A 57671-nucleotide genomic window follows, 5' to 3' on the forward strand; every position below is an offset into this window, starting at 1 on the left:
AAATTGGAATACATGGTGATTTTACTCCTCATTCCATTTATGTATCATTTTCTTAGAACTTTATTTGAAGAAAGATATAGTATCGTTGGAAAAATTTTCGATGGATTGCAGTTCGGATTTTTTCTATTCTTCGCCTTCACAAGTAATATTGAATTTTTTAGTTATTTGCTTACTACTTTTGTCCAACCAACATGGGTTGTTTATATAATTTTAATTTTTGTAATTCTATTTGGAAATTTAAAGAAAAAAGAAAGACGAGCCGTATACATTACCATCGGCATAACTATTGTTCTCATTGCAGCAGTAATAGATACTGCTACCAACCGTAACTACTGGGTTTTTCCACGCATTATGGGTTATGCATTTCTTGTATTTAACATTTCTCTTGCGATCATCCTTGCAAATTCCTTTGTTAAATTAAATGAGGAAGTGGAAGATTTAAATAAAAACTTAGAGAAAAAAGTAGAAGATCGAACTGACGCTTTAAACGAATCACTAAACCAATTACAAATTTTAAAAGAAAAACAAGATGGGGATTATTTTTTAACATCACTTCTCATTCATCCACTCGCTCGTATTGAAAATAAAATCCCTGAAATAAAAATTGAAACCTATGTAAACCAAAAGAAAAAATTCCAATTCAGAGGAAAAGACGGAGAGATCGGCGGTGATATTTGTATTGTAGGAACAGTTCACTTAGAATCAGGTGATTATACTGTTTTTGCCAATGGAGATGCAATGGGCAAATCCATCCAAGGTGCCGGTGGCGCTCTCGTTTTAGGTGTTGTTTTCCAAGCAGTACTTTCTCGCGCAAAATCAAGTTACACAAAATCAAGACCACCTGAACTTTGGTTAAAAGATCTTTATGTAGAACTACAATCTGTTTTCGTAAGTTTTGATGGCTCTATGTTATCGAGTGTAGTCCTTGGTATGGTTTCCAAAGATGGATTCGTATATTATGTGAATGCAGAACACCCTTGGAGCATCCTTTACCGAGATGGAGTTGCCTCGTTTATTGAAACAGAACTTTCTATGAGAAAACTGGGATTTCCCAAAAATGATCACTATTTCCAAATCAAAACATTTACTTTAGAAGCCGGTGATATACTGCTCATTGGTTCCGATGGAAGAGATGATATTGTTCTACCTTCTGATAACTATTTACAGAGATCCATCAATGAAGATGAAACTTTAATTTTACGTTTGGTTGAACGTTCTGAATCTATTTTAAATCGTTTAGTAGAAGAAATTGAATTAAGCGGTGAAATCACCGATGACCTTTCTTTTTTGAGAATTGAATTTTTACCAAAGAAGTCTAGGATGTCATTTCCGGAAGAAGTTAGGACAGAATACTTTGAAATTAAATCCAAGTCCAAACAAGGAAACTTTTTTGAAGCCTTAGACAAACTTCTTCCCTTACTTGAAAAATACCCCCATCCTTCCTTTTATGTTTTAGCAGGCAAATTGTATTACCAATTGAAACAATGGCCAGAAGCAGTTACATACTTCAAACTAGCTGCAAAAGAAAATCCAACTCGAGAAGAATATCTTTATATGACCGCCAAAACATTGGTGAAAAACGGGAAAATTTTGGAAGCAGTGATTTGGTGTGAAAGGCTTTTTTTAAGAAACAAACTCCACAAGCAGAATACAAAACTATTTATGTATCTGCTTGATAGAACAAACAATGTAGATAAAAAAGAATTTTATTTAGAATTTATCAACCACGAACAAAATACAGTATAACTAGGATTCCAAGTATAATACGATAAATTCCAAAGGATAAAAAACTCCTTCTACGTAAAAACGCCATAAACAATCGAATGATGAAGTAGCAGATGACAAAAGAAACGATACTTCCAAACAAAAGAAGGCCAATAGTTTCTGAATTTAAAATAGCTCGGTGTTTATAAAGTTTGTAAACACCTGCTAGAGTTAACACAGGGATTGCCAAAAAAAACGAAAACTCAGCGGAATCTTTTTTAGAAACACCAAGAGTCCTTGCGGTAATGATGGTAGCAGCTGATCTTGAAACTCCAGGAATCAAAGCAAAACATTGCAAAAAACCGACAATGATAGATTCTTTTATTCCTATGATTTTGCCATCTCCCTCATCATAATGTTTGATTTCTACAAACACCATAACAAGTCCTCCCACAAACCAGGAAAGCCCAAGGATAAGCAGTAAATCGGGTCTCATTTTAATTTGATCTAAGGAATTTTTAAAAACAAAACCCAAAATTAAAATTGGTAAAATGCCCACAGTTAAATTTCGGTAAAAATGAAACCCTGAATGGTCAGATGACTTTTTGAATAAATACAAAGATGCGGATTTTGTATGTTTCCATAATACTTGGAAGTACAAAACGACAACTGATAAAATAGCTCCTGTTTGAATAAAAATATCAAACAAATCTTCAAAAGCTTCATGATCTACTGTCAGATTTTTGAAAGGGAAAAAATAACTAAAAAGGAAAAGATGTCCTGTTGAAGAAACTGGTAGGAATTCCGTGGCAGCTTCGATGATGCCACGGAGAAACGCGTTTAAAGTATTGTCCATTCCGACTTATTTTGGTTGGTTGGATGGTTCTTCCACTTTTTTCTTTGGAGCAAGGTATGCATCCAAATCAAATTTATCGTTACGTTTGATTGTCACTTCTTCCTTAATTCTTTCCACTACTAGAGGAAGTTGTTCTCTTGTTTGAAGTTGTTTAAGTTGTGCTTTTGCAAAAGTAAGGCACTTATCAATAGTTAGGTTTGCAATATTCCGATCCAAACCACGGAGTCTTTCGCATTCTGCTTTTGCTTGTTCATCAGTAATTTGGATTTTCTTTTCCACTTGCTCAGATACATACATTTGAGCAATGGTTTGCATCTCCACTTGTTTGATTACTTCTGCAACATCCGGACGAGAAATATAACCGTTTTTTTCAGCCACTAGACGAGTCATAATCATCTGGCGATAAGTTTGGTAGAAATTTTTCTTTTGGAGTTGGTAGTTCAAATCTTGGAAATTTTGTGGTACTTCGTTGATGTCTTTTTCGATGAATTCCAAAAGGGTTTTCTTTTCGATATTTTGTAATCGGCTGATGGAATCAAGAGCCGTATCGTAAGCTGCTTCAAAGTCTTTTACGGTAATTTTATGGTTATCCAAAGTTTCGATGACCGGAGATGAGTCCGAACACTGAACGAGAAAAAGGGATGCCAAAAAAACAAACAAAGGAAGGATTTTATTCATATTATTTTAGTGCCTGAAAGGATTTGTGATGATGGTTTCGTGAATTCCCGCAATGTCCATCCTTTTTTAGCAAAACTAGCTAACAACGGATGCTTAAAATTTAAGCGGCGAGGAATTCCAAAAGCGATAACAATTTTTTGATTTTTTGCAGGTCTTCGCGTTCTGGAATCGTATAACGTAATACAGATGGCTCTTGAGGGGCGATGGTGAGACCTTTGAATTTTGACATGGCCTGGATCACTCTATCCGGGTTTCCTCGGAAATAAGTTCCGCATTTAAAGTGAATTTCTTCCGGTTTTTCTGTCACAAATTCGAATCCTAAATTGGATGCCAAAGTTCGGATTTTTTCCAATTCCACAAAAGTTTTGGCAATCTGTGGCAATTCGCCAAACCGGTCTTCCATCTCGAGTGAAAGTTCTTCGATTTCGTCCAGGTTGGCAGAACCTTCAAATCGTTTATAGAATTCAATTTTTTGTTTGGTGTCTGGAATGTAATCATCAGGCAGGTAGAAGTTGGTTTTCAAATTGACTGCCGTGCGAACTTCCACACGCACCTCTTCTCCCTTAATACGAGAAATCGCCTCTTCCAACATCTTCACATACAGATCAAATCCGACTTCCATAATGTCGCCTGACTGCTCTTTTCCGAGTAAATTTCCCGCACCGCGAATCTCCAAATCACGCATCGCCACTTTAAAACCAGAACCTAACTCTTGGTATTCGAAAATTGTGTTGAGTCTTTTTTCGGCAAGTTCTGTCATTAGTTTTTTGGAAGGATAAAACATATAAGCATAAGCTTTTCTATCCGAACGACCCACTCTTCCTCTAATTTGATAAAGTTGAGAAAGACCAAACATATCGGCTCGTTTGACAATCAATGTATTGACATTGGGCATATCAATCCCTGATTCAATGATTGTAGTAGTGACTAAAATATCATACTTTCTTTCATAAAAATCAACTAAGGTTTCTTCAATCTCATCTTCGGTCAATTGGCCATGCAAAATTCCCACGGAAATTTCAGGGACTAGAGACCGAATGTAAGCCGCTTCCTCTTCAATTGACTCCACTCGGTTATATAGATAAAAAACCTGTCCATCTCTTTCTATTTCTTTTCGTATTGCTTCTTGGATGAGTGTATCATCTTCTTCTAATACATAAGTTTCTACACTTTGTCTATTTTTGGGAGGTGTTGAAATAATCGAAAGTTCACGAATTCCCGTAAGTGCCATGTGTAAAGTTCTAGGAATCGGTGTAGCGGTTAAAGTTAAAACATCTACCAGGTTTTTAAATTTTTTGATGGCTTCTTTATGAGTAACACCAAACTTCTGTTCTTCGTCAATAATCAGTAAACCTAGATTTTTTGGTTTTACTTTGGATGACAAAATCGCATGAGTCCCAATTAACATATCAATTTTGCCTTCGGAAAAATTCTTTAGGTCTTCTTTGATTTCTGCTGCAGTACGAAACCGAGAAACAAAAGCAATTTTGATAGGATAATTTTCATACCTGGATTTAAATGTATTAAAATGTTGTAAGGAAAGAATGGTTGTGGGTGTGAGTAACATCACTTGTTTTCCCGCCATAATTACCTTAAAAGCGGCACGGATGGCAACTTCAGTTTTACCATAACCAACGTCACCACAAACCAACCTGTCCATTGGTCTCATCGATTCTAAATCTTGTTTGACTGCTTCAATTGCTGAAATTTGGTCAGGGGTTTCTTCAAATTCAAAAGCTGCTTCAAACTCCTCCTGCCAAATGGTATCTGGTGGAAAAGCAAATCCATTCAGTTTGAGCCGATTGGAATAAAGTAACACGAGTTCTTCGGCAAGTTTGTCTACTGATTCTTGAACTCGGTCTTTCGCCTTTTTCCAAGAATTTTTACCAAGAGTGTCTAACTTGGGAGTGTCAGTTCCACCTATATACTTTTGGACCAAAGAAATCTGATCCAAAGGAACAAATAAACTATCACCACCAGCATATTCTAATTTTAAAAAATCTCTTTCTTTGCCATCCGCTTTTGTACGTTCAATTTTAATAAAACGACCAACACCATGATTGACATGAACAACATAATCTCCTTCTTTCAAATCAATGAAAGATTCGATCATTTGTGATGCTTGTTTTTTATAACGAGTTTTCCTTTTGTATTGCCGCCCGAATAAATCGTTATCAGTAAAAATATAAACCTGATCTTCCACTATATGGAAGCCACGTTTGAGGTCTGAAATGACTAAATGAATTCCTGGTTTTACTGAATGTAGAGGGAGTGGATGCGGATCTTCCGAATCGGAATGAACTGTTTCTATTTCTCCCTCAGAAAAAAGTCCTTTCAGTCGCATCATTTGTGCAGAAAAAGAGGATGTGATAAAAATCTTATTTTTCGGATCTTCTGATAATAATTCTAAAAAATGTTCCTTCGCCTCTCTGATTTTCCCCCTAAATCCCCTAACCTCCGCTATTGGTTCATAGGAAAAATATCTTTGGTGATCCGGCAATAACGAAAACCGAATCCCTGGAGTATTTTCTGAGGTAAGACTTTCCCATTCTTTTCCAAAAGAAAGAAGATCATCCGGTTTTAAACAAAGAGACTCCTCTTTTTTTTTCTCATACAAAGTATTGTATTCTCTTTCCATTCCATAAGAACGTTCTTTTGTATCAAAATACCTTGGAAAAATAAGAATAGGTTTTTTCAGGAAAAAATTCAAAAAACCTTCGTGTTCTCGGATGAATGGTAAATGTTCCTCTATAATTTCTAATTCTGAATCAATCGGAAGTCGTTTATCTTTATGGTCTGCTAATATTTCTTGGTATTTTGTTTTTTCATCCCGACTAATGATCGTTTCATTTGCAGCAGTAATGATAATTTCTTGAATTTTGGTTATGGACTTCTGCGTATTGGGATCAAAGGTTCGAATTTCATCCACAGTATCGCCAAAAAAATCAATCCGAACGGGATTTGCTAAATAAGGAGTGTAAATATCTAAAATTCCCCCCTTTAAACTAAAGTGACCAAACTGTTCACAAACTTCTTCTCTATGATAACCTAAATTGACTAACTCAGACAATAATTTATCTAAAGGAAAATCCTTTCCCAATTTGAGTGTAATCGATTTTCCTTTTAAACTTTCTTTAACTGGTAATTTACGTAATAAAGCAGAAACAGAGGTAACCACCAAACAACGATTTCCGGACAAAATTCTATTGATGGTAAGAATTCTGTCCCGTTTCCATTCCATTTGCCATTTTGTATATTCGTAAGGTATGTTCTCTGGTCCCGGAAAATAAAAAATTTCTTCTTGGGGTAAAAAACTTAACAATTCCCTGGAAAAACTCTCAGCATCTTGGTTGGTAGGAAGAACGACAAGAAATGTAAGATCAGAACTTAAAGTTTTATATAAAGAAGCAGTCGTAAAAGAATGTGCAGGCTCAGGAATTCCACTTAAATTGACTAGGGACGATTTCGAATCAGCTAATACTTGTTTAGGATTAAATTTTATATCTTCGGTTTCTTTTGACATGAATATTTAACTAGGAATTTCGATTGTTTGATTGTCAATGAGTCTGACTTCACCCACAAATACGGCTACAGCTAGTAAAACTTGACCTTCTAATTTATCTTTTGGTTGTAAATCAATTGGATCTACCACTTCTAAATAATCAATTCGGAGTGAGGAACCAGTCAGTAAAAAATCGCGAAGTATTTCTTTCCAAAGTTTGATATCTTTTTCTCCAGAAAGAATTGTTTTTTTAGCAAGGGCAAACATACGAGGAATTAAACTGGCAGTTTCTCTTTCCTTAGGCGATAAACGAACGTTACGTGAACTCATTGCCAAACCATCTGTTTCTCTACGTGTGGGAACACCTACCACTTCCAACGGGAAATTTAAGTTTTCCACCATGGCTGAAATCACACGAAATTGTTGGTAATCCTTTAAACCAAAAAAAGCCTTAGAAGGTTCTGTTAAGTGAAAAAGTTTTGTTACAATTTGTAAAACCCCTTCAAAATGACCCGGTCTTGTCCTTCCACAAAGATGTTCCTGTAATTTTGGAATGCTTATTTGGATCGGAGTTTTTGTTTCTGGGTACATGGTTTTAACATCTGGTAAAAATACCATATCAGCACCATTTTTTTCGCATAACAAAAGATCGTTTTCCGTATTTACAGGATATTTTTCAAAATCTTTTGGATCATTAAACTGCGTAGGATTTATAAAAATAGATACTATAGTTTTATCAGTTTTCGATTTCGACGTTTGAACCAGGTCCATATGACCTTGATGCAAACTACCCATCGTGGGACAAAAACCAATTGTTTTCCCTTGTTTTTTCCAATCGTAAATCTGATTCTTTAATTCATCTATTTTTGAAACTACGATCATAAAGATTCCTCAGTTCGAATTTTCACACTGGTTCCATGTTCTTCATCCAAACCTTCTAATTCAGACATTAACTTTACAAATGGATATAGTGACTCTAAAGATTCTTTAGTCACTTCTTGGAAGGTAACTCGTTTTAAAAAGGTATCCACACCTAACGAAGAGTAAATTCGACTCCCTCTGGCTGTAGGAAGAATATGGTTGGTTCCACTAATGTAATCTCCCATGGCAACAGGAGAATATGGTCCGAGGAATACGCTTCCAGCATGTTCTATTTTGGAAAATACTTCTTCATTGGTTTTAGTTTGGATTTCTAAATGTTCTGGAGCTAGTTCATTCGAAAACCAAATACAATCTTCTAAACTTGGAAAAATGATAATGGCAGAATTTTTATAAATGGAATTTTGTTTCATTTCTAAACGTTTTGGCCGTTCGATAAATGCTTTTTCCAATTCTTCACTGACTTTTACTGCAAAATTTTTATCTGTTGTCAGTAAAATTGCAGAGGAATCCTCTCCGTGTTCTGCTTGCGATAACATATCACAGGCGACCCATTTAGGATTGGCTGAAGCATCAGCAATGATACAAACTTCACTGGGACCTGCAGGGCTATCAATACCGATAATTCCTTTACCAGCTAAGTAGGATTTGGCGGCAGCTACATAGGCATTCCCAGGACCAACGATAAACTCGGATTTAGGGATGGATTCTGTGCCATAAGCACAGGCTGCGATTCCTTGGGCACCCCCGACGGTGACAATGCGATTTACACCTAGAATTTGTGAGAGCCAAATGAGAATTTCAGGGAGTCCCTCTTTTTGAGGAGGAGTCACGAGTTGGATATTTTTAACACCCGCTATTTTTGCGGGAATGACTCCCATAAGAACACTGGAAGGATACAAAGCCTTTCCCCCAGGTGCATAGACTGAAAGCGAAGGAATCGGAGTGTATTTTACACCTAACCTGTTTCCATCGATGGTTTTAGACCAGGATTCTCGTTTTTGGGCTTCATGAAAGGTTTCGATATTTTTTTTGGCTCGAAGAAAGGCTTCTTTGATTTTCGGATCTAAATTGGTTTGGATAGAATGCGGATCCAAAGTGACAGAGCTTAAGGTGATTCCGTCAAATTTTTCGGTGTATTCGATGAGGGCTTTGTCCCCTCTTGTTCTGACAGCATCCAAAATAGGTAGGATTTTTTCTGTAGCAACACTTAAGTCTTCCTTGGCATCCAAAAGAAAACGATCCAATTGGTCCCGTGAATTTCTGTCACAGTTTAAAATGGGAATCGACATAAAATCAGCTTGGAGGGAAGTCCCTCCCTAAACAAGCTTTTTGTCAGAAACGGGAAGAGAATTCGATTTGATACCTTGATCCATATTCATAGGAAAATTTTGATTGGTTCCAACCCGATTCAGAAACAACTGTTGCTTGCACTCGTTTGTTTGATTCTCCCAAAGGGAATCCAGATTCTAAATTTGCCACATTTCGTTTTGCAGAAAAATACGAATCTACCATATTGTAGAGTAAAAACGCGCCTAAAATTCCTGCACCAACCTGAATCACACCTAACTCTGTTTTTGCGGCATTAAATTTAGCTTCTGCATTGCTTCGATTGATGATCCATAATCCTTGCGAATCGGGTTGGTCCACAAGTAAGGCACCGAAGAGAACTGCCGATTGGTAATCGGACCTGGCACTTAAAAACTTGTTGTATGAATTAGCATATACCGCCGCAGCAGAGATTGCCACTAATGGGTAAACGTAGACCTTCCATTTTTTTCCATCAATGTATTTCTGTCCCCAACCAGGCAAAACAGTTGAACGCCAAAGAGTAGAAAAATAAGGAGTTTCGTAATAATCTTCTGGAATTTCCTTACGAATGATGCGTTCTTGTCTGGAAGCAAAACGTGCAGCCTTTTCTTTTGAGTCTGATAGAACGACTCTTTGTTTTGCTGTTAACACTTTGTTTCTGGGATTCTCTAAAACCAAATCATAAATTCCTGTATTGGTATCTGCATCTATCGCAAAGGTAGCTTTTGCCACCGAATCAGATTCGATGACAACTCTTTTGGCTAAGATTTTTTTTCCCCCAGTCACAAGGTAAACTTTCATAGGATGGATAAAGTCTCTTCCTTCCAGTAAAAAAACTTTTTCTTTTTCTTCTTTCGATACAGAATAAATCGAGTCTTTGGTTAGAGTAGGAACTTTTGATACAACCACTTCAAACCTTACCCAATCAGAATAACTTCCAACCTTCCCAAGTTTATTGACAACAGCCACCCTGTGTTCATAAATCCCAGAAGTATAATTGACTAAATCATAACTGGTTCCATTGACCCTTTCTGATAACACCAAATATCCACTGGAATTTTTGATTTCTAAAACGTAACCTGTGGCACCTTCCACTTCCATCCAACGTAATTGGTATTGGCTTGATTCTTCGGCGTTCTCCTTGGTTTGCCCAAAAAGCGAAGTCAATGAAACAGAAAAAATTATTAAGTATAAAAGAAATTTATTCCACATAAATCTTTCCTGGAGTAAGGATTTTGGGAACTTTTAGTTCAGGGACCGAAATGAAAAAATCCTGTTTATTATATGCAGATTCTTTTTCCGTTCCGTCAGTTTGTTTGTATAAGGCAGCCACTTCCCAACGATACCTTCCTACATTTAGTTTTTGAATGTCACTAAACAGAAGTTTTGCGGAACTAATTCTTTCATTTAGAATTTGTTTTTCCCGTATTCCAGAAATATCGATGATCTGAAGGCGGTAACCCGAAGCTTTTTCAACAGGTTTCCAAGTGAAAAGAATAGAATTTTTTGTAAACAAATCAATGGTTTCATTGCGAGCTGGACTGACGAGACTAGGCGCTTCCCGATTGGTTTGCATTTGGAAATTACGAACCGCACTATAATCATTCTCACCATCTACTGGTTTGACTCGCCAATAAAAACGTCCTAAATCTTTTGATTTAAATTCAAAGTAGTTATTAGAAACCGTTTCTTTTGTAAGTAGAGGTTTAAAATCAGAATCTCGAGCAATTTCTATTTCATAATTTGCCTTACCCGATAACTTTTTCCATTTGAGAATTACTACAGAACGTTCATCTACTTCCACCTCAGCTCCATTCGCCGGCGCAATCAATTCCATTTCTTCTTTGGCAATGACTGAAAATGAACTTGGTTTTGATTCCAAAGAGGAACCACTAGAAGTAAGTCCCTTTACTCGCCAAAAGTAAACGCCCACACCCAAATCACTGGAAAGTTTTAAAAAATTATTTTTGGTAGAATCTGTTTTTAATTTTGTTTGGAAATTGGAATCGGAACTTAGCTCCCATTCATAACCACTAAAATCTTTTTCATCTTTCCAAGAAAAGAAAACTTGTGATTTAGTTTGTTCCAAAGAAAAAGTTTTCCCACGAATCGGTTCTAATAACTCGGGAGGTGATAAGTTTGTTTTCTTTGTAATTTGAAAACTAACCACATTCGAAGTTTTTTCTAAAATCCCTGGAAGATTGGATCTAGCTTGAATTTTGGCAAAATAAGTACCTTCCTTTAAAGAATCAAACGCTAAGGATTGATTTTGAGTTTGTTTGGAAATCAAACCTTCGGAAAAACTAGAATCTCTGGCAATTTGAACCGTATAAGAAGAATATAAATCTAAGGGATTCCAAACAAATCGCACCACGGGTGTTTCTTGCGTATATGAGAATACCTCACCCGGTTTTGGACTCATCACCTTAAGACCGGGGTCATTTAAAATTCGAAATTGAAAAACCTCTGTAGTTTGTTTTGTTTTGGAACTCGGATCTTCATAAGAGACTCTCCAATAATAAGAACCCGTTGCCAGTTTTTTTGAAATACTAGCCGCTGTTAGTTTTTCTTTGATGAGAGATTTTGAAAAATCAGGAAAAAGGGAAATTTCTAATATTGGATTTGAAGTCTTTGTGGAATCAGACTTCCAACCAGAAATGGAAAATTGTATTTTTTCTTGGCCAGATTCAGAAAGAATATTTTTCCTGTCTTCCGGTGTTGTCAAACGGTAAACTGGTTTTCCTACCTTTACACCTGACTCTGTTACATTTGCGATTTGGTCTTTGGCAATTGTTTCTTCTTTTCCATTGGAAGTTAGTTTTGCTTCCCCTTGGTCAACCTTAATGTTTAATTCTGATTTTGTTTTATCAAGTTTTATATCTCCACTGGCCACTTGCACAGTTTTATCACCAGCTTGGATATTCATCTTCATATCACCTGAGATGGTTCCTTCTCTTGCCGCCTCAAATGATCCATAAGCAAAATTGATATTGATATTTTTATCAGAAATATCAAGTAGGATCATCGAATTTTCTGATATATTGATTTTAGTACCATCATTTAAAGTTAGGATTGCATCAGACAAACCTTCAGTTCTAATGGTATCTCTATTTTTGACTTCCGTTTTTGATTCAATTAAATCCCAAACAACAGCATCATTATACTTTCTAAGTACAGTTTTGTTTTTGAAAGTGATTACACCAATGGTAGGACTCGAAGTATCGATGAATCTATCATTTAAGTTTCTATAGAGAAAGTATGAGAATACAAGAATCAGTAACAAAAGTGCAGAAACTACAAATCTTGTATCGTTTAACCATCTCATAAAATTTATTTATGTGTCCTTGTGAAAACTCCATCCCAATCGGAACCAGGTGGATTAAGTTTGTATTCTTCGCAGCGTTCCACAAGCATACGACTAGACTTGTCTTTTTGTCCCTTGGCTTTTTCTGATTCCGAAAAGTATTTAATTGCAGAATTCCAGTTTTGATTTAAATATTCTTTAAATCCCGATTCGTAAATTTCTGCTGCTTCCAGAAAGTTATTGGAAATCATAGAACGGTAACCGATGAGTTCATGAATTTTCACTGGTTCATTTTTACCCTTTACTCTCACAAGGTCCAAATACCGAGTCACCATTTCACCTTGGATGGAATCGCGAATAGGATCGGTTATAAGAATATTCACACCATAATCCTTTCCTGCTGCTTCAAGCCTTGCTGCAAGATTGACTGTGTCACCCATCATTGTATACGAGGCCAGCGCATCTGTTCCCATAAAACCAACCTTAGCTGGTCCTGAATTGAGTCCAATCCTTGCATCCATCACTTGAGCTTCTTTCGAATATAGATTGTTTTTTGTCCAATATTCGCGTAAGTCCGCAAGTTTTGTCACCATGTCCACACTGGCTCGGGCCGCTTTTAGTTCATGTTCCAAAACAGGAACTGGCGCATTAAAAATACCTACGATTGCATCTCCAATGTATTTATCCAAAACTCCTTCGTGTTTTTTTAGAATAATTGTCATCGCTGACAAATATTCGTTGAGAAGAGCAGCAAGGTCTGCTGATTTTAATTGTTCGGAGATAGTAGAAAAACTGGCCACATCTGAGAAAAATGCGGTAATATGAGTTTCCGATCCTCTTTTTAAAGCAGCCAAGTCAACCATAGCTTCTTGGACCACAACCGGATCAATCATACTCCCTAAGATATTTTTAACCTTCTCTCGTTCTTCTAAACCTGCACCCATATCAATGAAGTATTTGGTAAGAAGCCCCACTTCATCTTGGGTTGTGGGTTTAATTCCAATTTTAAAATTTCCTTTGGCAATTTCCAAAGTTGCGGAAAGAAGCTGTAAAACAGGTTTCGTAATGGTTTTGGAAAAGAAAAATACAAAGATGAGAGCCGAACACAATCCAATCCCAGCAATATACAAATTTGTTTTTTGACTTTTGTATACATCGGCAAAAGCCTTTTCTTCTGAAACAATGGTAATCACACCGGCATCTGCGAACCCAATTTTCTGAAAGGAACCCAAATAAGATCCGCCTAACTCTTCGTCTAAATAACTCATTTGCCCCGTATTCGGTGCACTCGTTAACATAGATTTAACGATAGGCATAGAAGTAAGGTCAGTTGCGGCAAGAACTAAGTCTTCTTTAGGATGAGCAAGAACCGTTCCGTTTCCGTTTACCATAAAAGTGGTTTCGATACCCTTTTTAGAAAAAGCTCCGATGATTTTGTTTAATTTTACAATCATCACAAGAGCGTTGTCTAGTTCTCCGTTTTCCGCTGTAGGAATAGCAATGGCAAAGGAAGGTTCTTGGAACCCGGGACTCGAATTTAAAAGTACGGTTTGACCGTTAAATGCCTGTGCCAATGAATCACGATTCCGATTAACAACGGTATGAAAATCTTCTTCGGTAACAGAACTTTTTTTTAGTTCTTCTTCATTGAACACTTCTCTCTTCATCACCAAAGAATTTTCTTTTCGTTCAAAAATCCCTAAATAAATGAACTCTTTATCATTTTCAAAAAATGTTTTGATAAGAAGTTTTCTCTCTGCTTCAGGAAGACCTTGGGTCGTGAGTGTAATGGCTATTTGGCGACCTTTTTCTACTACGCCGAGAATATCAGATTTTACCTTTGAACCTATGATTTCTGCAATTCGAATATTATTATCACGTAACTGAAGTTCAATGGACCTTTTAAAATAAAAAGAAGCAAAAAAGATAATTACGGAAACTGACAATGCGAATAAGAGACTAATCACACCCATCATTTTTAGTTGGAGCGAAAATTTTGTCCCAGACGATCCATCTAACGCATGATCGGCAGTTTCTTCTTTTTTCTCTTCTTTTACTTTTGCGGTATCAGATTTTGGAAGGGAATCTTCTTCCTTCGGTTTATCATCCAAATTCTCCGGTTCTGAAAAAGAAGATTCAATTAAATCATAAGGATGGTTCGGTGATTCATCGGGAGACGAAACCTTATCACTTACTTCCTCATCCAATTCCGGATTCATTCGATCGATATGAGCCCCATTGGCCGAGACTAGTACCTTTTCTTTGACTCTATTAATACCGGACTTTCCAATAAATTCTAATGGTGGATGAATCAGAGAATTTTTTTTAGATAAATGATGGTTTGAAACTTGTGTATCCGATACAGAACTTGTTTTACCAGTCAGGCCAAATTTATGTGTGATTCGATCAGGAGATATTTTATCATCCCAAAGGTATTCTAAACGAGCAAATACAGATCTTGCTTCTGATTCCAAACCTTTTGAAATTAAAACATAGATAGTTTTTTCTTCACCTAACTTTGCTAATTCGGAAGCGAGATATTTATTGGTAGGAATATTGTGAATGGATACAAATGGAAATTCCAATCGATTCGTATCTGTAGGAATTCCCCAAAGAGGGGGACCAAATCGAAACTCTAGTTCCCCGGCACGCCGAGTTTGGAAAAATATAGTAATCCCCTCGTTCCAATCCCATGTCTCTAAACTTCCAGGAGATTCATCCCAGATAAGAAACACAAGTTTGGACGTTCGGAGGAACGGAATTTCAGCGGAAATTTCTATCATGCCTTTTTTAGTATCGACTTATTAAGCCAAACAATCGATCTCAATTCTAGATGAAAATCATCACGTTAAATTGCAACGGAATTCGTTCCAGTTTGAGCAAAGGTTTGCTCGATTTTATCTGTCAGGAAAATCCCGACATTATTTGTTTCCAAGAAACTAAGGCTCCTGTCACAGAAATTGATAGAGAAGAATTTAGGAATCTGGGGTATGAAGTGCACACATGTATCGCAGAAAAACCGGGATACAGTGGAACAGCAGTTCTTACTAAATTAAAACCAAAATCGGTCACGATAGGTCTCGGTGCTGGAATTTATTCCTTGGAAGGAAGGTCCGTTTTCTTAGAATATCCCGAATTTTTTCTTTGGAACCTTTACTTTCCTTCAGGAACGAGTGGCGAGGAAAGACAAAAAATCAAATACCAATTTTTAGATTCCTTTTACGAACTAGCAAAACCCTATACTAAGAAGAAAAAACCTTTGATTGTCTGCGGGGATGTCAATATCGCCCATACAGAAATTGATATCCACAATGCAAAAGGAAACCAAAAGAGTTCGGGATTTCTACCCGAAGAAAGGGCCTGGGTTTCTAAGTTTTTGGATTTAGGTTTTTTAGATTGTTTTCGCGTGGTGCAACCGGAAGTAAAAGATGAATACTCGTGGTGGACTTATAGGTTCCAAGCCAGAAAAAACAACAAAGGATGGAGGATTGATTATTTTTTTATCACAAAATCTTCTGGGTATAAAATTGAATCTGTGACCATTGCCAAAGAACCTGTTCTTTCCGACCATGCCCCCGTGGTGATGAAAATTCAATTCACTTGACAATCCTTTTGTTTCGAGAGAGATTTTTGGCATGAAATTGGCACTTCCCTTAATCCTCTCTATTTTCAGTCTGCAATGTTCTGTCCTTGGAGTGATCCAAGACAAAATACCTATGCCTGAGTTTGAATTTGATTCTCTTTCGATAAAGAGCATTACCTTTACTGACATCACCTTAAACGTAGTGACCTCGGTGGAAAATCCTTATCCGATATCTCTTCCCAGTTCATTGCTCGATATGGATATCAAAATCGAAGGTTTAAAACTTTCACAAATTAAAACCGATTTAGGGGCCATTGAAGGTAAAAAAACAAAACAACTGCCATTGGAAGTGAAACTCAAATACACTGACTTACTCAATCTTTACAAAAAGTTTCCAAACAAACCCCTGTTAGAAGTTAGTGCAGAAGGAAATATGAAAGTGCCAATTCCCAAACAATGGCAACTTTTAGGAAAAGATTCTCTTAGTTTTCCCTTTGTGAAAAAAAAGGAAATCCCTGCTATCTTACCCAATGTTGAGATTCAAAACTTTAAAATTTTGATGCCTACCGAAGCCGATATCCTCAGTGCTTCTAATACCAATGCACTGGCAGACACTGCTACTGGATTTTTAAAAGGATTACTCGGGGGAACGAAACAACCTGCGACCTCTGCGGCAAAAGCAGGTCTTTCTGGACTTAACTTAGATTTAAATACAGAGTTTGATTTTATATTTGCTAACGAAGCTGCCTCCAACCTAAACCTAACAAATCTTAACTATGATTTAAATTTAGCAGGTGAAAAGTTCTTAAATGGAACTCCTAAGGAAATCATCAACTCAGGAAAAACTTCTACAGTAAAAGTGGCCACAAAGTTTCCCGTAACATCCATTAGTTCTTCACTCTACAAAACCATCCAATCCAAATCGGCTCAGTTTGATTTAAAAGGTGATTCTGGTTTAAAAGTTCCGTCTGTTCCAGAAACCATACCTTTCATTTATGAAAAACATGGGAACTTTAAGTGGTAATTTTTTAGAATCCGTTTCCAAAAAAAAAGATACAAGGTCTTCTGTTATAGAAGGCCTTTATTTTTTCTTCTGTAACATCTTTTTGATTTCGTCTCTCGTTTTTCCAGGATAAAGACGAATTTGGTAACTGATTAAAAACTTTGTAACGATGGGTGCTCCATCTTTAGAAAAATGTTCATAATTAAAACGGGAAGCATCATTTTGAATGATCTTTGCCACATCATTGATCCTAGGAACACGACGGTCAAAGGCAATGGATTCTAACTTTCCTGTGATAGAATTAAGTCCAATGGTAATCATCCCATCATCTACAAAACTAAGAAGATCAAATTTTTTCATTTCTTCTTTAGCAAGTTCATCTCCACCTGGGTCTGGTTTTCTCTGGATTTTATCCGTATGGCGAATCTGGCGCACCATGTAGGAATCAGAGGCAATATAAACACGAAAAAGTTCGGTAGGTAAATCGCTCTTTTTTTGAAAGAATGGAATTTCACCCGTATGGTTTTGGACTTCTTCCCCTTTTTCATTCAGGATGATTTCACCTTCTCCTCCCGGTGGAGGAAGTAAATCCTTTCCAGGAGGAAGTTCCTGAACGGATTCTCCATTGGATTGGATGGAAACGGAAGAAGTCGATTGGCAATGGATAATGACAAAAAACGAAAATACAGTGAAAAACAAAGAGAAGAATTTCATTTCGACATCAGTATTTGGCGGTTTCTCATCGTGGCAAGAATTTAAAATGAAAAGGGCAATCCCTAAATTAAATATTTTGCCAAGACTGTGGCAAGTCCGAGGAAAAAGAAAAACCCACAGACATCTGTTGTCGCAGTCACAAAAATAGAAGAAGCAATCGCAGGATCAATTCGCATACCTTTAAGGACAATAGGAACTAACGACCCAGTGAGTGATGCTACAATCATATTGACAAACATGGCAGTTCCTACCACGAACCCAAGCACAGGATTTCCTTTTACCAAAAAGATCATACATCCAGTCACAAGACCAAGAACAAGACCATTGAGAACTCCAATGGTAAATTCTTTTCTCACAGCCTCCCACCAATTTGAAATAGAAAGATCCCCAGTAGCAATATTTCGAATCACAACTGTTACCGATTGTGTTCCCGCATTTCCACCAAGACCTGCCACAATGGGCATGAGAGTGGCAAGTACTACAATCTGAGAGATGGTATCTTCAAAAAAGGCAACCACAGTGGAACTCACAAAGGCAGTGAGTAAATTGACGTTAAGCCAAACAATCCTACGTTTTACCGATTGTAAAATGGGGGTAGATAATCTTTCATCCTCTGACACCCCTGCCATTAGGAGAATGTCTTCAGAAGCTTCTTCTTCTACGATTTCTAATACATCATCAAGAGTGATCCTTCCAATGATTCGGCCCAGGTCATCTGTGACGGCGGCACTAAATAAGTCGTATTTTTTAAAGGTATTGGCAACCTCTTCCTGATCTACATCGTAATGAAACGCAAACACCGAGAAATTTGTAATTTTAGCTACTTTTGTATTAATGGGTGTTAAAAATAAATCCTTCAGAGGAATGAAACCTTCAAGTACTCCATTTTCATCGGTTACATATACTTGGTAAATATCATCAATTTCTTTGGCTTTTTTCCGAACATTGATGATCCCTTTACGCACATTATCAGTAATAGAAACTGTGGCAAAATCCTTGGACATCAGTCGTCCTGCTGAGGATTCACGAAACCCAAGTTGCGACCTGATTTCAAAACTATCGGTTTTACTTAAATTTGCTAAAACTAACTCTCGTTTAGCGCCGGGAAGATAAGAAAGAAGATAAGTGGTTTCATCTGTTTCAATATGATTCAGAGTATGGGAGATCTCATCTACAGAAAGGTTCTCTAAAAAGGACTCTAAAGTTTCCTCTTCCATTTTGATGAGTGCATAGGCTTGGTCTTCTTTAGATAAAAGACGGAAAAGGTATAATTCCTCTTCTCTTTCTAGGTCACGGAATAAGGTAACAACGTCGGCAGGGTGAGCCCCATCGAACATTTCTTTAAGTTGTTTGGATTCCTCATTGGCAATGAGGTCTTTGATTTGACCGACAAACTCATCGTAGGAATCGCTATCCCTGTCGATTTTGATACGGAATTCGGACTCTTTCTTTCTTTCTTCTTCCATAAATCAGCGGATTTCCTGAAATTTCCAATTGACGGTTATGTCGCGTAGACCATAGGCTATATCCTATGTCGGCACTAGTTCGAATTTTGAAAACGAATCTTTTTCTTCTCCTTGTTTTTTCCCAATGTGTTCTCTTTGAACCGAAAATCAGCAAGGTTCCCGACGCCTATGTGCGCGAAGAGGTCATGAATGCGGAGCAGAAAAATGCCACAAGGGTCCTCACAGATAAAATCATCAAACTGAATAACGAAGTTTCCATCCAAAGAAAGGCAAACACACTCACAGGCCAAGCCATCAAAATTTCTTTGGCAAAAGTTACCAAACACAGCGCACAGAGAGATCTTGCTCGATCCAAAGAAACCTACTTTGTATTCAAAGAAGACAGTGCCTCCTCCAAACGGTATTTAGAAGAAAGCCAGGCACACGAATTAGAAAGAGCCAAAGAAGAAACTCGTTATAAAACCTGGGTACAAAAAGAAAAAGAAGACAAAGCCTATTTGGAAATGAAAGAAGCTGCCCTCGGGGAACTCATCGCAGAACTTGAGTTAGTTCGTTCAGAAATTGCAGTAAAATTCCAAGAATCGCAAGGGAAAACACCTGCTGACCCCGAATACATCAAAAAAGAAATTTATGAGACCCAGTATGCTGAAAAAAAATCAGATGCGCGCCGTCGTGTTTCCGATTGGGAACGAGTAAAAACCGAGGCACCTAGTTTACCAAAAGTCAATTTAGAGGATAGTTTTGACGATGCGAAGTAATTTTCAAATTTTTGGTTTTTCTATCCTTTTAGTTTTTTTCTCAGTATCCACACTATCTGCGGACTGGATTTATTTCCCGTACGAATACAACCAAATCTACAAAGAAAAATATGCTTTGGAGTTGGAACTTGCTGACATTCGAAGACAACACCAAAACGAATTAAATCGTTTGGAAGAGGAAAAAAAAGAACTCCAAGTACAGAATCGTAACCTTACGGAAGATTTGGAATTAGAGAAACGCAACCGTGCCAAAGAACAGGATGAATTCTCCGACAAAATGCGTGATTACGATATGCGCCTTCGTAGTCTGGAGAAAAAGGGAACTGACAAGGAACGAATACTTGCCGATGAAAACAGGAAACGAGAGGAAAAGGACAGAGCTGACTTAGATGCACTAAAGAAAAAATTAGAAGATAAAGAACGTGAATGTTTACAAAAAGAACAGAAACTTCGCGATAATTATGAATCTAAAATTGATGAACTAAAAGAAAGAATACGTAATTTAGAAGAAGAACTGGCAAACCTACGTAAACTTACAAAAGAACAAAAAAGAGAATTGGAAAGGCTTGCCGAACAAACCAAAGAGTTTGAAGAAAAACTGGCAAAAGAAATTACCTCAGGCCAAATTCGACTCAAACGTTTTCACAACAAACTTATCATTAATATCGATGATAAAATTTCTTTTGATAGTGGTTCTTCCGAATTAAAACCAGCAATCCTTCCCGCGATCGAAAAAATCAGAGAAATCTTAGCTTCCTATCCCGAAAATTATATTGTTGTAGAAGGACATACAGACAATGTCCCTATCAAAACAAAATTTAGAAACAACTGGCATCTTTCCAGCGAACGGGCGTTATCTGTTCTGGATTATATGTTACAAAACAAAAACCTAAACCCTAAAAACTTTTCGAGTGCTGGCTATGGTGAATTTCAGCCGATAGTTCCCAATACTTCCAAAGAAAATAAAGCTCTTAACCGGAGAGTGGACATAGTGGTTGTCCCAAGAGCAACAGGCTCCCTAAATGCAAACCATGAGTAAACCTAGACCGAAACGATCGCGTTTGGTTTTATTCTTAAGCCTCTCAGGGATATTATCTTTATGTATTTTCTTTATTGAATGGATTGGTTCCAAAGAAAGTGGAAGCCTTGCGCTTTTTGCAGATGCAGGCCATATTTTTACCGACGTTTTTGCCCATCTCATTTCTTTATTCGCCCTACTCATTGCATCTAAAAAACCCACACAAAAATATCCTTTTGGATTTCATAGGTTTGAAGTTCTGGCAGCCTTTATCAATGGACTACTCCTCATTGGAATGGCCGGTTTTATTCTCTATGAAAGTTATATGCGATTTTCTAGACCAGGCCATGTGGAAGCCGATTCAATGTTGGCGTATTCACTGATTGGATTTGGTATCAATTTGATTTCGGCAGGCCTACTAGTTGGTGTGAGTAAAACTAGCCTGAACTTAAAGTCTGCTTATTTACATGTCTTAAGTGATCTTTTAGGAACTTTGGCAGTGGTGGTTGGGGCTATCATCATTCGATTTACAGGATATAAAGAAGTTGATAGTTTCCTCAGTATCATTTTAGGAATCTTTATTCTTAAAACGTCCTTCGGAATTGTAAAAGAATCTGTAGAAATATTAATTGAAGCTGATACAAGTGATTTCGATAAAGAACATCTTTTGGAACATATCCAGGTTTTAAAAGGAATTGAATCGGTTCCGCAAATTACAGTTCGTAAACTCACCTCAGGAGTATTTTCTGTCGAGTTACAGATCTTAGTTGGCAATCACTCAAATAGAGACAAAATTGTTTTGGAAATTCATAAAGTATTAAAAGAAGAATTTGGAGTTCCGTTTGTTTCTGTGGAAATTCTTTCCTCTTCCGTTAAAAAACAACTAAAAGAGATTTCAGTTAGAGAAACAGAACGAGAATTTGGCCATCACGGACATAACCATGGTCATGCACATGACCACCACCACTAAGATAAATTTCGGTTTTTCTTTTGGACTAAAGCTTTCGTGAACTGATCTTCCCATACAAAAAGTTGGTAGTCTGGGTCCACCGACTTTAAATCTTTGGGAGATTCTAAATTCCAATGTTTACAAAGTGCTAAAAGAAGTCCTTCTGTGGGATAGGGAAATCCAGATAATAAAAAGTCCGCATCAGGGTTTCCTTGACACTGAGATAAAAAATTCTCTCGCCATAGGTTCAGTTTCTTTCTCTCTTCCGCTACCAATTCATTTTCCAATGAAACTTTTTTGGTTTTTCCAATGAGTAAGGAAACAAGAGAAAGGAGCTCCTTTAACCTAAGTTCTATGCCCAATTTTCCATAATTTTCTAAAATGAGATATGAAGAATCAATGGGATATTCGCATAACGTCAGTTTCAGGTGAGTGACAAGAGGTGTAAAATCGGTATGAAAGGATTCTTCAGTGATAAACTTTTGATCATTAGGTTTTAACTCTTCACTCTGGTTTCGTATTCTTTTATTGCGCCTAACCAAATAAACTGGGTTTCCAACATCTGATTTGGTTACCCATAAGATAAAATCGGCTTCCGCCCCATTTGTGATAAAGGATTTGGTTCCTGAGAGTGTTCCGTTCACAATTGTGGAACTTAACTTACGCAGTTTGGTTTCCCAACCAGGTTCACTCACTCCCACGGCAAAAATTTTAGTTGGGTTGCCAGTCCGGAAAGCATCCCAAAACAAGTCCCAAACCCCTACTGAGTTTGTGTCCCTATTTTGATGATCGTTTTGGTTTAGGTTTTGTCCTTGGTTTTCCCGTTGGATTTGTTCCGCCTGGGATAAAATCCCACCGGCCACATTCACTTCCACCATACAAGAAAGTCCTAAAGAAACCCCTACCGGCTCTTCTGCGAGATGGGAAAGTTTCTTTTGAAATTCTAAATAGGTTTCGAGACCAAGTAGGAAACGAAAAAAACCTTCCTTAATTAGGATTGGTTTCCAGCTTCTATAAAATCCGATCTCAAGTTCTTCCCTATCTTTAGGATAAGGTGAACCAGGTTCCCCATACTTTAAAATTAAATTCTCAAGTGTTTCACTCACAAAAATTTACTTAGATTTCTTTTTAGAAAATTTGGCATCGAGAGCCTTTTCTTCTTCCAAAACTTTTTTCAGGTACTGACCAGTAAACGAACGTTTTACGGTGATTATTTCTTCTGGAGTCCCAGTGGCGATCACTTCGCCACCTCCATCCCCACCTTCCGGGCCAATGTCTATGATATAGTCTGCTGCTTTGATTACATCTAAGTTATGTTCGATGATGACCATCGAATTTCCTTTGTCTACAAGCACTTGCAAAACCGAGAGGAGTTTTTCGATGTCTTCAAAGTGAAGGCCTGTTGTTGGTTCATCTAAAATATAGAGAGTTTTGCCTGTTGGTCTTTTCGAAAGTTCAGTAGAAAGTTTGATCCTTTGCGCTTCTCCCCCAGAAAAAGTAGTGGCAGCTTGTCCCAGTTTGATGTAACCAAGTCCTACATCCATCAGAGTGTCTAGTTTTCGTTTGAGGTTTGGGATATTTTCGAAAAAAACTACAGCTTCTTCGACTGTCATATCCAAAATATCGGAGATATGTTTTCCTTTGTATTTCACCTCTAAGGTTTCACGGTTGTATCTTTTTCCCTTACAGACTTCACATTCCACATAAATATCGGGAAGGAAATGCATTTCGATTTTTAAGATTCCGTCCCCTTCACATTTTTCACAGCGCCCCCCAGCTACGTTGAAACTAAATCGCCCGGGGCCATAACCCCTAACTTTTGCTTCTTCGAGTCCACTGAATAAATCTCTTACAAATGTAAACAAACCAGTGTAAGTTGCCGGATTGGAACGAGGAGTTCTACCTATAGCCGATTGGTCAATATTGATGACTTTATCAATTTGTTCTTTGCCTAGAATTTTTTTGTGTTTTCCTGGAACAAATTTCATTCCCATCACAGAACTGGCCAGTTCCTTATAAAGGATTTCATTGATGAGAGTAGACTTTCCGGAACCGGAAACCCCTGTGACAACTGTGAGTGTCCCTAGCGGAATAGAAACTTCCACATTCTTTAGGTTGTTATGTGTAGCCCCTGTGATCTTTAAAAACTTTCCATTTCCTACACGCCGCGTTTCCGGCATGGAGATTCTTTTTTCGCCTGATAAAAACTTCCCTGTGACGGAGTGTTTGTCCTTTTTGATTTGCTCTGGGGTTCCAAAAGAAACTATCTCTCCTCCGTGCACACCTGCCCCAGGCCCCATATCCACAATGAAATCTGCCTCTTCCATGGTTTCTTTATCATGTTCTACCACAAGGACGGTATTTCCTAAGTTACGGAGGCCTTTTAAGGTTTGCACAAGTTTGGTATTGTCTCTTTGGTGAAGCCCAATGGATGGTTCGTCTAAGATATACAAAACACCCATTAGGCGAGAACCAATTTGGGTCGCAAGGCGAATCCTTTGCATTTCTCCACCAGATAGAGTTCCAGCGGCCCGGCTTAAATTCAAATACCCAACGCCCACATCATTTAAAAAATGAAGTCGTTGTAAAATCTCCTTTAAGATGGGTTTGGAGATGGTATCTTCTGCCCCTTTGTATTCAGAGGATTTGGTAAAGTCCAAGGCCTTTTCAATGGAGAAACCAGTATAGGCGTCGATTCCAATCCCTTGGACTTTGACAGCCAATGCTTCTGGGCGAAGGCGTTTTCCATGACACTCATCGCAGTCGTGATTGGTCATAAAGGATTCAAACCATTGGCGCATAGAATCTGATTTGGTTTCTTTGTAACGGCGTTTTAGGTTGGGAATCACACCTTCATAGTTTTTGGAAAATTCATAATGGGAATTGGCACCACGAAAATCATAATCAATATGAATGGATGAATCACCATGTAAAATGGTATTTCGCACTTTTTCAGGCAAATCTTTCCATGCTGTATTTAAATTGAACTTTAATTTTTTAGATAACGCTTGTATGGTGGCCATATACCAATAGGAATTGGATTTGGAGCCTCCCCAAGCCTCAATACAACCTTCTGCCAAAGAGGCTTCACGATCAGTGACAAGAAGGGATTCATCAAATTCCAAGAGGGCACCAAGACCATCACAATTGGAACAAGCACCAAAAGGTGAGTTAAAGGAAAATAATCTCGGAGTGAGTTCTGGGATACTCACATCATCACATTTCGGACAGGATAATTTTTGTGAAAAAAGATGATCCTTTTCTCCATCTTCTACAACCACAATCCCCTCGGCAGTTTTTAAGGCAGTCTCTACCGAATCTGACAACCGAGATTGGATTCCAGGTTTCATCACAATCCGGTCCACAACGATGTCGATATCGGCTTTGAAGTTTTTCTTTAAAGGAATTTCATCTTCAAGGGAATACACTTCCCCATTCACTCGCACCCGATTGAATCCTTCTTTTTTATAACGTTCGAGGACTTCTTTGTGTTCCCCTTTTTTCCCTTGGATGACAGGGGCCATAATTTGGAGTTTGGTTCCTTCGGGAAATAAATTGATTCGGTCTGTAATTTGATCCACCGAGAGACTGGAAATGGGAGTTCCACATTTAGGACAATGTGGTTTTCCTACTCGAGCATATAACAGCCGTAAATAGTCATAAATTTCAGTTACAGTTCCGACCGTGGAACGAGGGTTTCTATGGGTTGTTTTTTGTTCGATGGAGATGGCAGGGCTTAAACCCTCAATTTGGTCAACCTCTGGTTTTTCCATTTGCCCAAGAAATTGCCGGGCATAACTGGAAAGTGATTCTACATACCTTCGTTGCCCTTCCGCATAAATGGTATCGAAAGCCAACGAAGATTTTCCTGAACCGGAAAGACCAGTGATGACCACAAGTTTGTCCCTGGGGATATCAAGATTTACGTTTTTAAGGTTATGTTCACGAGCGCCACGAATACGAATAAAGGAATCCACATCGGATAGCTTGTTTTCCTCTTTCATTCTGGAAAGAATTTTAAGAAATGACGGAAGAGGATCTTACGTGTTTCGAATTCTTTTTTTAATCATTTTCCTTCCCTTCCGGCTTCTGTACCAGATTTACCTACGTCTAAGCCTAATTTTTCAGTCGGGTCGTGAAGTGTTTGAACTGGAATTCCCTGCTGTTTTTGAAGATTCATACAAATCCTATTTTGTCAAAAAATTGCAGGGGAAAGAGGAAACAGTCACTAGACTGGAACTTCTCATCCTCTTAAAACTCATCCAAAAAAACGGAAAAATCAAAACTCTCGATATTTTTTTGCCACCACTCGAATGGACTCTTTCGGAATTTTATGAAGTCAGAAACCAAATCCTTTCCATAAAGGAATCTGGAAAAACAGTAAGGATCTTTGCCAAGGAAGGTGGGGTTGGTACTTTACTTCTCCTCACAGCGGCCACAGAAAAATATTTGGCTCCTGAATCAGAATTTATGGTTTTACTTCCGAGCGCCGAACCCATGTTTTTTGGTAAATTTTTAAAAACCTGGGGAATTGAAGTCCAAGCCTTTGCATCCGGACCTTATAAATCTTTTGCTGAAAGTTTCACTAGAGGAGAATTTTCAAAAGAGGCAAAAAAGAATTTAGAAACTCTCATATTGGATTTAAGAAAAGTATTACTTTCTGCCCTTACCAATGGAGAGAAGTCCTTAGAATCTTTATTTTACAAACCAATCCTTTCGGCAGACGAACTTTTGTCAGCTGGTGTCATTACAGGAATCAAATCAGAAAATGAATTTTCTTCTGAAGATAGAAAATTGTTTTCTGCCAATTATCCTAACCTCCATCATTCTATAAAAGAATTCAAGATCCTTCCCAAACGAAAAGCGGAAGTGGTTATCCTTCCCTTAGAAGGAGGGATTACCGGCGGAGATTATCTCCATAAAAATAGAGAAAACGGTAAAATCGAAGCTTTCTCTCTAATCCCCAATTTAAAAGCCCTGGCAGAAGATAAAAAAATAAAAGCCGTTATTTTAGAAATTTCTTCACCCGGTGGGTCTGCCTTTTATTCCGAACAAATCCATCAGGAAATTATGGAGTTGAAAAAAACTAAAATCGTCACTGCTTACTTCAAAGACACAGTAGCCAGTGGTGGGTATTACCTTGGTTCGGCGGTGGATCATATCACAGCCTCTCCAGTTTGTATCACAGGTTCCATTGGAGCGGTGAGTATCCGGGCCAACTTACAGAAGTTATACAAAAAATTCCAATTAAATAAAGAAGCAGTTGGATTCTATCCATTCCGCGACATCCATTCCGAGTTTCAACCCCTCTCCAAACAAAGTGTACAATATTTGGAATCCCAAATCAAAAAAACCGAAGGTCTATTTTACCGCCGAGTTTCCGAAGGAAGGAAAATTCCTTTGGAAGAGATGCCAAAAATTGGAATGGGCCGCGTGTATTTACCGACTGTAGAAAACAGAATTGTCGATTCTCTTGGTGGACTTTTGGATGCGGTTCATGAAGTCAAAGAAAGGTTAGGTGGAAAACCCATCATCTTAACCGAGGAACTCCCGGCTTATAATTTGAAAAATAAAATCCCAATCCTTGGGGGACTAATGGCAGAACTAAAATTTCTAGAATCTTTTAATGAAGTATCACTGTTAAGTCCCGTGCGACTTTTTTGGAAAAATAGAAAGTAAATTTTGTTTTAATTTCTACGGGAGGCTTTTTCGAGCCGGTTTCGTAAACCCTCCCACCCTCTGCCCAGTTTCGGTGTTTCACAAATAATGGTTTGGATTTTAGATAGATCACAGGCCTCAAAAAAAGCATAGAGTTTGGACGCATACTCTTCGTTTGTCGACACAAGAGAAAAATGATCGAATTTCGAAAGCCCTTCTTTACTTTTGGCAACGGCTTCCTTTGTTTCGGAAAAAAGATTTCCTTTCCCTAGTTTGTCAGCGATAGAAAATCCAATCCAAGCCGTATCTTTGGGATCAAATCCTACCTCTAAACTATGGATAAATTCATCTCTGGAAGCCAAAATCACTTGGGCTGAGGGTGCATAGTGTTTGTATTTGGTTCCTGGACTTAAAGGGACATGGGAAACAGACAGGACGGGTAAAGTTTCGAAAAGATTCGGAACCACAAGGTCGGGAAGGAGAGTTTTTAACTCTTCGGATTCAATGGATCCAGGTCGGAGAAGCGTTGGATGTTCTCCCACTAAACTCACCACTGTGGATTCAATTCCGAAACTAGGTTCTTCCTCAATTAAGATTCCATCCACCTTTCCTTCAAAGTATCGCACAACATCCGTTAGTTTGGTAAGAGAAGGTCGACCGGATAGATTGGCAGAAGGTGCAGATACGGGTCCACCGGTCAGTCTAATCCATTCGCGGATGACAGGATTTTTTGGAATTCGCACCGCAAGAGTATCCAATTCCTTAGGAAATAACGATTTGTCTTTTTTAGGTAGAATGAGAGTGAGTGGTCCCGGTGAAAATTTTTCTAATAACTTTCGACCGAGATTCCCTAACACGCAGGACTCTTCAATGGCTTCAATCGAAGGAAAATGGGCAATCAGGGGATTGTCTTTGGGTCTACCTTTGATTTCATATACCCGAAGACAGGCCGCTTCGTTTTTAGTAGAGGCTCCAATCCCATAAACTGTTTCTGTGGGAAAGATCACTACCTTTCCCTCTTGGATGAGGTTCGCAAGCAAACGTACATCCGAAGAGATTAAGGTTTTCATTTTAAAACTTTTTTGTTTTTGATTTGGATTTGGATTCTGATACTTTTAATGTTTCTTTTGTATCATTGGCGGGAACTGCCGTATCTTCTTTTGGTTCTTCTTCCTCTTTTGCTTTTTCTACAGGAGGAAGTTGGCCTTGGACTAGTTTACTCAAATACACATTGATTTCAGGATCATTGTCAGTCACAAGTTGCCAAAAAGAAAATCCCCCTAAATCGTATTTTCGTAGAAGTGTCATTTTTTCTTCAAAGGCTTTTCGGTTCATATAAAAAGCCACACGATCACATCCCCCACTGGTATACCAAAGAGAAGGATCTTCGTAAGCGCGGTTTTTATGAATGTCTGAAAACTTAGATAAATTTCTCCAACTTGCCACCTTGTTTTCTTCGTTTAAGATACGATTGATGTCAGTAGGTTGGCGATTTTTATGTGTCCCTGCCTTGATCCTTTGGGCATCGGAATGATAGATGGCTTTGGCAGAGGATTTACAATTTAGTGCCCAGTCATAACCATAAGTAGGAATCGCCATATAAAGTTTATGTGTTGGCACTCTCTTTTTCGCATAAGTGATAATGTCTTTCAACCAAACATTCGGTGCTTGGGGGCCTGGACCTGGGTTATGGTACTTTCTTGGATGGAGTTCATAAGCCATAATTTTGACTCGGTCTGCGTGTTTAGCAAGGAAAGCATAATCATGGGTGGTAGGTCCTCTCCAATTTTCACGGAAGTCTAGTGCTATTGGTTTTGATAAACCTCGGCATTGGAGTTCCTTCTTTTTACTTTTTTCCGCAGGAGTTTTGGGGTGCACTGCAACCGAAATGAGTTTTCCTTTTTTATGAACTTCACGAGCAAGGAGAACAAAGAACTCTTCAAACTTTTCTTTTTTATCGCAAGACATCCCTTCATAATCGATATCGATCCCGTCATAACCATAAGTCATAATTTCATTTACTATGACTTGGATGTGGTGGTCACGGATGTCGTTACGTCCCCCCATCCCAATATTTTCTTGGATTTTTTCTTTTGGATTTTCCCAACGAAAGATGGTCGGAATGATTTTAACTTTCGGATTGAGTGCACGAAGTTCCTGTACTCGTTCTTTTCTAGAAGAACTGGACCAACTAGAAATAAGTTCCCCATTATTGGAAAGCCCACCTTTCATCGTATAAATAAAGGGATGTATTTCATTGTAAAGATGGACTGTCTTTTTCATAGCTGTCCAATCAGTGGACCAAGCAGAGGAACGGAAACTTACGTTATCATCAGGAACAAAACCAGGAAGTTCCACAGATTCCTCTGGGGTATCGGTGTTTGTTTGGTATTCAGTGTTTTCCTTGGTTTCCATCTCGGATGGAGTTCCGAGAGAAGGAGTGGATGCTTCTACAACACTAGGGTTTGCATTTCCAGCTTTGGCAGTGTCTTTTAAAACAAGAGCCGTTCCATCATTTTGGATCAGATTCATTCCTAAATAAAAGGAGATCGCAGAAAGAAACACCCAAGAGGCAAATAAAAGTGTATATTTAGCTGCATTGGACAGCGGACGTTTGGGTGTGGATGGGTTTTCGAATTCGGACATAAATTACTTCTAGTATGATTATCGTTCCTATAATAAAAAAAGAGTAGAGAATATTAAAAGAACTCACTATCTATTTCTCATCCCATAATTTTTTAGCCAGGAATCTCTCCTAGTCGAAATTAAAAAGAAAGGAAAAAGATAGTATGCATCTTCTCAAACAAAAACCGGTGATTCTTTATACGGTTCTTCTTAGTTTTTTTCTCACCTTTCTCCTTCTTGCCGAACTCACAGGTAGTAAATTATTTTTTGCCTTCGGGTTTACCATGACAATGGGGGTTATCCCTTTTCCTGTTACCTTTATCATCACAGATCTTCTGAACGAATATTATGGTCGCAAAGTCGTTCGTGCCACGACCTTTCTTGGGATGGTAATGATTGGTTTTGCTTACCTTCTGATCGTGATCGATATCCAAATTCCGGCAAGTCCTGAGTCACCCATCGATGATGCTTCTTTCGAACGAGTATTTGCCAATTCCGGTCTTGTGATCCTCGGCTCCATCATTGCTTATGTGATTGGCCAGATGATTGACCTCCATACCTTTCATTTTCTTCGTAAAAAAACAGGAGGTAAACATATCTGGCTTCGGGCCACAGGTTCCACTGTCATTTCCCAACTGATTGACTCCTATGTGGTCATCTTCATAGCCCTTGGAAAATACCATCCAGTTTCCAAACTTGTCTCCATAGCCAATACAAATTTTCTATATAAATTGGGAGTGGCCATCCTCATCACACCACTTCTTTATGGCATCCATATCTACATTGATCGTTATTTAGGAGAAACATTGAAAAAACAAATGTTTAAAGCGGCTATGGAAGAGGAAGGTTTGGAGTCCACCATCCAACCAGGGTAAGTAAATACAATGTTTCAACCAAGAATTGAAAGATTAAAATCCATTTTAGGAAATGTCCCTGCCAATATTGGCCACCGGGGGGCTAGGGGCCTGGCACCAGAAAACACCCTTGTTTCTTTTCTTGTGGGAGCTGAATCCACGAGTTTTTTTGAATTGGATACCATGCTTTGTGCTTCTGGGGAACTTGTGGTCATCCATGACTTTACTGTGGATCGTACGACAGACGGTGAAGGAAAAGTCTCTGAATATAAATACCGCGACTTAGCAGAACTGGATGCGGGGAGTTTTTTTGACGAAGCCTTTGAAGGGGAACAAATTCCTACACTCTCCCAAGTGATCCAAACTCTTCCCGAGAACACAGTCTTTGATATTGAAATGAAAAGTGTAGGAAACCCAGAAGAAAGAAAGACCCTGGCCCTTGCACTTGTGAAACTCATTCGAAAATGGAATTTAACAAACCGAATCTGGGTGAGTAGTTTTGATTGGGATCTAGTGGATCTAATCAGAAAGGAAGAACCAGAAGTATTACGTGGACTTCTTTTAGAAAAAGGAGATTCGCTAAACAAGAATTATATGGACTATGAACCAGATTTGATCCTACCACACTTTTCTGCCTGTTCTAAGGCATTTGTAGAGGAACTTAAGGAAAAATCTCTTTTGGTGATTCCTTATACACCCAATACGGAAGAAGAATGGAAGGAACTCCTTATGGCAGGAGTCGCAGGTCTTATCACAGATTATCCTGACCGATTGGCAACTTACTTAGAATCTACAAAATAAATCCAAACCCAGTTTCCCCAGGGATCTTCCCATAAGGAATAATTCTTCTCTGGCACTTTTTGGACTAACTTTAAATCAGAAAACTGGGGGTGGTTCTTTATGGAGTGATCACAACGAATGGTGATGGTTCCTGGGCGTACAGGGCAATGTTCTGTATTTTTAGAAAAGACTAGAGTTTCTCCTGACTTAAGTTTCAATTCTGAATGCCCAAAACTTTCTTTTAGAACTGTCGCTCCTAAAAACGATTGGTAAAACCGAGCGGGAAGAGTTGTATTTTCTCCTCCGTCTAAGTTGTAAGAATAAAATTGTAAATCCAATGTTCCCCCGGTTTCCCTCTATATTTTCCTATTTCTTATTTTTTACTGTATCTTTTATAGCAAACTTCTTGTTATGCGAAACGATCTATTTTGAACCACTTCATTCTGCCGATAGTTTGTATCTTCCATTACTTTTAAAGGATTTGGTTACAGGTCTTGGAATTAGACATTGGTATCTTCCCCCATCTCCCTATTTATTTCCTGATTTGTTTCTATACCTTATCCTTTATCCGATCTTTCCTTTTTTATATCTACCTAGTTTTTATGGAGCCACCCAAATGGCTTTGGTTTTACTTGGAATTTTTATTTTTCTATCGAAGTATCTAAACAAAACAAAATCATTCCAATTTCTTTATCTTTTTGAAACCCTATTTATTTTTTTCTCTCTACTGGGATCTTTTTTTGGTGACCGACCTCTCCCACTGGTTTATTTTCTTTCGGGAACCCACCATAGCACGGGTTTCTTTTTTTCCCTTTTGCTTTCCCTTTATCTATACTCCTTGTTAAATGAGAAAGAAAAAGATAAAAAGAATTTTACTCCTTCTTTCGTTTTGCCATTTCCCTTAGTTCTATTCTTTTTCTTTAGTTTTGAATTACTATATATTTCAGATCGTTTTTCTTTTGTCCTCGGAGTCATTGCCTTTTTTGTGGTTCGAATTTGGGATGAAAAATTAACACTCAGAGAACGATTATCATACTTTCAAACAAAAAGGTTTTGGATCCTCACTCTCATTTTCCTGATCTTAGGTGAACTTGTATTTTTTGAACTCAAGGCCATTGTATCCATACCCAATAGTTTCCAAATTTTATTTACCTACCTTACTAAATGGAATGTTTCCGCAATCATACAACTTTCGGGAACCTATCTTTTTGATTTTGCAAAACATATATTTTACCAAGGACGCTCCCTTCTCATTTTAGTCGGATTTGTCTTTTTGGGTTTTACTCGATTCCCCAAACTAATCCAACATCTTCTCCTTGTGTTTTTTCCGATCCTTCTTGTGCTTTTACTCCTAGTGGGAAGGTTTACCTACCTCCATCCTTATCCCATTCGGTATTTGTTCCCTCTCTGGTTTTTGGGGTTTTTTGGTATCACCTGGGTTCTCAATCAACTGATTCCAAAAGGAAATCGGAAAGGTCTATTTTTCATTCTTCTTTGTATGGGAGGGATGCTTTTCTTTTTTCCATTTCCCAGAGAAAAAACTAAGGCCAACTTCTCCCAAATCACCGAAACAAAAGTCGCTTACGATTTAGAAAAACCCATCCGGTTTTGGAGTGAAGGGAGAAAATCTCCCATTCCTATAGATAAAGACGGGAAACCTTACCACTGGATCACGGGTGCATTCCATACGCACTTGACAGAGTGAAGCGAACCTATGATCTGGAAGTAGATGGAAGATTACGTACGCATATTTGATACTACTTTAAGGGACGGGGAACAGTGCCCAGGGGCCGCTATGAGCGAAGATGAAAAGGTGGAAATTGCCCAACACCTTGCTCGGATGAAAGTAGATATCATCGAGGCAGGATTTCCAGTTTCTTCTCCCGTACAATTCAAAGCAGTGGAACGAATCGCCCGTGAAATTGAAGGTCCTATCATCTGCGGGTTGGCCCGTGCCCTTCGACCTGATTTAGAAGCAGCTCGTGATGCCCTAAAACCTGCCAAACAAAAACGCATTCATACCTTTATTGCCTCTTCTCCCATCCACATGAAACATAAATTGGGTAAGTCTCCCTCAGAAGTATTAGAGATGGCAAGAGTGGCTGTGAAAATGGCTAGAGACTTTGTCACCGATGTAGAATTTTCCCCAGAGGATGCCACTCGCTCCGAATGGGAGTTCTTACGCGAGTTAGTCGAAGCTGTCATCGAAGAAGGTGCCACTACCATCAATATTCCTGACACTGTGGGTTATACAACCCCACAAGAATATATGGATCTCTTTCGTTTCTTAAAAAAAGAAGTGAAAGGAGCCGACAAAGTGATTTTTTCTGCGCATTGCCATAACGACCTAGGCCTTGCTGTGGCTAACTCTCTAGCAACCGTTCTTGCTGGTGGTCGCCAGATTGAATGTACAATTAACGGAATCGGAGAAAGAGCCGGAAACACAGCTATGGAAGAAGTGGTGATGGCTCTGAAAACCAGAAAAGATGCTTTTGGTGTAGAAACAAAAATTGATTCTACTCTCATTACTCGCGGATCTCATTTGGTAAAGACCATCACAGGAATGGTAGTCCAACCTAACAAAGCGATTGTGGGTGCCAATGCATTTGCGCATGAATCTGGAATCCACCAAGATGGTGTAATTAAAAATAGACAAACCTATGAAATTATGACTCCGGAATCTGTGGGGCTCAAATCCAATCGTATGGTTCTTGGACGCCATTCCGGAAGAGCAGGTTTCAAAGACCGAGTGATTCGTATGGGATTTGATCCCAAACCGGAAGAAATCGACAATGCTTACAACCGGTTCCTAGAGATTGCTGATAAAAAAAAGGAAGTCTTCGATGAAGACATCGCAGCACTTTTTCAAGCAGAGATCAGTAGGTCGCAAGTAGAAGAAAAATACCGTCTTCTTTCTTTTGAACAAAATACAGGATCCAACCAAACTCCGAGTTCCAAAATTTCTTTGTTTATCAAAGGCGAGACAAAACTTGCCGAAGCCCATGGAGACGGTCCAGTAGACAGTATCTTTAAAGCGATTAATTTGGCCACTGGTCTTTCTCCACTCCTTTCCAGACTTGTCATCTCACCTGTAACGGAAGGAACGGATGCCATGGCTGAAGCATCAGTCACTTTAGAAGATGGTGAACGTAGGGTGGTCGGCAAAGGGGATTCTACCGATATCATTGAAGCTTGTGCCAAAGCCTATATCAATGCTTTGAACCGGTTGTGATTTTATGAAAACCGAAACCAAACTTTTTTCGATCGAATCCCTGGTGCGTAAGGAACTACTCACTTACAAACCCTATACACCGGGGGAACAACCGGGCCTCAGTACAACAACAATCAAACTCAATACGAACGAAAACCCCTACTCACCTTCTCCTAAAATCAGAGAAGCTGTAGACAAAGTTTTGGAGACAGGTGTTTTACGAAAGTATCCCAACTACCACGGAAGAAAACTTCAGGAAATGATTGCAAAAGACTATCATTTAGACCCGGACCAAATATTGGTCACCAATGGATCTGATGAAGCCTTACGTTTGTTATTCCAAGCCCTTATTGGCCCAGGAGATGTGGTCGTTGCCCCGGACCCAACCTATTCCTTTTATCCGGTTCTTACCGAACAGATGATGGTGGGAGCTACTTACAAAGCCATTCCGCTTAAATCCGACTTACATTTTGATTTTGAATCTTTGGAAAAAGAACAAGGAAAACTACTTTGTTTTGCTCATCCCAATGCACCTACTGGTGTGGAAGAACCCAAAGAAAAACTTTTAAACTTAGTAAAAAATTTTTCCGGTATAGTTTTATCCGATGAGGCTTATATTGATTTTACAGAGCCTAACTCTAGTTTGATCTCTGAAATCCAAAACCATCCCAATTTAGTGGTTTCCAGAACCTTCTCGAAATCTTACGCACTCGCCGGGCTTCGAGTTGGGTATTTAGTTGGGTCCCTGGAAGTTATTTCCTGGATCCGCAAACTCAAAGATTCTTATAATGTGGGAATTTTAGAACAAGTTGTGGCAGAAGCTTCTTATGCGGACAAAGAATACTTTTTGGAAAAACGAACTCTTGTGATTGAGGAAAGAGAAAAGTTAAAAAAGGATCTAGAGTCTCTTGGTTTTGAGATCCCCAAATCATCTACAAATTTTTTGTTTTGCAAACCGAAGTTAGGTGCCTCACCGGAGAGTTTGTATTTGCGATTAAAAGAAAAAAACATCCTCATTCGGTATTTTTCCACTGGAATTTCCAAAGATTATATTCGAATTACGATTGGAACAAAAGAAGAAAATAAAAAACTATTAGAAAACATTCAAGAGTTACTCTAGATAAAAAACCCGGATGCCTCATTCGACAACCGGGATTTAATTTCACTTCCACTGGAATTTACCAAACACCAATTGGGAGTTTTACTTCTGAATTTCGATTTTAGTTTTTTTAGGTTCCATTTTAGGAATCGTAAGTTCCAAAATTCCATTCTTCATTTTTGCAATTGCTTTGTCTGAATGAATGGCTTTGCCTATTGTGAATTTACGGAAATAATTTCCTTCCCGATATTCAGCAAGTCTTACCTGGCCTCTCGGTTCTGCCGGCGGAACAAACTTTCCTTCCAAAATCAATTGATCCTTTTCAATCGAAATCTCCACAGAAGATTGGTCCACTCCAGGCATTTCTACTCGGAATAAAATTGATTCTTCTGTTTCCATTACATCCACATTGGGAGAGTAAACTCGAATCGATTGTTTTTGATCTTTTTCTTCAACTTTTTCTGTAAGTTCTCTATTGTTTTCTTGTGTGAGTGTATTCATAACTTTCTCCTTATCCTATGGTGATAGATACTTTTTTAGGTTTGTCTTCTTCTCTACGAGGAAGGTGGATGTTAAGAACTCCATTCGAATATTTTGCTAAAACATGTTCCTGGTCTACGCGAAATGGTAATTCTAATGTTCTATGAAATTCTCCATTAAAGATTTCGCGACGGTGCACTTCGGTTCCTTCCGCTAGTTCCTCCGCTTTCTTTCTTCCATGAATGGAGAGTAAATTGTCTTTTACATTAATATCAATTTGGTCAGTTTCCATTCCTGGAAGTAAACAGGTCACGAGGGCTTCGTCTTCCTTCGTATAAACGTTTACCGGAGGAAAATTGGATGCAGAACCAAATTGGCTGTCCAAAATAGAACGAGTCAACTCATCGTTCAACCTGTCAAAATCTCTCCAGAACTGATTTGCTTTGGTTTGTGGGTCTAGAATTCGAAACAACATGCTCATTCTCCTCATTAGCACTCATCACTATTGATTGCTATTTTTATTAGCACTCTACATGTATGACTGCCAAAAGTCAAGAATGTTTTTAATTTTAGTCTTTTCTTAAAAAAAATTTTGTCTCATAATCCCTGCCAAACTAGCCTGGAATCCAATGCCTATCCAAGACAAATTAAAAGAACTGGGATTAGAAATTCCCCCCATCCCAGCTGCCTTAGCCGCTTATATCCCTTCCAAAAGGTCAGGGAACCTTGTTTTTACTTCAGGACAACTCCCAATGGTCGCAGGAAAATTACGAAAAACCGGGAAGGTTAGCAAAGACTTAAGTCTAGAAGAAGCAAAGGAGGAGGCAAAACAATGTGTTTTAAATGCATTAGCCGCAACACTTCTCCATATAGAATCCTTAGATAAAATCAAATCCATTATTAAACTAGGGGTTTTTGTTTCAGGAACTCCAGATTTCACCGAACAACACTTAGTTGCCAATGGTGCATCGGAACTACTAGCTACCATTTTTGGTGAAAAGGGAAAACATGCAAGGTTTGCCATTGGCGTAAGTTCACTTCCACTCGATGCTAGTGTGGAATTAGAAATGGTTGTAGAAGTAGAATGACTAATTCTATATTATCTAAATTTTTCCATTTGATCAAATTTATTAAAGAATCTATTCTGTTTGTCCCGGAACTAACCATTGCTTGGTGGGACTTAACCAAAAGAATTTTTATTTCACTCTATCGTTATTGGAATAGTAAACTTTTTTTTGACAAAATATTCTTTATTTTTTTGTTTTTACAGCTAATCTTTTCTGTTCTTCCTTGGTTCTCTTATGAAATTAGTTTTTTTGAAAACAGAGAATCCATTTCCCTTGGACCAAAGTTAAACTCAGTGTTCATTCTGCTGGCTCTTCTTAATTTTTTCTTTTTAGGATTTTGGAAATCATCGTGGACAAGGATTTGGTTTTTTGCATGCCAAATGGTGTCCATAGTCTTTGTAATTTGGGGTTATTTGGATCCCAAAAGATATTTTTATGATTTTGTTAAACCTGAAGAAGTTGGATTAGGATTGCCCTTCTATTTATTTTTGGGTTCCGTTATGGGAGCATTTTTATTCGGATACCTTACCTTTAAAAAGGAAGATGAGGTATTAGGTAGAATCTAAATCAATACAGCTATAGACAAAATAAATGCCTGACAAACAAAATCAGGCGTTTATTTTCTGTGGCAAAAACAAAAACTAACTTTTATTAGCTTAAATTTTCCAATATTTCCAAAACTTCTTTTCCGTCTTTTTTTATCACATCCACAAGATACTTACTTCCTTTGTCTTTTTGAAACAAAATCTTTTTAGAAAGCGGTTTTCCAATTTCTGCATTTAAAATTCTTTGAATGGGCCTTGCCCCCATTGTTTTGTCATAACCGGTTTCTGCCAAATATCGGACTGCTTTTTCTGAAAGTTCCAAATGGATGCCTTTCTCATTGGCTTTGGCCTGCAAAGTGCGAAACATTCGTTTGACCACAAGCTCCACAACCTGAATGGATAGTGCACCAAATTCTACAACCGCTGTGAGTCGATTTCGAAATTCAGGAGTGAATGTCCTTTCAATCGCTTTAAGAGAACGATCATCATAACGATCTGAATCAAAACCAAGGAGGGGTTTAGAACTTTCCTGAGCACCTGTATTTGTGGTTAAGATTAAAATGACATTGCGAAAATCTGCTTTTTTACCAGTGCTATCAGTGAGTGTGGCATGGTCCATTACCTGTAACAAGATATTATAAATATCTTCATGGGCTTTTTCAATTTCATCGAATAACAACACACAGTGGGGATTTTTAGCTATGGCATCTGTGAGTTGGCCGCCTTGGTCATAACCCACGTATCCTGGAGGGCTACCAATCAGACGAGATACGGAATGTTTTTCCATATATTCACTCATATCAAAACGCAGAAACTCCACGCCCATTTTTTCTGCCAAAGTTTTTGCCACTTCGGTTTTACCAACTCCTGTGGGACCAACAAATAAAAAACTACCAATTGGTTTTCCCTCGTCACTGAGGCCTGAACGAGAATAATGAATGGCATCTACCACTTGTTCGATGGCATGATCCTGGCCGAAAACTACAGATTTGATTTCGGAATCCAGATGTTCTAATTTCTTTTTGTCATCGGCCTTTACGGTTTTTTCTGGAATTTTGGCAATTTTGGCCACAAGAGATTCGATTTCTAAGATCCCTACTTGTTTTTTTGCTTTTTCTTTTTTCTCATCACGTAACTTTACAAAGGCGCCTGACTCATCCATTAAATCTATGGCTTTGTCTGGCAAAAAACGATCTCTTAAATGAAGGCTTGATAAATCCACACATGCTTCTATGGCTTTGGGGCTGTAGGTCACACCATGAAAAGATTCGTATTTGGGTTTTAATCCTTTTAAGATTTCGATCGCATCTTCTCTGGAAGGTTCTGTGACTTCTATCTTTTGGAATCTTCGAGAGAGTGCATGGTCTTTTTCAAAGATCGATTTATATTCTTTGTAAGTGGTAGTTCCAATGCATTTGAGTTCTCCGTTGGCAAGGGCAGGTTTCATCAAATTGGAGGCATCCAAACTTCCACCAGAGACTGCACCGGCTCCCACAATGGTATGAATTTCGTCTACAAAAATGATTCGTTCCGGTTTACCAACTACTTCTTGTAAGATGGCCTTTAAACGTTCTTCAAATTCCCCACGAAATTTGGTTCCTGCCATCACAAGTCCCATATCAAGTGAATAAATTTCTAAATTTAGTAAACTTTTGGGAACAAGACCCTTAATCACACGATCGGCGATTCCTTCCACAATTGATGTTTTCCCAACACCAGCTTCCCCTACAAAAATAGGGTTATTTTTACGACGACGCGATAAGATATGAATGGTTCTTTCGATTTCGGTATCTCTGCCAATACAAGGATCTAATTTTCCTAACCTGGCTCTTTCAGTAAGATTAACGCAGAATTTTTCCAGTGCTGATTTTTTAGATCCGGAATCTAAATCTTCCGCATCCGTTTCTTCGGTAAAATTTGGTTCCTCTGCTTCTTTATCTTTTTTAATGCCGTGAGAGATGTATTTAATTACATCCAGTCGGTTGACTTCTTGTTTGGCGAGGAGATAGAAGGCCTGGCTATCTTCTTCTCGAAAAAGAGCCACAAGTACATTGTTTCCATCCACCTCTTCTTTGCCGGAATTTTGAACATGGAAGGCAGCGAATTGAATGACAAACTGGACACCCACAGTGTAACGAGGTTGGATTTTTAAATCAGGAACAGCAATGGTGGATAGATCTTCTTCAAAGTATTCCGTTAGCTCCTTTCTAAGAAGGTCCAAATCGCAACCAACATTAATGAGAACTTCCTTTGTTTTTTCATTATAGGTAAGACCATATAATAAATGTTCCAAGGTAATAAATTCATGATGATATTTACTGGCTTCGTTACTAGCAAGTTCTAAGGTTTTTTCTAAATCAAGGGAAAGGTTCATTCGTCCTCCTCTTTTGCCAATTGGCATTGTAATGGATGTCCCGCATCATCTGCTAGTTTATGTACTTCCGCAACCTTTGTTCTTGCAATGTCCAATGAATACACCCCACAAACCGCAGACCCCGTAGTATGAGCCTTCCACATAATTTGACGAGATTCTTCCATAGATTTCCGAAATACATTGGCTAGTACAAAAACTACAAATTCTTGGGGAGTGTAATCATCATTGATGAGAATGACTTTATACCGGTCCGGTTTTTTTAGTTTTTTCTTTTGTTTTTCTCTTTCGAGAAGTTCCACATTCATATCGGTATAAGATTTGCGTTTTGGATCTGACACTTAAGTTCCCTCCCGAAGCGATTTGATAGGTGATTGTGAATTGTATGCGGAAATATTTTCACGTTCCATCACAATCTCTCGTTCCAAATAAGACTCAATAGCCGCCCTGCCTTGTTCGTTGTAAATATGATGCAAACTATACATAGGAACCGCTTCATATCCCCTAAGGAATTTATGTTCCCCTTGGGCGCCCGCTTCGACTCGTTCCATTTTATGTGTTATAGCAAAATCAATCAATCGGTAATAACAACATTCAAAATGCAAATTGGGAACATGTTCCAAAGCTCCCCAATACCTACCAAATAAAAACCCATCCCTGAATACATTCAAACTCCCACCAACTGGTTTGCCTGATGGGTCGCTTGCCAAAACAAGTAACAAACGATGCCGAAAATTTTTATGCATTTCTATAAAAAACTTTCGATTCAAATAGGCCTGCCCCCATTTTTTGGAATGGGTATCTTGGTAAAACTCATAAAAAATATGAGCATGCTCTTCTGTAATTTGGTCACCAGTTAGAGTTTGGATGGTAAGACCTGATTCAGAAATTTTCCTACGCTCCTGGCGGATGGTTTTTCTTCGGTCTTTGACAAGAGTGGATAAAAACTCTTCAAAATTCGCAAAACCTTTGTTAAACCAGTGGTATTGATGAGAAATTCTCGGCGCAAAAGAATTTTGAATTCCCAGTTTTTGTTCGTCTTCTTTACAAAATAAAATATGAACGGAAGAAGTATCATTTTCCTTTCCATATTCCAAAAGGGATTGTAAAAGAAGGGAACTTATATTTGTTTTCTCTTCTTCGTTTAAATCCAAAGAAAGTAAAATCCGAGACCCGGTCACAGGTGTAAAAGGAACTGCCACCGTTAGTTTCGGGTAATAAGGAATTCCTGCCCTGTGAAAGGCATTGGCCCATTGGAAATCAAAAATATATTCCCCATAGGAATCCCGACGAAGGTAAGCTGGAAGGACTCCCAATAGAATCCCGTCTCGCCTAGCAGAGAAAATCACTGGCATCCAATCTGAATTGCCAATACATCCAGTAGATTCTAAACCCGATAGAAATTCGTATTCCTGGAAGACGGAATCAGGCGGAACCAAAAGATTCCATTCTTCCTTGGTAAAGTCCCAAAAACTCTGGGATATTTTGATCGTTAACGTTTCACTCAATGTAAACTTTAGACTCTAACTCACAACATCTTGTTTGTTTTGTTTTTTCCGAATGTGGTCGAGTAACCTTTGCAAACTTGGATTTTCCGGATCTAATTCCAATGCAGAACTCAGGATATTTTCGGCCCGGCTTAGATTTTTGTCGGCCAGATAGGTCTGTCCTAAATTGATTAGGTTTTTCACATGATTTGGATCCCGAAGGCGCACCCTTTCCCCAAAATCAATGGCGGTTTTGATATCGGCCACCTTCCTTGCACAAAAAGCAGTGATGTACATAATTTCTGTATCCATTGGCCTAAGTAAACTATAGTCTTTGGCCATTTTTTTGGCGTTTCCATAGTCTTTCAGTTTCAAATACAGTTGGATGAATTTCTTTTTAATTTCAGGAATATTCTCTTCTAATGAATTTGCTTTTTCTAAATAGGAAACAGCTTCTTGTAAATCGGATGATTCACTTGCTTCCTTTGCTTTTAAAAGGAGAGTTTGGATTTCTTTTAACCTTTCTTTTTCAATTTTGTATCTTTCCTTTTCTTCGATATAAGATACACGTAACAATGATAAGTCGTCAGTGAGTGTCCCGTAACTTGCTAGTTCTTCATAGATTTTATCAAGTTCCCCTTTCCCCGATTCCACTACCTTAAGGAATAACCTTTCGTCTTCGTTGATGACTCGTTTCCCTTCGGCGGTGTGCGAGATGAGTAAATCATCGCGACCATCAGAGCCGGCAATCAAAACGTCTCCTGGTTCCAATTGGAAGGTTTTTATATATAAATTTCCCTGTACTCCCGAAGTTCCGAGTTTCCGAAACATAAGTTCGTTTTCGATAAAACTTGCAATCCCATCCCGATACAAAACCATCCAAGGATGTTCCGCATTGATAAAATAAAGTAACCCAGTTTCATTATCAATAAGACCAAGTACAAGAGAAACTAACATGGATCCGTCAAAACCTTCAAAAATTTTATGAAGTTCTAAAAAGGTATTTTTGATCCAACGTTCTGGATAGGTATTTCTTGCTTCACTTAAAAGTTGCGTTCTTGTGATGATTGATTCAAAAACTGACCCAAGAACAAGTGCTCCCCCCGCACCCTGCATGGACTTCCCCATGGCATCGGCATTTAAAAACACAGTATACGACCGGTTGTTTAATAAAATTTGGTTTGCTATATTTAAATCCCCACCGATTTCTTTTTCATATTGGCGAAATGTAAATTTTTTCTTCTGCTCCAATAGAAAGTCCACTTGCACATTATCATGGTTTGCATGGTTTGCATGAAACGGCTGCAGAAGAAGAGAAGTTAAGAAGTAATCACCATCTTGTTGGTGTTTGAGAGATTGGACTTCTTTTAATGTATTTTCCAATTCCTTGGTTCTTTCTTGTACCTTAACCTCTAATTGTTCTGCATACTGTTGTAGTTTTTTTCTGGCAGCTTGAATCGAACGAACCATCCGATTGAAAGACCTTGCCATAAATCCAATATCATCTTCTACGTGAACCGTCAGTCGGTATTCCAAGTTTCCAGAATTTACCTCAGTTAAACCTTCGATGATTTGTTCAATCGGTCGAATCAAGGCAATAAGAAAAAACAACCGATAGCCAAAAATCACAAGGACCGCCAATGAAAGGACACCAATGATCCAAGGAAGAGTTACCTCATGTTGAAAATCCCTATAGTCCGAATAAGGATATCCCACTTCATGGATCAGGCCATTTTTTTTATCTACTACCAAATAACTTATGTAAAACGAATAATCAGGATTATTTTCAGCAAATTTGACTTGGCCCCTATAATTTCTATCTCCATGATTCGGCATTGGCGAAAACATTTGGTCGAGGATTTCGACTTTTTGGTTCTCTGTTAGGTTTGTCTCTAATACCGCGCGTGCTGCTCCATAAAAACCGGATAGTGGTCCTTCTTTTTTGGATACAAGAGAAAGTGCATTTTCAGAAAATTTGTTTGTTGGAATTTCTCTTAGTTTGTTTCTTGTATAAAGAATTTTCCGTTTTTCTGACTCTAATTCCTGAATTAATGCCTCGGGACTAATGACTGTGTCTAAACTGAGGAGACGTTCTATTTCCGCAGAGTAACCTTTGCTAGTCTCTGGAAGTTGCGAAAGTAAATTTTTTGTAGATTCTTTCCAATCATTTCTTCCTTTAAAAGAAAGAATGGTTTCCAAAGCCCAATAATTCCAATATTCCGATTGGTATGTATCTGGATCTACGGAAGTAGATTCGATTCCTTTTTTACGGACAAATTCTTTTTGATTGGTATCATAGGTATAATGAAAACTTGGAACCTGATCGGTTTCTAACCCAGCAATGTAGTTTTTTGCTCTGGCTGTATGCACCATATCATAATTGGATTCGGATTGTTGGATCACAGAATAGGCAACCAATTGCAAAACTAACAAAAATGAGGCGAGAGAAATTCCTATAATTCGCGAGATAATTGTTGTTTTATCTTTTGTATTATTGATATAAACAACATTTGCTACAAAAAGTCCTACCACTAGCACAAGGTCTGTAATCGTCTGATAGATCCCTCTACCAATCGCACCGTCTCTGGACTGCGCATTCATGATTCCTGGGATGATGGTGACAAGAATAAAAGCGATGAGGATACTTGCCGAAGCGAACCTGGATTCTTTAGGCATTTTAAAAATCTGAATCATCGCCATCAAAGAAAAAATAACAAAAAATACCAATACAATGACCGCATAAACTTTATAAAATATGGGAACAGGGAAATCCCAATAGTGACCACTAAAGAAAAACAACCTACCAGCCGTTAAACTAATAAATACAAAGTACCCAGTAACAGTGACTACTACTGAATTCATAATAAGGAATAAATATTTTTTAAGTCGGGGAAAATATACTTCTGGATAACTTAAGAAAAAACTAGTTAAATAAGTAGCTCCCGCCATTGCTCCAATAATCACAAGCCAACGCAAATAAGCTGATGATGGTCCCATAAAGGAAAAATTAATCAGATAAGCAAAATGAAACAGACCAAGCCAGAGAGTTCCCATTCCCAACTGGTAGGTGGCTTCTGATTTTTCTTTCACCGTTAAAAAAAATTGTGCATTGTAAAAAGTAAAAATTACACCGACAAGAGAGCCGAATGTATAAAAATCAAACGCTATATTTCCCCAAGAGTTCATGGGTGAAAACCCTAACAGATAAAGAAATCATGTCAACTTTGTATTTCTTTTCTTCTTAATTTGTATAAAAAGTACAAAATAAAACACAAAATAACAAATCCAATGACTCGATTGTAGTATGATAACATAACAATGATTTGGTTCCAGTTGGATCCTAATAGAGATCCACCTAAAAGAAGAAGCCCACACCAAAGGGAAATGGCAAACGAATACAATAATACAAATTTAATGATGTTCATTTTACTCATTCCAGCGACAATCGAGACAAAAAAACGAATTCCTGCAGAGAATCGGGACAGTAAAACAACAACGATCTCATGTTTTCGAAACCAAATCAGTGTCTTCCGTAAGTTCTCTTCCTGGTAAAGCGCAGATAAAAATGGGAACTTGGAACGTTTTAGAAATTGAAGGATTCTTTCTCCAAAGAAGTACATCACAAGGGCCCCAAGAAGGTTTCCAAAATAGGTAGCCAAAACCACTGAAAAAAAGGATAAGGGTGAGTCCTGACTCGAAGAGAGAAACCCAGAAAAAACGGTAACCGTATCCCCAGGCCACGGGGGAAAAACATTTTCCAAAAAGTTGGAAAAACAGAAAAATACCCAAAGAACAAGGGGCGGTAACTCCAAAATTCGACCGAGAAACGAATCAAACTGCAGAAAATCCAACACAAAGAAAAAGATATGCCATCCTGTCTATTGGCAACAAAGATTTAAAAAAATGAATGGAAGGAATCAATACTACCACATTTGCTTTCCGTAATGCTTCGATTTTTACCTTTTTTACTATTGATTCTCTCGGCCTGTGCTCCCACGACCCAAACAGAAATCTACCGTTTTGATCAAATCATAGTTTCTAGAAATCCAACAAGCGCACCCCCAGCCTTTCCTCAGTCTTTCTTTCCAGAAAAACCGAAGTTTTTACAATCCAGTGAATTCAAAACGAGCCATATTCATACCAAAGAAGCATATCTTCTTATGGAATCAGAAGAAAGTATAGAAAACATTCGCAAACGAATCGAAACAAGAGCCGCCCAAGGCGATTGGAAACTAATTGATCAAACAGAAAAAAATGGTGAGGTAACCTATTTATTGGAAGGATTTATTAAAAAATCCCTTTCCATTATCATTTCAGATAATGGAAGTTCCACAAGTTACATTCGGTTTTACTTTAAAAAACATTCCAGTTACTAATTATGAATTGGATAAAGAATAAAAACGAAACCATCGTCTATCTTTTACTCAGTGCTATTTTTATAGGTACTTGTCTTACTTTATTTTTTGTATTTAAACCCTTTCTATGGGCAAGTTTTCTTGCTCTATTATTTTATCTCACAACAAGGAAAATTCACAAAAAACTAAAGAATGTTTTAGGTGTCAAATTTCATGGTCTCTCACCTTACATTATGGTCATCCTAATGCTTGCGGGAGTTTTCATTCCTTCCTATCTGATTGTATCTACATTAATTAGAGAATCTTTAAATTTAGTCAGTTATATTAGAAACCAACTCACAGAAGAATCCATTGTTGCGTTGTTATTAAATAGTCCGATGTTAACTGATTTTTTTACAGAAAATGAATTTTTCTGGATCAAACTTCCATTGATGTACCGGGAATATGTGGGTCAACACATGGATATATTGAACTTGGATTCTATTTATAGTTTATTAAAGAATTCATCCGGATTTTTACTTGGATCATTTGAAGTTCCTGGTGCCATCATCTTCAATGCATTTTTTACCTTTATCTTACTTTTCTTTTTATATAAAGAAGGAAGTCGGATGGAACATGGTCTTTTTGTTTTGTTACCATTCCCAACAGAAATTGAAGAACGATTAGGGCGAAGGATTGAAGAAGCCATTCGAACTGTAATGATGGGAAATCTTTTTATATCCTTATTACAAGGTGCCTTAGTTTATGTTTTGTTACTCTTCACTTCGGTTTCGAATAAATTTTTACTTTCTAGCATTGCCACAATTTTTTCTTTAATTCCAGTGGTGGGAACCTCTGTGGTTTGGTTGCCCATTGGATTATATATTGGTTTAGTTCAGGAAAATTGGACGGGAAGTGTCCTTTTTATGATCGCAGGTGGGGCAAGTTATTTGATTTTAGAAAACTTAGTAAAACCTAAAATTTTAGATAAAAAACTAAAAACACATCCATTTTTGATCTTTTTATCCCTGATCGGCGGTTTACAAGAGTTTGGTGTAGCTGGGATCATTATCGGTCCCATGGCTTTAACGCTTGTCATTATCCTTTGGGATTTTTGGAAAATCTTTAGAGAAACACGGTTTCAAAATCTATAAATGGAACTTGTAGACTCATCTCTCAGTGTCAGTGAGGTGAACCGCCTCATCAAATCAAAACTCCAAGACTCAACTGAATTTAAAAACATTTGGGTTCGTGGGGAAATTTCCAATCATTCCCAAACCAATAGTTCTGGTCATATTTATTTTTCACTAAAAGATACAACCAGTGTCATCAAATGTGCCTTCTTTTCCTTCCAAGCCAAAAATTATAAAGGGACTCCACTTCGCAATGGAATGGAAATTTTAGTTTATGGTTCTGTTTCTGTGTATGAACCAGGTGGTTATTATAGTTTAACCGTTCAAAAAATTGAAGAAATTGGAGAGGGAGATATCCTTCTCAAAATTGAAAAATTAAAAAAAGCCTTACTCGAAAAAGGAATCTTTGATGCCACACACAAACGTCCACTTCCCAAATTTCCCAAACGTTTAGGCATTGTCACCTCTCCCAAAGGAGCGGCAGTAGAAGACATCATTCGCATTGCTACAGATCTAAATCCTTCCATTCAAATTTTAGTATCTCCCTGTTTAGTACAAGGAGATGGTGCTGAAACCTCAATCATTGAAGCCATAAGAGAAATCAACGATCCGAAATGGGAAGTGGATGTCATCATTGCAGGACGAGGTGGTGGTTCTTTTGAAGATTTAATGGCCTTCAACCAAGAAGCAGTGGTGATGGCTTACTACAACTCCCGTATTCCTATTATTTCTGCAGTAGGACATGAAATTGATCGTGTGCTTACAGACCTTGCAGCAGATGCAACTACCCCAACCCCAACTGCTGCGGCAAAACTTGCCATTCCTAATGTCTCGGATACTCTCATTCGACTCGATGAAATGGAAGATAGGTTAAAATCAGCATTAACCAATCGCATTCGAGTGGGAAAGGAAAAATGGATGGGTGTTTCCACAAGGCCTGTTTTCCAGAATCCAAAAACTATGATAGAATCCAGATCTACACAGTTGGATGAATTAATGACAAAGATTTCTTTACTTGGAAAAAACTATTTAGTTCGTAAACAAAGTGAATTTCAAAAATTTGATTTTTTTTCTCAGAACTGGAAATCTTATTTAGAAAGAATCCACAACAAATTTACACTCGCCGAACAAAGATTAGATCACTTTTCACCACTTGGTACTTTAAAACGTGGATATTCTGTGTTAAGAAATCAAAAAAAACAAGTTATATCATCCATTCAAAATGTTTCAAAGAATGAAAGTTTAGAAGTAACCCTCACTGACGGAAAACTTCTAGTTGAAGTAAAAGAAAAAATTTAGGAAATCAAAATGGCAGAGAAAAAAACAGTTAGCTTTGAAGAAGCACTTCGCGAATTAGAAGACATTGCTGAAAAATTAGAAAGAGGAACTCTTTCGTTAGAAGATTCTATCACCGCATACGAACGTGGGATGGAATTAAAGAAAGTATGTTCCGAAAGACTTGTAGATGCGGAAGCTAAAATTGAATTTTTATCAAAAGCACCAAGTGGTGAAACTGTAAAAGCCACTGTCAAAAAAAAGAAGGATGAAACACCTTCAAAACCCGTGGAAGAAGATCTATTTTAAAGAATGAGTTTCCAAGCAGTATTCATTGTTGGTTACTTATTCATAACCATTGCCATTGGCGTTTATGCGGCCAAAAAAGTTAAGAATTCAAAAGACTTTATTTTAGCAGGAAGAAGCCTTCCTCTCCCAATTTCTACAGCAGCTCTATTTGCAACTTGGTTTGGAAGTGAAACCATTCTTGGTTCGTCTGTCGAATTTGCCAAAGGTGGATTTTTATCTGTCATCCAAGATCCGTTTGGTGGAGCCCTTTGTCTTTTTTTATTAGGACTTATCTTTGCTAAGTATCTTTACCGAATGCAAATTCTTACCTTTGGTGACTTCTATAGAAACCGTTATGGAAAAAAGATGGAGTTTATTGCCGGGATTTGCCTGATTTTCTCTTATTTTGGATGGGTGGCTGCACAATTTGTGGCCCTTGGCATTATGGTTCAAATTCTTTTTGGAATCAACCAATTTACAGCAATAGTCATCGGAGCCTTGCTTGTTGTATTTTATACTTATTTAGGGGGAATGTGGTCTGTATCTTTAACCGATTTTTTTCAATCTATCTCCATTGTTGTTGGACTTGTTATCGTATTATTTGAGTTAAATGAAGTAAAACCCATCTGGACCTCCATCCAAGAAAAACCGGATGTTTTTTTTCGTTTTTTTCCTGAATCCAATTTTCATGCTTGGACATTGTATTTATCGGCTTGGATGGTAGTAGGATTTGGTTCTTTACCCCAACAGGATATTTTCCAAAGAGTGATGTCCGCTAAATCAGAAAAAGTAGCCATCAAAGCTTCCTACCTTTCTTCGATTTTCTATTTACTCTTTGCTCTCATCCCACTCTTTTTAGGACTCCATGCCAAAAGTTTACTTCCTGATTTTGATTTAAATTCGGAAACAGGACAACTTCTGATTCCTACTATGATCTCTAAGTTTTCCAGTCCTTGGATCCAAGTATTATTTTTTTCTGCATTGATATCAGCAATTCTTTCCACAGCTTCTGGTGCAATCCTTGCTCCATCTTCCATATTATCTGAGAATATTCTAAAATACGCATTTACGGATATGGATGATAAAAAGCTCCTACTACTTTCTAGGACTTCGGTTCTTATCATTGCAGGGATTTCTTTTTTGTTAGCAGTGGGAAAACCTTCTATTTATGCATTGGTAGAAGATTCTGGGGGAATTTCTCTTGTGACTTTATTTATCCCGATGGTATTTGGGTTAATGAGTCAAAAGGCAGACGAAAGGTCTGCTCTCTTTTCTCTTTTCGTGGGAATTGTCACCTGGCTATTTTTGGAAATTTATGGTGACGATATGACAAGTCACTTCTATGGAACCATTGCTAGTCTACTTGCCATCTTAGTGGGAATGTATTTTTTTCCTAAGAAAGGGCAATCCTTAGAAGCCAAGTAAAAACCTCTTTCATATCAATCCCAAGGGCTTTTGCTTGTTGGGGAATGAGACTGGTTCCCGTCATTCCAGGAAGTGTATTTGTTTCCAATACATAGGGAACTCCATTACTAATGATAAAATCAGTTCTTGAGTATCCTTTACACCCCAAAATTTCATGACATAACAAAGTATACTCTTGTAGTTTTTTTGTGATTTCTTCGCCAACAGGGGCCGGAGTGATTTCCTCACTTCCCCCTTTGGTATACTTAGCTTCAAAATCAAAAAATTCTGATTTTGGTCGAATCTCAGTCGGCACTAATGCAAAAGGAATTCTTTTATCACCTTCTTTTTTTTCCAATACCCCAATCGAAACTTCCGTTCCCGATATGAGTTTTTGGATTAAAACTCGGTCCTCTGTCACAAAAATTTTATCCACAAGAACCATTGCTTCCTCAGGAGTTTTTGCCATTCCAGTATTTACACTTGACCCACCTAACGTTGGCTTAATGAACACTGGAAAATCAAAAGGAAGGTTTAAAACCGTTTTTCTAGCATCGGTTTTTCCTTTTTCTAAATCCACAAAAGGAGCAACAGGAATTCCTATCGTTTGGAATAAAAGATTGGCGCGGTATTTATCCATGGCAAGAGCCGAAGCCAAAACTCCCGACCCGGTATGAGGAATTTCTAATACATCGAGGAATCCTTGGATTCGTCCGTCCTCTCCGGCACCACCGTGTAACCCCAAAAAGGCGGCCAAAAATCCATGTTCGAGTAAACCTGCTCCCGTTGATGGCTTTGTAATTTGGTTTTGTGAAGAAAATTCCTTCAAAAAATCTGATTCTGTTTTTCCTGTAGGATCTGGATACACGGGATCTTTTACTGTGGGAATCCAAAATTTTCCCGATTGGTCAATATAAACCGGACAAACTTGGTATTTGTCCCGATCTATGGTATTGAAAATGAAATAAGAAGAACGAATGGAAATGATATGTTCTCCGGAGATACCTCCGAAAAGTAGTGCGATTTTGGTTTGGATCATGAAATCACTTGATTCCTTTTATAGAAACTTGAAGATATTGAAATTACGTGGATTCCCGCTTTAAAATTCAATTAGGAATTGTTTTTTGTCTTCTCTTTCTCAGTACGGGAGTTTCTGCCAAACTTCCTAATTCCTTTACAGAAGACATCAAATCCAATTACCACCAATTTTGGTTTTTATATGAGTCTGAAGAAAGAGGCCGCCAAAGTTATTTAGCATTCCGCCCTTTTTATATTGGTTTCCAAGACAAAACCTATGCCTTTCGCTTTAAAAGTTATTTATCACCCATCTATTACAAAGAAGAAACCAATTATTGGTATACTTGGTCTTCCTTATTTATCTTTAGTGGCACCGGATTCAAACATGAAGAAGGTGACGCGGATGAAGATATCCTTTTTACTCCCCTTTTGATTTGGGGAAAGGGTGAATCACAAAGAGAAAACTATTTCAGTGTTTTTCCCCTTTATGGAAAAATTAGAAACAAACTTTCTTACCAAGAACTAAGTTATGTTTTGTTTCCCATTTATTCAGAATGGAAATACAAAACCTACGAAGCTAAATCTTTACTTTGGCCTTTTGTGATGTGGGGTAACTCCGAAACACGAAACGATTTTCGAATTTTTCCTATTTATTCAAAAAAGGAACATGAAGGAAAATACATACGAAAATCTTTTCTTTGGCCTTTTTTCCAATGGGGGGAAGAGAGATTGGATAAAAAAGAACCAACTTCGTATTCAATATTTTTTCCAATCTATAATAGCAAAGATTCGAAAGATGGGAATATGAAAAGTAGAGCCTATCTTTGGTTTCCCCTCTTAAATTCATTATTTTCTTATGGGTATGATAAAAAAACGGGACAAACTAATTACACTGCACTTTTTATTTTTTTCCAATACACAACGTCCGAAAAAAAGGATACGGAAAAATTAGTATTCTTTCCTTTCTATGGATATTCCTATTTTGCCAATAAAGAAGCAGAGTTCATCACTCCATTTTACATTCGTTTGACGCAAAATACATCCCACTTAAAGTCCACTACACATTTTTTATTACCTTTTTATTCCCAAATGAAAAGTGAATATGTCCAAACTGGCAGAGAGGATCATTACTTTAAACTTTGGCCACTCTTTCGTTATCATAAAGATCCCGATGGAAATTTAGGTTGGAATACTCTTGCTATCATTCCAGTTCGTTTTGAAGTGATGGAGGATGTTTGGGAACCTATCTTTTCTCTCATTGAGTATAAAAGATCATCGAATGGGGAAAAACGTTTGCACCTAATCACAAGACTCTATACTCATCGGTGGACAGAGGAAGAAACTCATATCCATATTCCCTTACTTGTAGAGTATTCTAAATCACCCACGGGGTTTCGATATGATTTCTTATACGGTTTTTTAGGAATCGATACCCGGGAAACAAATAATAAATTTAAACTCTTTTGGTGGGAACTATGAGACGCATTTATTCCAAAACCTTAGAACCATTCCTCTTTGCAATCGGTTATACAGTCCTCTTACTCTTTCGTGCTGTGGGACAATCCCACCACCTTTATTTCAAACGAAAAGAAATCCTAGAACAAATGTTTATTGCAGGAGTCGGTTCTTTATTTGTTGTCTCGATTGTTTCTGTTTTCACAGGTATGATCCTTGGACTAAACACAGGACTTGGACTCCGGGACTTCGGAGCCGAAGGCCAAATTGGACTTTTACTCACTATCACACTCACGAGGGAAATGTCCCCCTTTATGACATCTCTCATTTTGGCAGCTTCTGTGGGTTCGGCGATGGCAGCAGAAATTGGAACAATGAAAGTATCGGAAGAAATTGATGCTTTGGAAGTTATGTCGATTAGTCCAGTCAGGTATCTGGTTATGCCTAGAATTGTTGGGTTTTCTTTAATGGTTCCAGTCCTTTGTGTATATTCTGCAGCCTTAGGAATCTTAGGTGGTGGAATCGTAGGACATTTTCAGTTGGGAATCGATATGATCAGTTATTTCCAGGATGTTTATTATCGGATATCATCCGTTCCAGGATTAAAAGACTTATATGTGGGTCTACTCAAAGGTTATGTATTTGGACTTTCCATCTCTACCATCTCTTGTAGCCAAGGACTTAGGACAGAAGGTGGGGCCATTGGAGTGGGCCAAACCACAAGAAAGGCTGTGGTCACCTCGTTTTTAATGGTCATTTTTTCTGGTTATGTGCTCACTGCCTTATTTTATAAATGAAGGAAATTATGGAACCTTTTGCCATTGAAATGAAAAACGTCCATAAAGCTTTTGGTAAACGAAAGATTTTAAAAGGAATGGACTTAACCGTCAAACAAGGAGAGACGATGGTCATCCTTGGGCCTTCTGGTACAGGAAAATCAGTCAGTCTAAAACACATCACGGGACTCCTTGATCCTGATGAAGGAGATTGTCAGATTTTCGGTGAGTCCATAGTGAATGCGAGTGAAAAAAAAAGAGAAGAACTTAGATCCAAACTGGGAGTGTTATTTCAGTCAGGAGCTCTTATCAATTGGCTTACTGTCTATGAAAATGTAGCTCTACCTCTACGGGAACATAAAATTGCCTCCGGGGAAGAACTGGATCGTATTGTAATGGAAAAGTTAAAATGGCTCGACTTAGTTCCCGCCAAAGATACGTTACCTAGTAATATTTCTGGGGGAATGAAAAAACGTGTGGGCCTTGCGCGTGCTCTTACTTCTCAACCTAAAATCGTGTTATACGATGAACCGACCTCTGGTCTTGACCCCGTCATGTCGAATGTCATCAATGATTTAGTCATTCGTTTACAAAAAGAATTGGGTCTAACATCCATAGTGGTCACTCATGATATGAACTCTGCCTACCGAATTGCCGATCGGATTAGTTTTCTTTATGAAGGCAAAGTGCAGTTTTGTGGAACCCCAGAAGAAATCCAAAAATCAACGAATCCTGTCATCCAACAGTTCATTCATGGGAACACGGTTGGTCCGATGATTCTTGATCATTCCGAATTAAAAAAAGGAAAATCCATTTGACTTTGCCCATCACTCTAGGAGATTTTTAGGGAATGCCTACCGCAGGTCGCGCTCTTATCGTTGGTCTTTTATTTGTCTTTTCTCTAGTGGCCGTGGGTTATTTTACCATCGTCACCGAAGGTGGGCCCTTTCAAAAATCTGGATACCAACTTCCTGTCTACTTTCCCGATGCCGAAGGGATCAAAATTGGAAACAAGGTCACCATCCATGGGGTACCTTTTGGGTATGTCTCCAAAATCCGTTTGGTGCAAATTGATGAATACGGTAATCTATTGCCTGAGGGAGAAACAGGGATTGGAACCAAGGTGGAACTCACCCTTCTTTTGAAGGGAAAAGTGCAACTTTTCTCTAACTATGAAATCACCATCAAAAACGAAAGTTTGCTTTCTGGTCGTGTAGTCTCACTCGATCCTGGTTCCAAGTTCCCCGTAGATCCGAAAACCAAAGAATACATGATGTCAGAACCTGCCCTGACCAAAGTGGAAATTTCCCCTCGGTCGGGAAAAATGATCCCCATCCAAGGGAAGGTCACCCAAGATCCCCTTGTTTCTCTTTCGGAACTCATTGCCGAAAACCGTTCGGACATTCGGAAAACCGTCCAGAATATTGCGGGAATCACTGGAAAAATCAATGAAGGCCAAGGAACTCTCGGAAAACTCATCAATGAAAGTGATGTTCATAAGTCAGTGAACACCACTCTCGGAGATGCCCAAGTGGTTTTGAAAGAACTCAGAGAAGGTTTGGAAGACACTAGGGAACAAGCCCCTGTCACCAGTTTCATTCGTTCGGCTCTCAGTGCTTTTTAAGAACTAACACGTAAAATACGGTCTAGTTTGTAGTAAAATTCTTTAGAGTTTCGCACAAAACCGGGCCGTGACATTCCCGCCACACTGTTGTAAAAAGGAGACATTTTTTTGACTAGGGGCTCCGGTTTTGGAATTGTCCGAACCCCCTTTCCTACAAATTTGTAAGTAGGAACTGAATATGGAAACGGCGATACACAGAAAAACGATCCAAAACTCCATCACACTGAGGGGAATTGGCGTCCATTCCGGGAAAATGGTGACTTTACGGCTCCATCCCGCAGAAGCAAATACAGGACTGATCTTTTACCTCTACAAAGGGACCCAAAAAATCCGAATCCCCGTTTCTCTCGACCATGTAGTCGACACAAGTAACGCCACCACCATCGGGGATGGAAGTTCCAACCGAGTGCAAACCATCGAACACCTTCTCGCCGCAGTTCACACCCTAGGCATTACCGATTGTATTTTTGAAATTGATTCCGTAGAAGTTCCAATTATGGATGGATCCTCTCTGCCGTTTTGGGAAGGAATCCGCTCTGCTGGAATCCGGGTTCTAGACGAAACCATAGAACCTATCACCATCGCCAACCCCATTTGGGTTGTGGACGGGGACAAATACCTCGTCATGTTGCCTTCCGACGAATTAAAAGTTACTTATAGCATTGATTTTAACCACCCACTTCTCCGTGGCCAATCCTACACCACTACCCTTGACGAATCCATTTTAGGAACAGACATCCTTCCTGCCCGAACCTTTGGGTTTTTGAAAGATGTGGAAGCCCTCCAAGCCCGTGGCCTTGCTATGGGTGGATCTCTCGACAATGCGGTAGTTCTCACAGATGACGGGTATCTGAATGAAACCTTACGTTATGACAATGAATGTGTGCGTCACAAAATCCTGGATTTAATTGGGGATTTGGCAGTGATGGGAAGACCGTTCCGAGGTCATCTCATTGCCTCTAAAGCGGGACATGCCTTAGACATCTCTCTTGCCAAATGCATTATGAGCCAAGTGACAGGAAACGAACTCACCCAATTCAAAAGTAAAAGAGTTCCTCTTTTCGCCAAAAAACAAGCGGTTCGTTAGAATCCCTCGTTTTTTACTTTCCAAACGAAGCCTTACCGAAAGTATTTTTGGGAAAGGAAAGGATGGAAGAAAAAACCACATTTAAAGGCATTTCTGCCTATCCAGGCACCGTATATGGGAAGGTTTTTCGTTGGAAACAGTCCAAAAGGAAACGCGAAGACCGTACGGATCTTTCTCCTGATGAAATCAAAGAAGAAGTAGAACTCCTGAAAAAAGGGCTCCTCAAAACAGAGGAAGACCTAAATGACCTAGTACAAAAGTCAAAAACCAACCGAGAACTATCAGAAATTTTAGAATCGCAAATTGTATTTTTAAATGACCCATTATTCCGTGCCCGAGTTTTCGAAAGAATCGCACAAAACAACGAATCGGCGGGTCTTGCCCTAGAAACAGCTGTTAGTTCTCTTTATGATGAATTCCAATCCATCCCTGATGAATTTTTTAGGGAACGAGCCGACCATATTTTAGATATTGGGAAAAGAATCGAATCGAATCTTTATCCCGATAAGACAAACGATCAAACCAAAATTCCCGATGACGTCATCCTCATTGCCAAAGAAATCACTCCTTCTGAGATGATCCAACTGGGAAAATCAAAACTCCGAGGGATCGCTACTGACTTTGGAGGGAAAACAGGACATACAGCCATTATTGCAAGAAACTATGGAATCCCTACAATTGTAGGTTTAAAAAACATCACCTCACATGTAGAAGATGATGATTATATTTTACTCGATGCCACAAGGGGAATTTTAAACCGATCACCAGGGATCGATGAAATCAAACTTGCCGGAATCAAAAGTGATATTCATAAAGCCCAGCCGTTACGTGAAATCAGTGATGGCCCAAAAGAAATCAAAACCAAAGATGGAAAAAAGTTTACCCTTCGCGCCAATATTGATTCTGAAGATGAAGTGGATTTAGCTTTTGAACAGGGAGCTGACGGAATTGGCCTTGTACGGACAGAAATTTTATTCATTCGTTATGTAGAATTTAAACCAACAGAAGAAGAGCAGTTTGTTGTATACAAACGAATTCTATTAAAAATGGTAGGTCGCCCAGTGACATTCCGAGTTTGGGACATTGGAGCCGATAAAATGGAAAATGGATACGAAGAAGAAAATCCATTTCTAGGAAATCGAGGAATCCGTTACCTGCTCCGCCACCCACACTTTTTTAAAGAACAATTAAAAGCACTGCTTCGTGCCAGCGAATTTGGTACGATGAGAATCATGCTTCCCATGATCACAACCCGTTCTGAAATTTTACAGACCAAATCCTTGTTAAGTGAATGTTTAGAAGAGTTAAAAAACGCAGGACTCGTCATCACAAAAAAAATTCCCCTTGGAATTATGGTGGAAACACCAGCTTGTGCA

At 38.4% G+C, this 57671-nt stretch carries 47 protein-coding genes and 1 pseudogene (1 of these 48 running past the window's edge); 25 read left to right on the forward strand and 23 right to left on the reverse strand.

Going from position 1 to position 57671, the window contains the following annotated elements; genetic code table 11:
• Nucleotides 1–1746: SpoIIE family protein phosphatase (locus tag EHR07_RS00005; protein WP_135743169.1), on the forward strand; the 1746-nt coding region annotated here is incomplete at its 5' end.
• On the opposite strand, the gene EHR07_RS00010 is transcribed toward EHR07_RS00005, so the two are convergent.
• From EHR07_RS00010 to EHR07_RS00045, 8 genes and pseudogenes are all read right to left on the reverse strand, one after another.
• Complete coding sequence (locus EHR07_RS00010; protein ID WP_135743170.1) at nt 1721–2560, reverse strand: undecaprenyl-diphosphate phosphatase; 840 nt, start codon at nt 2558–2560, stop codon at nt 1721–1723. The genes EHR07_RS00005 and EHR07_RS00010 overlap by 26 nt on opposite strands.
• 6 nt (nt 2561–2566) lie before the next feature.
• Nucleotides 2567–3238: a lipoprotein LipL31 gene (locus EHR07_RS00015; RefSeq protein WP_135743171.1), complete on the reverse strand. Its 672-nt coding sequence runs from the start codon at nt 3236–3238 to the stop codon at nt 2567–2569.
• A gap of 100 nt (nt 3239–3338) precedes the next feature.
• A pseudogene (gene mfd, locus EHR07_RS00020) lies at nt 3339–6665 on the reverse strand (transcription-repair coupling factor); the annotation flags it as partial.
• 102 nt (nt 6666–6767) lie between these two features.
• Nucleotides 6768–7622 carry a pantoate--beta-alanine ligase gene (gene panC, locus EHR07_RS00025; RefSeq protein WP_135743173.1) on the reverse strand — a complete coding sequence of 285 codons (855 nt, stop codon included), beginning with the start codon at nt 7620–7622 and terminating at the stop codon, nt 6768–6770.
• Nucleotides 7619–8911 (reverse strand): histidinol dehydrogenase, encoded by a 1293-nt coding sequence (gene hisD, locus EHR07_RS00030; RefSeq protein WP_135743174.1) that lies wholly within the window; start codon nt 8909–8911, stop codon nt 7619–7621. The genes panC and hisD overlap by 4 nt, the downstream gene beginning before the upstream one ends.
• Before the next feature lie 43 nt (nt 8912–8954).
• A complete protein-coding gene (locus EHR07_RS00035; protein ID WP_135743175.1) occupies nt 8955–10142 on the reverse strand; it encodes an LIC11435 family protein in 1188 nt (395 codons plus the stop codon).
• Nucleotides 10132–12255: a FecR domain-containing protein gene (locus EHR07_RS00040; protein WP_135743176.1), complete on the reverse strand. Its 2124-nt coding sequence runs from the start codon at nt 12253–12255 to the stop codon at nt 10132–10134. Before EHR07_RS00040 ends, EHR07_RS00035 begins: the two co-directional genes overlap by 11 nt.
• Before the next feature lie 5 nt (nt 12256–12260).
• The gene (locus EHR07_RS00045; protein WP_135743177.1) at nt 12261–15017 is read right to left on the reverse strand and encodes an adenylate/guanylate cyclase domain-containing protein; all 2757 of its coding nucleotides are present in this window, start codon (nt 15015–15017) and stop codon (nt 12261–12263) included.
• 50 nt (nt 15018–15067) lie between these two features.
• On the opposite strand from EHR07_RS00045, the gene EHR07_RS00050 reads away from it, so the two are divergent.
• Complete coding sequence (locus tag EHR07_RS00050; protein WP_135743178.1) at nt 15068–15838, forward strand: exodeoxyribonuclease III; 771 nt, start codon at nt 15068–15070, stop codon at nt 15836–15838.
• A gap of 31 nt (nt 15839–15869) precedes the next feature.
• Nucleotides 15870–16841 carry an LEA/WHy family protein gene (locus EHR07_RS00055; RefSeq protein WP_135743179.1) on the forward strand — a complete coding sequence of 324 codons (972 nt, stop codon included), beginning with the start codon at nt 15870–15872 and terminating at the stop codon, nt 16839–16841.
• Nucleotides 16842–16898: 57 nt separating this feature from the next.
• Here the strand turns inward: EHR07_RS00055 and EHR07_RS00060 are convergent, their stop codons facing one another.
• The gene (locus tag EHR07_RS00060) at nt 16899–17534 is read right to left on the reverse strand and encodes an LA_2219 family laminin/E-cadherin/plasminogen-binding protein (protein ID WP_135743180.1); all 636 of its coding nucleotides are present in this window, start codon (nt 17532–17534) and stop codon (nt 16899–16901) included.
• Nucleotides 17535–17596: 62 nt separating this feature from the next.
• Nucleotides 17597–19000 carry a magnesium transporter gene (mgtE, locus tag EHR07_RS00065; protein ID WP_135743181.1) on the reverse strand — a complete coding sequence of 468 codons (1404 nt, stop codon included), beginning with the start codon at nt 18998–19000 and terminating at the stop codon, nt 17597–17599.
• A 65-nt stretch (nt 19001–19065) separates the two neighbouring features.
• Between mgtE and EHR07_RS00070 the strand changes: the two genes are divergently transcribed.
• From EHR07_RS00070 to EHR07_RS00080, 3 genes are read left to right on the forward strand one after another with little or no spacing between them, the layout of a single operon-like run.
• Complete coding sequence (locus EHR07_RS00070; protein WP_135743182.1) at nt 19066–19758, forward strand: hypothetical protein; 693 nt, start codon at nt 19066–19068, stop codon at nt 19756–19758.
• Nucleotides 19748–20797, forward strand: a complete 1050-nt coding sequence (locus EHR07_RS00075) for an OmpA family protein (RefSeq protein WP_135743183.1) — start codon at nt 19748–19750, stop codon at nt 20795–20797. Before EHR07_RS00070 ends, EHR07_RS00075 begins: the two co-directional genes overlap by 11 nt.
• Entirely contained in the window at nt 20790–21746 is a 957-nt protein-coding gene (locus EHR07_RS00080) for a cation diffusion facilitator family transporter (RefSeq protein WP_135743184.1), read from the forward strand. Before EHR07_RS00075 ends, EHR07_RS00080 begins: the two co-directional genes overlap by 8 nt.
• Here the strand turns inward: EHR07_RS00080 and EHR07_RS00085 are convergent.
• Nucleotides 21743–22831 carry an acyl-CoA dehydrogenase middle domain-containing protein gene (locus tag EHR07_RS00085; protein WP_135743185.1) on the reverse strand — a complete coding sequence of 363 codons (1089 nt, stop codon included), beginning with the start codon at nt 22829–22831 and terminating at the stop codon, nt 21743–21745. The two genes, EHR07_RS00080 and EHR07_RS00085, sit on opposite strands and share 4 nt — an antisense overlap.
• Before the next feature lie 6 nt (nt 22832–22837).
• Complete coding sequence (uvrA, locus tag EHR07_RS00090) at nt 22838–25729, reverse strand: excinuclease ABC subunit UvrA (protein WP_135743186.1); 2892 nt, start codon at nt 25727–25729, stop codon at nt 22838–22840.
• Nucleotides 25730–25769: 40 nt separating this feature from the next.
• On the opposite strand from uvrA, the gene EHR07_RS00095 reads away from it, so the two are divergent.
• Nucleotides 25770–27404 (forward strand): S49 family peptidase, encoded by a 1635-nt coding sequence (locus tag EHR07_RS00095; RefSeq protein ID WP_135743187.1) that lies wholly within the window; start codon nt 25770–25772, stop codon nt 27402–27404.
• Between the two features lie 8 nt (nt 27405–27412).
• On the opposite strand, the gene EHR07_RS00100 is transcribed toward EHR07_RS00095, so the two are convergent.
• Nucleotides 27413–28453, reverse strand: coding sequence for an L-threonylcarbamoyladenylate synthase (locus EHR07_RS00100; protein WP_135743188.1), 1041 nt, complete (start codon nt 28451–28453; stop codon nt 27413–27415).
• Between the two features lies 1 nt (nt 28454).
• Complete coding sequence (locus EHR07_RS00105; RefSeq protein ID WP_135743189.1) at nt 28455–30029, reverse strand: glycosyl hydrolase family 18 protein; 1575 nt, start codon at nt 30027–30029, stop codon at nt 28455–28457.
• Nucleotides 30030–30172: 143 nt separating this feature from the next.
• On the opposite strand from EHR07_RS00105, the gene EHR07_RS00110 reads away from it, so the two are divergent.
• Nucleotides 30173–30883: a queuosine precursor transporter gene (locus EHR07_RS00110; protein ID WP_135743190.1), complete on the forward strand. Its 711-nt coding sequence runs from the start codon at nt 30173–30175 to the stop codon at nt 30881–30883.
• Between the two features lie 9 nt (nt 30884–30892).
• Nucleotides 30893–31663: a glycerophosphodiester phosphodiesterase gene (locus EHR07_RS00115; protein ID WP_135743191.1), complete on the forward strand. Its 771-nt coding sequence runs from the start codon at nt 30893–30895 to the stop codon at nt 31661–31663.
• Here EHR07_RS00115 and EHR07_RS00120 read toward each other — a convergent pair.
• Nucleotides 31642–31980, reverse strand: coding sequence for a VOC family protein (locus EHR07_RS00120; RefSeq protein ID WP_135743192.1), 339 nt, complete (start codon nt 31978–31980; stop codon nt 31642–31644). The genes EHR07_RS00115 and EHR07_RS00120 overlap by 22 nt on opposite strands.
• A 68-nt stretch (nt 31981–32048) precedes the next feature.
• Between EHR07_RS00120 and EHR07_RS00125 the strand changes: the two genes are divergently transcribed.
• The 3 genes from EHR07_RS00125 to hisC are packed head-to-tail and all read left to right on the forward strand — an operon-like array spanning nt 32049 to nt 35973.
• Nucleotides 32049–33347, forward strand: a complete 1299-nt coding sequence (locus EHR07_RS00125) for a hypothetical protein (protein WP_244288889.1) — start codon at nt 32049–32051, stop codon at nt 33345–33347.
• 24 nt (nt 33348–33371) lie between these two features.
• Nucleotides 33372–34874 (forward strand): 2-isopropylmalate synthase, encoded by a 1503-nt coding sequence (locus EHR07_RS00130; protein ID WP_135743194.1) that lies wholly within the window; start codon nt 33372–33374, stop codon nt 34872–34874.
• Between the two features lie 4 nt (nt 34875–34878).
• Complete coding sequence (gene hisC / locus EHR07_RS00135; RefSeq protein ID WP_135743195.1) at nt 34879–35973, forward strand: histidinol-phosphate transaminase; 1095 nt, start codon at nt 34879–34881, stop codon at nt 35971–35973.
• A gap of 81 nt (nt 35974–36054) precedes the next feature.
• Here hisC and EHR07_RS00140 read toward each other — a convergent pair whose 3' ends face one another.
• Together EHR07_RS00140 and EHR07_RS00145 are read right to left on the reverse strand one after the other, a co-directional pair.
• Nucleotides 36055–36453 (reverse strand): Hsp20/alpha crystallin family protein, encoded by a 399-nt coding sequence (locus tag EHR07_RS00140; RefSeq protein WP_135743196.1) that lies wholly within the window; start codon nt 36451–36453, stop codon nt 36055–36057.
• A 10-nt stretch (nt 36454–36463) separates the two neighbouring features.
• Complete coding sequence (locus EHR07_RS00145; RefSeq protein ID WP_135743255.1) at nt 36464–36907, reverse strand: Hsp20/alpha crystallin family protein; 444 nt, start codon at nt 36905–36907, stop codon at nt 36464–36466.
• Between the two features lie 154 nt (nt 36908–37061).
• Between EHR07_RS00145 and EHR07_RS00150 the strand changes: the two genes are divergently transcribed.
• Both EHR07_RS00150 and EHR07_RS00155 read left to right on the forward strand, forming a co-directional pair.
• Complete coding sequence (locus EHR07_RS00150; protein ID WP_135743197.1) at nt 37062–37520, forward strand: RidA family protein; 459 nt, start codon at nt 37062–37064, stop codon at nt 37518–37520.
• Entirely contained in the window at nt 37517–38065 is a 549-nt protein-coding gene (locus EHR07_RS00155) for a hypothetical protein (RefSeq protein WP_135743198.1), read from the forward strand. Before EHR07_RS00150 ends, EHR07_RS00155 begins: the two co-directional genes overlap by 4 nt.
• 85 nt (nt 38066–38150) lie before the next feature.
• On the opposite strand, the gene clpA is transcribed toward EHR07_RS00155, so the two are convergent.
• From clpA to EHR07_RS00180, 5 genes are read right to left on the reverse strand one after another with little or no spacing between them, the layout of a single operon-like run.
• Complete coding sequence (gene clpA / locus EHR07_RS00160) at nt 38151–40418, reverse strand: ATP-dependent Clp protease ATP-binding subunit ClpA (protein WP_135743199.1); 2268 nt, start codon at nt 40416–40418, stop codon at nt 38151–38153.
• The gene (clpS, locus tag EHR07_RS00165; RefSeq protein ID WP_135743200.1) at nt 40415–40756 is read right to left on the reverse strand and encodes an ATP-dependent Clp protease adapter ClpS; all 342 of its coding nucleotides are present in this window, start codon (nt 40754–40756) and stop codon (nt 40415–40417) included. Before clpS ends, clpA begins: the two co-directional genes overlap by 4 nt.
• Nucleotides 40757–41923 carry a GNAT family N-acetyltransferase gene (locus tag EHR07_RS00170; protein ID WP_135743201.1) on the reverse strand — a complete coding sequence of 389 codons (1167 nt, stop codon included), beginning with the start codon at nt 41921–41923 and terminating at the stop codon, nt 40757–40759.
• 15 nt (nt 41924–41938) lie between these two features.
• The gene (locus EHR07_RS00175) at nt 41939–45088 is read right to left on the reverse strand and encodes a SpoIIE family protein phosphatase (protein ID WP_135743202.1); all 3150 of its coding nucleotides are present in this window, start codon (nt 45086–45088) and stop codon (nt 41939–41941) included.
• Nucleotides 45089–45120: 32 nt separating this feature from the next.
• On the reverse strand, nt 45121–45753 hold the full coding sequence (locus EHR07_RS00180) for a DedA family protein (RefSeq protein ID WP_135743256.1): 633 nt from the start codon (nt 45751–45753) through the stop codon (nt 45121–45123).
• A 93-nt stretch (nt 45754–45846) separates the two neighbouring features.
• Between EHR07_RS00180 and EHR07_RS00185 the strand changes: the two genes are divergently transcribed.
• Genes EHR07_RS00185 through EHR07_RS00205 form a run of 5 tightly spaced genes read left to right on the forward strand, consistent with a single transcriptional unit; the run spans nt 45847 to nt 50357 of the window.
• Complete coding sequence (locus tag EHR07_RS00185; protein WP_135743257.1) at nt 45847–46278, forward strand: hypothetical protein; 432 nt, start codon at nt 45847–45849, stop codon at nt 46276–46278.
• Nucleotides 46279–46280: 2 nt separating this feature from the next.
• Nucleotides 46281–47390 (forward strand): AI-2E family transporter, encoded by a 1110-nt coding sequence (locus tag EHR07_RS00190; RefSeq protein ID WP_135743203.1) that lies wholly within the window; start codon nt 46281–46283, stop codon nt 47388–47390.
• On the forward strand, nt 47391–48668 hold the full coding sequence (gene xseA, locus EHR07_RS00195; protein WP_135743204.1) for an exodeoxyribonuclease VII large subunit: 1278 nt from the start codon (nt 47391–47393) through the stop codon (nt 48666–48668).
• A gap of 9 nt (nt 48669–48677) precedes the next feature.
• A complete protein-coding gene (locus EHR07_RS00200; protein WP_135743205.1) occupies nt 48678–48953 on the forward strand; it encodes an exodeoxyribonuclease VII small subunit in 276 nt (91 codons plus the stop codon).
• A gap of 3 nt (nt 48954–48956) precedes the next feature.
• Nucleotides 48957–50357 (forward strand): high affinity choline transporter 1, encoded by a 1401-nt coding sequence (locus EHR07_RS00205; protein ID WP_135743206.1) that lies wholly within the window; start codon nt 48957–48959, stop codon nt 50355–50357.
• On the opposite strand, the gene EHR07_RS00210 is transcribed toward EHR07_RS00205, so the two are convergent.
• Nucleotides 50326–51375, reverse strand: a complete 1050-nt coding sequence (locus tag EHR07_RS00210) for a D-alanine--D-alanine ligase (protein ID WP_135743207.1) — start codon at nt 51373–51375, stop codon at nt 50326–50328. The genes EHR07_RS00205 and EHR07_RS00210 overlap by 32 nt on opposite strands.
• Nucleotides 51376–51422: 47 nt before the next feature.
• Between EHR07_RS00210 and EHR07_RS00215 the strand changes: the two genes are divergently transcribed.
• From EHR07_RS00215 to ptsP, 6 genes are all read left to right on the forward strand, one after another.
• Nucleotides 51423–52832 (forward strand): hypothetical protein, encoded by a 1410-nt coding sequence (locus tag EHR07_RS00215; protein ID WP_135743208.1) that lies wholly within the window; start codon nt 51423–51425, stop codon nt 52830–52832.
• A complete protein-coding gene (locus EHR07_RS00220) occupies nt 52829–53605 on the forward strand; it encodes an MlaE family ABC transporter permease (protein WP_135743209.1) in 777 nt (258 codons plus the stop codon). The genes EHR07_RS00215 and EHR07_RS00220 overlap by 4 nt, the downstream gene beginning before the upstream one ends.
• 8 nt (nt 53606–53613) lie before the next feature.
• Nucleotides 53614–54402 (forward strand): ABC transporter ATP-binding protein, encoded by a 789-nt coding sequence (locus EHR07_RS00225; RefSeq protein ID WP_135743210.1) that lies wholly within the window; start codon nt 53614–53616, stop codon nt 54400–54402.
• A 32-nt stretch (nt 54403–54434) separates the two neighbouring features.
• A complete protein-coding gene (mce, locus tag EHR07_RS00230) occupies nt 54435–55208 on the forward strand; it encodes a mammalian cell entry protein Mce (protein ID WP_135743211.1) in 774 nt (257 codons plus the stop codon).
• Nucleotides 55209–55386: 178 nt separating this feature from the next.
• Nucleotides 55387–56295, forward strand: coding sequence for a UDP-3-O-acyl-N-acetylglucosamine deacetylase (gene lpxC, locus EHR07_RS00235; protein ID WP_135743212.1), 909 nt, complete (start codon nt 55387–55389; stop codon nt 56293–56295).
• A gap of 62 nt (nt 56296–56357) precedes the next feature.
• Nucleotides 56358–57671 carry the 5' portion of a phosphoenolpyruvate--protein phosphotransferase gene (ptsP, locus tag EHR07_RS00240; RefSeq protein WP_135743213.1) on the forward strand. The gene runs 414 nt beyond the window's last position, so 1314 of the gene's 1728 nt are visible here — the first part of the coding sequence; its start codon is at nt 56358–56360; its stop codon lies beyond the right edge, outside the window.

The sequence above is a fragment of the Leptospira bandrabouensis genome (assembly GCF_004770905.1).
GTDB classification, from domain to species: domain Bacteria; phylum Spirochaetota; class Leptospiria; order Leptospirales; family Leptospiraceae; genus Leptospira_A; species Leptospira_A bandrabouensis.

Excerpts from the sequence above, each read along its gene's own strand:
- EHR07_RS00010 (WP_135743170.1), bottom strand. The coding sequence starts at position 2,560 with ATGGACAATACTTTAAACGCGTTTCTCCGTGGCATCATCGAAGCTGCC.
- EHR07_RS00015 (WP_135743171.1), bottom strand. The coding sequence starts at position 3,238 with ATGAATAAAATCCTTCCTTTGTTTGTTTTTTTGGCATCCCTTTTTCTC.
- panC (WP_135743173.1), bottom strand. The coding sequence starts at position 7,622 with ATGATCGTAGTTTCAAAAATAGATGAATTAAAGAATCAGATTTACGAT.
- hisD (WP_135743174.1), bottom strand. The coding sequence starts at position 8,911 with ATGTCGATTCCCATTTTAAACTGTGACAGAAATTCACGGGACCAATTG.
- EHR07_RS00035 (WP_135743175.1), bottom strand. The coding sequence starts at position 10,142 with ATGTGGAATAAATTTCTTTTATACTTAATAATTTTTTCTGTTTCATTG.
- EHR07_RS00040 (WP_135743176.1), bottom strand. The coding sequence starts at position 12,255 with ATGAGATGGTTAAACGATACAAGATTTGTAGTTTCTGCACTTTTGTTA.
- EHR07_RS00045 (WP_135743177.1), bottom strand. The coding sequence starts at position 15,017 with ATGATAGAAATTTCCGCTGAAATTCCGTTCCTCCGAACGTCCAAACTT.
- EHR07_RS00050 (WP_135743178.1), top strand. The coding sequence starts at position 15,068 with ATGAAAATCATCACGTTAAATTGCAACGGAATTCGTTCCAGTTTGAGC.
- EHR07_RS00055 (WP_135743179.1), top strand. The coding sequence starts at position 15,870 with ATGAAATTGGCACTTCCCTTAATCCTCTCTATTTTCAGTCTGCAATGT.
- EHR07_RS00060 (WP_135743180.1), bottom strand. The coding sequence starts at position 17,534 with ATGAAATTCTTCTCTTTGTTTTTCACTGTATTTTCGTTTTTTGTCATT.
- mgtE (WP_135743181.1), bottom strand. The coding sequence starts at position 19,000 with ATGGAAGAAGAAAGAAAGAAAGAGTCCGAATTCCGTATCAAAATCGAC.
- EHR07_RS00070 (WP_135743182.1), top strand. The coding sequence starts at position 19,066 with ATGTCGGCACTAGTTCGAATTTTGAAAACGAATCTTTTTCTTCTCCTT.
- EHR07_RS00075 (WP_135743183.1), top strand. The coding sequence starts at position 19,748 with ATGCGAAGTAATTTTCAAATTTTTGGTTTTTCTATCCTTTTAGTTTTT.
- EHR07_RS00080 (WP_135743184.1), top strand. The coding sequence starts at position 20,790 with ATGAGTAAACCTAGACCGAAACGATCGCGTTTGGTTTTATTCTTAAGC.
- uvrA (WP_135743186.1), bottom strand. The coding sequence starts at position 25,729 with ATGAAAGAGGAAAACAAGCTATCCGATGTGGATTCCTTTATTCGTATT.
- EHR07_RS00100 (WP_135743188.1), bottom strand. The coding sequence starts at position 28,453 with ATGAAAACCTTAATCTCTTCGGATGTACGTTTGCTTGCGAACCTCATC.
- EHR07_RS00105 (WP_135743189.1), bottom strand. The coding sequence starts at position 30,029 with ATGTCCGAATTCGAAAACCCATCCACACCCAAACGTCCGCTGTCCAAT.
- EHR07_RS00110 (WP_135743190.1), top strand. The coding sequence starts at position 30,173 with ATGCATCTTCTCAAACAAAAACCGGTGATTCTTTATACGGTTCTTCTT.
- EHR07_RS00115 (WP_135743191.1), top strand. The coding sequence starts at position 30,893 with ATGTTTCAACCAAGAATTGAAAGATTAAAATCCATTTTAGGAAATGTC.
- EHR07_RS00130 (WP_135743194.1), top strand. The coding sequence starts at position 33,372 with ATGGAAGATTACGTACGCATATTTGATACTACTTTAAGGGACGGGGAA.
- hisC (WP_135743195.1), top strand. The coding sequence starts at position 34,879 with ATGAAAACCGAAACCAAACTTTTTTCGATCGAATCCCTGGTGCGTAAG.
- EHR07_RS00140 (WP_135743196.1), bottom strand. The coding sequence starts at position 36,453 with ATGAATACACTCACACAAGAAAACAATAGAGAACTTACAGAAAAAGTT.
- EHR07_RS00145 (WP_135743255.1), bottom strand. The coding sequence starts at position 36,907 with ATGTTGTTTCGAATTCTAGACCCACAAACCAAAGCAAATCAGTTCTGG.
- EHR07_RS00150 (WP_135743197.1), top strand. The coding sequence starts at position 37,062 with ATGCCTATCCAAGACAAATTAAAAGAACTGGGATTAGAAATTCCCCCC.
- EHR07_RS00155 (WP_135743198.1), top strand. The coding sequence starts at position 37,517 with ATGACTAATTCTATATTATCTAAATTTTTCCATTTGATCAAATTTATT.
- clpA (WP_135743199.1), bottom strand. The coding sequence starts at position 40,418 with ATGAACCTTTCCCTTGATTTAGAAAAAACCTTAGAACTTGCTAGTAAC.
- EHR07_RS00175 (WP_135743202.1), bottom strand. The coding sequence starts at position 45,088 with ATGAACTCTTGGGGAAATATAGCGTTTGATTTTTATACATTCGGCTCT.
- EHR07_RS00185 (WP_135743257.1), top strand. The coding sequence starts at position 45,847 with ATGCTTCGATTTTTACCTTTTTTACTATTGATTCTCTCGGCCTGTGCT.
- EHR07_RS00190 (WP_135743203.1), top strand. The coding sequence starts at position 46,281 with ATGAATTGGATAAAGAATAAAAACGAAACCATCGTCTATCTTTTACTC.
- xseA (WP_135743204.1), top strand. The coding sequence starts at position 47,391 with ATGGAACTTGTAGACTCATCTCTCAGTGTCAGTGAGGTGAACCGCCTC.
- EHR07_RS00200 (WP_135743205.1), top strand. The coding sequence starts at position 48,678 with ATGGCAGAGAAAAAAACAGTTAGCTTTGAAGAAGCACTTCGCGAATTA.
- EHR07_RS00205 (WP_135743206.1), top strand. The coding sequence starts at position 48,957 with ATGAGTTTCCAAGCAGTATTCATTGTTGGTTACTTATTCATAACCATT.
- EHR07_RS00210 (WP_135743207.1), bottom strand. The coding sequence starts at position 51,375 with ATGATCCAAACCAAAATCGCACTACTTTTCGGAGGTATCTCCGGAGAA.
- EHR07_RS00220 (WP_135743209.1), top strand. The coding sequence starts at position 52,829 with ATGAGACGCATTTATTCCAAAACCTTAGAACCATTCCTCTTTGCAATC.
- EHR07_RS00225 (WP_135743210.1), top strand. The coding sequence starts at position 53,614 with ATGGAACCTTTTGCCATTGAAATGAAAAACGTCCATAAAGCTTTTGGT.
- mce (WP_135743211.1), top strand. The coding sequence starts at position 54,435 with ATGCCTACCGCAGGTCGCGCTCTTATCGTTGGTCTTTTATTTGTCTTT.
- lpxC (WP_135743212.1), top strand. The coding sequence starts at position 55,387 with ATGGAAACGGCGATACACAGAAAAACGATCCAAAACTCCATCACACTG.